The 57,671-nt window shown below is 38.8% G+C and carries 52 protein-coding genes, 1 tRNA gene and 1 riboswitch (2 of these 54 cut by a window edge); of the genes, 23 read left to right on the plus strand and 30 right to left on the minus strand.

Features of this window, described 5'->3' with window-relative positions:
* Positions 1 to 676: the beginning of a preprotein translocase subunit SecA gene (gene secA / locus HYG88_RS03710; RefSeq protein ID WP_178882609.1), read on the minus strand. It extends 2,060 nt beyond the left edge of the window; 676 of the gene's 2,736 nt are visible here — the first part of the coding sequence; the start codon lies at positions 674 to 676; its stop codon lies beyond the left edge, outside the window.
* A 337-nt stretch (positions 677 to 1,013) separates the two neighbouring features.
* Here secA and HYG88_RS03715 point away from each other — a divergent pair, with 337 nt between their 5' ends.
* The 3 genes from HYG88_RS03715 to HYG88_RS03725 all read left to right on the plus strand — a co-directional run bounded on the left by HYG88_RS03715 (position 1,014) and on the right by HYG88_RS03725 (position 3,348).
* Positions 1,014 to 1,649, plus strand: a complete 636-nt coding sequence (locus HYG88_RS03715; protein WP_178882610.1) for a peroxiredoxin — start codon at positions 1,014 to 1,016, stop codon at positions 1,647 to 1,649.
* Positions 1,650 to 1,949: 300 nt separating this feature from the next.
* Complete coding sequence (locus HYG88_RS03720) at positions 1,950 to 2,759, plus strand: MBL fold metallo-hydrolase (protein WP_005162136.1); 810 nt, start codon at positions 1,950 to 1,952, stop codon at positions 2,757 to 2,759.
* A gap of 1 nt (position 2,760) precedes the next feature.
* On the plus strand, positions 2,761 to 3,348 hold the full coding sequence (locus HYG88_RS03725) for a dual specificity protein phosphatase family protein (protein WP_005162137.1): 588 nt from the start codon (positions 2,761 to 2,763) through the stop codon (positions 3,346 to 3,348).
* A gap of 155 nt (positions 3,349 to 3,503) precedes the next feature.
* On the opposite strand, the gene HYG88_RS03730 is transcribed toward HYG88_RS03725, so the two are convergent.
* The 5 genes from HYG88_RS03730 to trpA all read right to left on the minus strand — a co-directional run bounded on the left by HYG88_RS03730 (position 3,504) and on the right by trpA (position 8,604).
* Positions 3,504 to 4,439 (minus strand): hypothetical protein, encoded by a 936-nt coding sequence (locus HYG88_RS03730; protein WP_005162139.1) that lies wholly within the window; start codon positions 4,437 to 4,439, stop codon positions 3,504 to 3,506.
* A gap of 88 nt (positions 4,440 to 4,527) precedes the next feature.
* Positions 4,528 to 5,634 (minus strand): SPOR domain-containing protein, encoded by a 1,107-nt coding sequence (locus HYG88_RS03735; RefSeq protein WP_005162141.1) that lies wholly within the window; start codon positions 5,632 to 5,634, stop codon positions 4,528 to 4,530.
* The gene (gene folC / locus HYG88_RS03740; RefSeq protein ID WP_178882611.1) at positions 5,625 to 6,911 is read right to left on the minus strand and encodes a bifunctional tetrahydrofolate synthase/dihydrofolate synthase; all 1,287 of its coding nucleotides are present in this window, start codon (positions 6,909 to 6,911) and stop codon (positions 5,625 to 5,627) included. Before folC ends, HYG88_RS03735 begins: the two co-directional genes overlap by 10 nt.
* Entirely contained in the window at positions 6,908 to 7,804 is an 897-nt protein-coding gene (accD, locus tag HYG88_RS03745) for an acetyl-CoA carboxylase, carboxyltransferase subunit beta (protein ID WP_005162146.1), read from the minus strand. Before accD ends, folC begins: the two co-directional genes overlap by 4 nt.
* Complete coding sequence (trpA, locus tag HYG88_RS03750; protein ID WP_005162149.1) at positions 7,801 to 8,604, minus strand: tryptophan synthase subunit alpha; 804 nt, start codon at positions 8,602 to 8,604, stop codon at positions 7,801 to 7,803. Before trpA ends, accD begins: the two co-directional genes overlap by 4 nt.
* A 276-nt stretch (positions 8,605 to 8,880) precedes the next feature.
* On the opposite strand from trpA, the gene HYG88_RS03755 reads away from it, so the two are divergent.
* Positions 8,881 to 10,212 carry a Na+/H+ antiporter NhaC family protein gene (locus tag HYG88_RS03755; protein ID WP_034602863.1) on the plus strand — a complete coding sequence of 444 codons (1,332 nt, stop codon included), beginning with the start codon at positions 8,881 to 8,883 and terminating at the stop codon, positions 10,210 to 10,212.
* A gap of 35 nt (positions 10,213 to 10,247) precedes the next feature.
* Here HYG88_RS03755 and HYG88_RS03760 read toward each other — a convergent pair whose 3' ends face one another.
* Positions 10,248 to 11,270: an AraC family transcriptional regulator gene (locus tag HYG88_RS03760; RefSeq protein ID WP_005162152.1), complete on the minus strand. Its 1,023-nt coding sequence runs from the start codon at positions 11,268 to 11,270 to the stop codon at positions 10,248 to 10,250.
* Between the two features lie 118 nt (positions 11,271 to 11,388).
* On the opposite strand from HYG88_RS03760, the gene HYG88_RS03765 reads away from it, so the two are divergent.
* A complete protein-coding gene (locus HYG88_RS03765; protein WP_178882612.1) occupies positions 11,389 to 12,264 on the plus strand; it encodes a metal-dependent hydrolase in 876 nt (291 codons plus the stop codon).
* Between the two features lie 52 nt (positions 12,265 to 12,316).
* Here HYG88_RS03765 and HYG88_RS03770 read toward each other — a convergent pair whose 3' ends face one another.
* From HYG88_RS03770 to HYG88_RS03785, 4 genes are all read right to left on the minus strand, one after another.
* Positions 12,317 to 13,312 carry a DUF2804 domain-containing protein gene (locus HYG88_RS03770; protein WP_178882613.1) on the minus strand — a complete coding sequence of 332 codons (996 nt, stop codon included), beginning with the start codon at positions 13,310 to 13,312 and terminating at the stop codon, positions 12,317 to 12,319.
* An 18-nt stretch (positions 13,313 to 13,330) separates the two neighbouring features.
* Entirely contained in the window at positions 13,331 to 14,479 is a 1,149-nt protein-coding gene (locus HYG88_RS03775) for a GGDEF domain-containing protein (protein ID WP_087535686.1), read from the minus strand.
* A 114-nt stretch (positions 14,480 to 14,593) separates the two neighbouring features.
* Positions 14,594 to 15,838, minus strand: coding sequence for a tryptophan synthase subunit beta (gene trpB / locus HYG88_RS03780; protein ID WP_005162160.1), 1,245 nt, complete (start codon positions 15,836 to 15,838; stop codon positions 14,594 to 14,596).
* A complete protein-coding gene (locus HYG88_RS03785) occupies positions 15,819 to 16,478 on the minus strand; it encodes a phosphoribosylanthranilate isomerase (protein WP_005162163.1) in 660 nt (219 codons plus the stop codon). Before HYG88_RS03785 ends, trpB begins: the two co-directional genes overlap by 20 nt.
* A gap of 116 nt (positions 16,479 to 16,594) precedes the next feature.
* A riboswitch (cobalamin riboswitch) is annotated at positions 16,595 to 16,809 on the plus strand.
* Positions 16,810 to 16,844: 35 nt separating this feature from the next.
* Here HYG88_RS03785 and HYG88_RS03790 point away from each other — a divergent pair.
* The 3 genes from HYG88_RS03790 to HYG88_RS03800 all read left to right on the plus strand — a co-directional run bounded on the left by HYG88_RS03790 (position 16,845) and on the right by HYG88_RS03800 (position 20,142).
* Complete coding sequence (locus tag HYG88_RS03790; RefSeq protein WP_005162165.1) at positions 16,845 to 18,719, plus strand: TonB-dependent siderophore receptor; 1,875 nt, start codon at positions 16,845 to 16,847, stop codon at positions 18,717 to 18,719.
* A 95-nt stretch (positions 18,720 to 18,814) separates the two neighbouring features.
* Positions 18,815 to 19,402, plus strand: coding sequence for a cob(I)yrinic acid a,c-diamide adenosyltransferase (locus HYG88_RS03795; protein ID WP_005162167.1), 588 nt, complete (start codon positions 18,815 to 18,817; stop codon positions 19,400 to 19,402).
* A gap of 20 nt (positions 19,403 to 19,422) precedes the next feature.
* Positions 19,423 to 20,142, plus strand: a complete 720-nt coding sequence (locus HYG88_RS03800; protein WP_005162170.1) for a glycerophosphodiester phosphodiesterase — start codon at positions 19,423 to 19,425, stop codon at positions 20,140 to 20,142.
* Between the two features lie 29 nt (positions 20,143 to 20,171).
* Here HYG88_RS03800 and HYG88_RS03805 read toward each other — a convergent pair whose 3' ends face one another.
* Complete coding sequence (locus tag HYG88_RS03805) at positions 20,172 to 20,699, minus strand: META domain-containing protein (RefSeq protein ID WP_178882614.1); 528 nt, start codon at positions 20,697 to 20,699, stop codon at positions 20,172 to 20,174.
* Between the two features lie 211 nt (positions 20,700 to 20,910).
* Between HYG88_RS03805 and HYG88_RS03810 the strand changes: the two genes are divergently transcribed.
* The 3 genes from HYG88_RS03810 to HYG88_RS03820 all read left to right on the plus strand — a co-directional run bounded on the left by HYG88_RS03810 (position 20,911) and on the right by HYG88_RS03820 (position 25,209).
* The gene (locus HYG88_RS03810; RefSeq protein WP_005162177.1) at positions 20,911 to 22,080 is read left to right on the plus strand and encodes an acyl-CoA desaturase; all 1,170 of its coding nucleotides are present in this window, start codon (positions 20,911 to 20,913) and stop codon (positions 22,078 to 22,080) included.
* 136 nt (positions 22,081 to 22,216) lie between these two features.
* Positions 22,217 to 23,659 carry a YdiU family protein gene (locus tag HYG88_RS03815; RefSeq protein WP_178882615.1) on the plus strand — a complete coding sequence of 481 codons (1,443 nt, stop codon included), beginning with the start codon at positions 22,217 to 22,219 and terminating at the stop codon, positions 23,657 to 23,659.
* Positions 23,660 to 23,775: 116 nt separating this feature from the next.
* Positions 23,776 to 25,209 carry a hypothetical protein gene (locus tag HYG88_RS03820; protein ID WP_178882616.1) on the plus strand — a complete coding sequence of 478 codons (1,434 nt, stop codon included), beginning with the start codon at positions 23,776 to 23,778 and terminating at the stop codon, positions 25,207 to 25,209.
* A gap of 47 nt (positions 25,210 to 25,256) precedes the next feature.
* Here the strand turns inward: HYG88_RS03820 and HYG88_RS03825 are convergent, their stop codons facing one another.
* Both HYG88_RS03825 and baeS read right to left on the minus strand, forming a co-directional pair.
* Positions 25,257 to 25,943, minus strand: coding sequence for a response regulator (locus HYG88_RS03825; protein WP_004664800.1), 687 nt, complete (start codon positions 25,941 to 25,943; stop codon positions 25,257 to 25,259).
* A gap of 46 nt (positions 25,944 to 25,989) precedes the next feature.
* Positions 25,990 to 27,660, minus strand: coding sequence for a sensor histidine kinase efflux regulator BaeS (baeS, locus tag HYG88_RS03830; RefSeq protein ID WP_218647832.1), 1,671 nt, complete (start codon positions 27,658 to 27,660; stop codon positions 25,990 to 25,992).
* 131 nt (positions 27,661 to 27,791) lie between these two features.
* On the opposite strand from baeS, the gene HYG88_RS03835 reads away from it, so the two are divergent.
* The 4 genes from HYG88_RS03835 (at position 27,792) to HYG88_RS03850 (ending at position 32,812) form a co-directional block, all read left to right on the plus strand.
* Entirely contained in the window at positions 27,792 to 28,151 is a 360-nt protein-coding gene (locus HYG88_RS03835) for a heavy-metal resistance (protein WP_178882617.1), read from the plus strand.
* 295 nt (positions 28,152 to 28,446) lie between these two features.
* Entirely contained in the window at positions 28,447 to 30,249 is a 1,803-nt protein-coding gene (locus HYG88_RS03840; RefSeq protein ID WP_178882618.1) for an acyl-CoA dehydrogenase C-terminal domain-containing protein, read from the plus strand.
* Positions 30,250 to 30,410: 161 nt separating this feature from the next.
* Entirely contained in the window at positions 30,411 to 32,192 is a 1,782-nt protein-coding gene (locus HYG88_RS03845) for an acyl-CoA dehydrogenase C-terminal domain-containing protein (RefSeq protein WP_087535677.1), read from the plus strand.
* A gap of 122 nt (positions 32,193 to 32,314) precedes the next feature.
* Positions 32,315 to 32,812 (plus strand): phosphate-starvation-inducible protein PsiE, encoded by a 498-nt coding sequence (locus HYG88_RS03850; protein ID WP_005162200.1) that lies wholly within the window; start codon positions 32,315 to 32,317, stop codon positions 32,810 to 32,812.
* A 41-nt stretch (positions 32,813 to 32,853) separates the two neighbouring features.
* Here HYG88_RS03850 and HYG88_RS03855 read toward each other — a convergent pair whose 3' ends face one another.
* The gene (locus HYG88_RS03855; RefSeq protein WP_005162203.1) at positions 32,854 to 33,216 is read right to left on the minus strand and encodes an RcnB family protein; all 363 of its coding nucleotides are present in this window, start codon (positions 33,214 to 33,216) and stop codon (positions 32,854 to 32,856) included.
* A gap of 150 nt (positions 33,217 to 33,366) precedes the next feature.
* Positions 33,367 to 33,858, minus strand: a complete 492-nt coding sequence (locus HYG88_RS03860) for an RcnB family protein (RefSeq protein WP_178882619.1) — start codon at positions 33,856 to 33,858, stop codon at positions 33,367 to 33,369.
* A 180-nt stretch (positions 33,859 to 34,038) separates the two neighbouring features.
* On the opposite strand from HYG88_RS03860, the gene HYG88_RS03865 reads away from it, so the two are divergent.
* Positions 34,039 to 34,479 carry a hypothetical protein gene (locus HYG88_RS03865; RefSeq protein ID WP_218647833.1) on the plus strand — a complete coding sequence of 147 codons (441 nt, stop codon included), beginning with the start codon at positions 34,039 to 34,041 and terminating at the stop codon, positions 34,477 to 34,479.
* A gap of 26 nt (positions 34,480 to 34,505) precedes the next feature.
* Here HYG88_RS03865 and HYG88_RS03870 read toward each other — a convergent pair whose 3' ends face one another.
* Positions 34,506 to 35,969, minus strand: coding sequence for a phospholipase D family protein (locus HYG88_RS03870; RefSeq protein WP_178882621.1), 1,464 nt, complete (start codon positions 35,967 to 35,969; stop codon positions 34,506 to 34,508).
* Positions 35,970 to 36,048: 79 nt separating this feature from the next.
* Positions 36,049 to 38,100 (minus strand): zinc piracy TonB-dependent receptor ZnuD, encoded by a 2,052-nt coding sequence (gene znuD / locus HYG88_RS03875; protein WP_178882622.1) that lies wholly within the window; start codon positions 38,098 to 38,100, stop codon positions 36,049 to 36,051.
* Between the two features lie 135 nt (positions 38,101 to 38,235).
* On the opposite strand from znuD, the gene HYG88_RS03880 reads away from it, so the two are divergent.
* The 4 genes from HYG88_RS03880 (at position 38,236) to HYG88_RS03895 (ending at position 42,147) form a co-directional block, all read left to right on the plus strand.
* Positions 38,236 to 39,009, plus strand: coding sequence for a DUF4184 family protein (locus HYG88_RS03880; RefSeq protein ID WP_005162218.1), 774 nt, complete (start codon positions 38,236 to 38,238; stop codon positions 39,007 to 39,009).
* A gap of 140 nt (positions 39,010 to 39,149) precedes the next feature.
* A complete protein-coding gene (gene aspS / locus HYG88_RS03885; protein ID WP_005162225.1) occupies positions 39,150 to 40,931 on the plus strand; it encodes an aspartate--tRNA ligase in 1,782 nt (593 codons plus the stop codon).
* Positions 40,932 to 41,056: 125 nt separating this feature from the next.
* A complete protein-coding gene (locus HYG88_RS03890) occupies positions 41,057 to 41,278 on the plus strand; it encodes a hypothetical protein (RefSeq protein WP_004664817.1) in 222 nt (73 codons plus the stop codon).
* A 5-nt stretch (positions 41,279 to 41,283) separates the two neighbouring features.
* A complete protein-coding gene (locus HYG88_RS03895; protein ID WP_178882623.1) occupies positions 41,284 to 42,147 on the plus strand; it encodes a lysophospholipid acyltransferase family protein in 864 nt (287 codons plus the stop codon).
* A 34-nt stretch (positions 42,148 to 42,181) separates the two neighbouring features.
* Here the strand turns inward: HYG88_RS03895 and HYG88_RS03900 are convergent, their stop codons facing one another.
* The 12 genes from HYG88_RS03900 to HYG88_RS03955 all read right to left on the minus strand — a co-directional run bounded on the left by HYG88_RS03900 (position 42,182) and on the right by HYG88_RS03955 (position 55,836).
* Positions 42,182 to 43,330, minus strand: coding sequence for a glycosyltransferase family 4 protein (locus HYG88_RS03900; RefSeq protein WP_178882624.1), 1,149 nt, complete (start codon positions 43,328 to 43,330; stop codon positions 42,182 to 42,184).
* Positions 43,331 to 43,350: 20 nt separating this feature from the next.
* On the minus strand, positions 43,351 to 44,130 hold the full coding sequence (locus HYG88_RS03905; protein ID WP_178882625.1) for a glycosyltransferase: 780 nt from the start codon (positions 44,128 to 44,130) through the stop codon (positions 43,351 to 43,353).
* A 27-nt stretch (positions 44,131 to 44,157) separates the two neighbouring features.
* Positions 44,158 to 44,922: a glycosyltransferase family 25 protein gene (locus tag HYG88_RS03910; protein ID WP_178882626.1), complete on the minus strand. Its 765-nt coding sequence runs from the start codon at positions 44,920 to 44,922 to the stop codon at positions 44,158 to 44,160.
* A gap of 12 nt (positions 44,923 to 44,934) precedes the next feature.
* Positions 44,935 to 45,714 (minus strand): glycosyltransferase family 25 protein, encoded by a 780-nt coding sequence (locus HYG88_RS03915; protein ID WP_178882627.1) that lies wholly within the window; start codon positions 45,712 to 45,714, stop codon positions 44,935 to 44,937.
* A gap of 77 nt (positions 45,715 to 45,791) precedes the next feature.
* Positions 45,792 to 46,706, minus strand: a complete 915-nt coding sequence (locus tag HYG88_RS03920; RefSeq protein ID WP_178882628.1) for a glycosyltransferase family 32 protein — start codon at positions 46,704 to 46,706, stop codon at positions 45,792 to 45,794.
* Positions 46,707 to 46,760: 54 nt separating this feature from the next.
* On the minus strand, positions 46,761 to 47,519 hold the full coding sequence (locus HYG88_RS03925; RefSeq protein ID WP_178882629.1) for a glycosyltransferase family 25 protein: 759 nt from the start codon (positions 47,517 to 47,519) through the stop codon (positions 46,761 to 46,763).
* A gap of 14 nt (positions 47,520 to 47,533) precedes the next feature.
* Complete coding sequence (locus tag HYG88_RS03930) at positions 47,534 to 48,529, minus strand: Stealth CR1 domain-containing protein (protein ID WP_178882630.1); 996 nt, start codon at positions 48,527 to 48,529, stop codon at positions 47,534 to 47,536.
* Positions 48,530 to 48,556: 27 nt separating this feature from the next.
* Positions 48,557 to 49,312, minus strand: a complete 756-nt coding sequence (locus HYG88_RS03935; RefSeq protein WP_087547096.1) for a glycosyltransferase — start codon at positions 49,310 to 49,312, stop codon at positions 48,557 to 48,559.
* 173 nt (positions 49,313 to 49,485) lie between these two features.
* Positions 49,486 to 50,646, minus strand: a complete 1,161-nt coding sequence (locus HYG88_RS03940) for a nucleotide sugar dehydrogenase (protein WP_178882631.1) — start codon at positions 50,644 to 50,646, stop codon at positions 49,486 to 49,488.
* A 144-nt stretch (positions 50,647 to 50,790) separates the two neighbouring features.
* Positions 50,791 to 51,717, minus strand: coding sequence for a branched-chain amino acid transaminase (locus HYG88_RS03945; protein WP_004664837.1), 927 nt, complete (start codon positions 51,715 to 51,717; stop codon positions 50,791 to 50,793).
* A 26-nt stretch (positions 51,718 to 51,743) separates the two neighbouring features.
* On the minus strand, positions 51,744 to 54,491 hold the full coding sequence (glnE, locus tag HYG88_RS03950; protein ID WP_005162269.1) for a bifunctional [glutamate--ammonia ligase]-adenylyl-L-tyrosine phosphorylase/[glutamate--ammonia-ligase] adenylyltransferase: 2,748 nt from the start codon (positions 54,489 to 54,491) through the stop codon (positions 51,744 to 51,746).
* A gap of 73 nt (positions 54,492 to 54,564) precedes the next feature.
* Positions 54,565 to 55,836, minus strand: coding sequence for a sensor histidine kinase KdpD (locus HYG88_RS03955; RefSeq protein ID WP_005162271.1), 1,272 nt, complete (start codon positions 55,834 to 55,836; stop codon positions 54,565 to 54,567).
* A gap of 316 nt (positions 55,837 to 56,152) precedes the next feature.
* On the opposite strand from HYG88_RS03955, the gene HYG88_RS03960 reads away from it, so the two are divergent.
* The 3 genes from HYG88_RS03960 to HYG88_RS03970 all read left to right on the plus strand — a co-directional run.
* Positions 56,153 to 56,239 (plus strand) — tRNA-Leu (locus HYG88_RS03960).
* A gap of 102 nt (positions 56,240 to 56,341) precedes the next feature.
* The gene (queA, locus tag HYG88_RS03965; protein ID WP_005162273.1) at positions 56,342 to 57,379 is read left to right on the plus strand and encodes a tRNA preQ1(34) S-adenosylmethionine ribosyltransferase-isomerase QueA; all 1,038 of its coding nucleotides are present in this window, start codon (positions 56,342 to 56,344) and stop codon (positions 57,377 to 57,379) included.
* 177 nt (positions 57,380 to 57,556) lie between these two features.
* Positions 57,557 to 57,671, plus strand: the beginning of a protein-coding gene (locus tag HYG88_RS03970) for a hypothetical protein (protein WP_005162275.1). It continues 914 nt past the right edge of the window; 115 of the gene's 1,029 nt are visible here — the first part of the coding sequence; it begins with the start codon at positions 57,557 to 57,559; its stop codon lies off the right edge, out of view.

The following is a 57,671-nucleotide window of genomic DNA, read 5'->3' on the forward strand; positions in this document are numbered from 1 at the left end:
AAATAATGAGTGGTGTACGTGCTTCATCAATCAGGATTGAGTCAACTTCATCGATGATCGCATAGCTTAAGCCACGTTGTTTTTTCTCTTGTAGAGAAAATACCATGTTGTCACGTAGATAATCGAAACCAAATTCGTTGTTGGTACCGTAAGTAATATCGGCGAAATAAGCTTCAGCTTTTTCGGCTGGCATTTGCATTGAATAAATCACGCCAATGCTAAGACCTAAAAATTCAAATAACGGACGATTCAGCTCAGCATCACGTTGCGCCAAGTAATCATTTACCGTAATCACATGAACACCTTGACCACTCAATGCATTGAGATAGCAAGCCAAAGTACCCATGAGGGTTTTTCCTTCACCTGTACGCATCTCAGCAATTTTACCTTCATGTAAGGTAATACCACCAATGAGCTGCACATCATAGTGACGCATACCCATAACCCGTTTTGCTGCTTCACGGCAGACTGCAAAGGCTTCAGGCATCAATTTATCTAAACTTTCACCGTTGCTAAAACGCTGTCTGAATTCTGGAGTTTTTGCAGAGAGGTCTGCATCGCTAAGAGCAGATATCGTCGGTTCAAGCGCATTAATTTGTTCAACAATTTTACGCATGCGTTTGAGCTCACGCTCATTTTTTGTACCGAAGATACCTCCGATCAGACTTGCCAACATGAATAAACTCTCTAATCCTGTTTGTTTAAATAAGTAATTTTTTCTTAGCTGTTATTATGGAGTCAGAAATAAGAACTACAAGGGCTTTGCATCCAAACAGGTAAAAAAACTGCGAGGCGATTCTGACATCACACAACTAAAGAGCGTTAATGTAGCAAATTTGGATTTAACTTACATCGCTTTGCGTGTGAATTTATGATCAATTTTTTAGCTTCGCTACATTCAATTATCTTAAATTCTCATAACAAAATGAAAAAACAATAATTTTATTTATAAAGTGATTCCTGCATATTAAATACACACATAAAACATCAATAATGTATTGAGGACTAATTAAATGACATTACGTTTAGGTGATATCGCCCCGAATTTCCAACAAGACTCTAGCGACGGTCATATTGATTTTTATCAATTTTTAGGCGACAGCTGGGGCATTTTATTCTCACATCCAGCGGATTTCACCCCAGTTTGTACCACTGAGCTTGGCTTCACCGCTAAACTGAAAGATGAATTTACAAAGCGTGGCGTCAAAGCAATTGCACTCTCAGTCGACGATGTTGAATCGCATAAAAGCTGGATTCAAGATATTAATGAAACACAAAATACTAAGGTCAACTTTCCAATTATTGCGGATAAAGATCGTAAAGTTTCTGAACTATATGGTTTTATCCACCCAAATGCGAGTGAGACCTTAACTGTTCGCTCACTGGTCATTATTGATCCGAATAAAAAAGTCCGCTTGATTATTACTTATCCAGCCTCAACAGGTCGTAACTTTAATGAAGTGTTGCGAGTGGTTGATTCATTACAGCTAACAGATAAACATAAAGTCGCAACACCTGCAAATTGGCAACATGGCGAAGATGTCGTCATTGTACCGTCGTTGAAAGATGAAGAGGAAATTAAACAACGCTTTCCTCAAGGCTATACCGCAGTGAAACCTTATCTACGTTTAACACCACAACCTGAGTGAGGATCAAACGAGAAACGCTCGTTACGAACGCAAGTCGAAACAGCTATGCTGTGAGTTAAAAGATTGAAGCCGACTAAAGGCTTCAAACGCAGCGCAAGACAAACGAAGTGCGTCGTACATGAAACAAACAATACTTTTTACAAACGCAAGTCGAACAGTAAAAAACTATTGAATCTGAATAACAAACTCTATTGCCTATCGACCCGATAGGCTTTTTAAATCGCAAAATAAAAACTTGTTGGTATTTTTTAGTCGATACGTTATAAAAATAATTCTCTTCAAAATAGAATAACAATCACGATGATTTATAACATCCATCATCTCCATTGCGGAAGCTTCTGCCCTGTTTGTGCTCCCCTATTTGGACAGAAAGGCTGGAAAGCACATCTAGTTTGTCATTGCCTACTTATTGAAACTGATCGAGGTCTGGTTTTAATTGATACAGGCTTGGGTACACAGGACTATTTGCACACTGAACAACGTCTAGGTTCATTACTGACTCAATTTGGTTCGATTGTGCCCAATCTCAAATTAAGTGCCATCGAACAAATTCAAAAATTAGGTTTACGCCCTGAAGATGTGCAACATATCTTTGTCACACATCTTGATTTTGATCATGCAGGTGGTATCTCAGATTTTCCTAATGCAACCGTGCATATTTTAGCTTCCGAGTTTAATGCAACACAGACATTAACAGCCAAAGGTAAACTTCGTTATAAAACTGAACAATTTAAACAACATCGTCATTGGAATTTTGCTGAACATACCAATGGTGAAGCTTGGTTTAATTTAAAAAGGGTTCAAGGTCTTCCTTTTTTCCAAGATGAAATATTGATGATTCCATTGATTGGTCATACTGCTGGACATTGTGGTATTGCAATTAAAAAAGCTGAAGGCTGGATTTTATTCTGTGGTGATGCGTATTACACCCATTTAGAACTCAATCCAAAAAACAAATTGAGAGCCTTAGATTTTACTGAACGTTTATTGGCAGAAGATAATCGACAAAGGTTACATAACCTTAAACAGTTACAATATCTGGCTCAACATGAACCGAGTATTGAGTTAATTTGTGCGCATGATCCTGTTGAATTTGATCGTTATCAATAATATGAAAAAAGCGCTTATCACTGTTGTTCTTTTATCAACGCTTAATGTTTCTGGGTGTATGCAGCATTCGAGTTTAGAAAAAGACCAACGTCCTCAAAATTGGGGAACTCTTATTTCTAACACTCATAATTTTTATCAAATTAGTTCAGATGTTTTTCGTAGCGAACAGCCGAGTATTGATTTGATCCCAAGCCTTGAAGCTCATCAAATTAATACGATTATCAATTTGAGAGCTAGAAATGAAGATGCCAAAGTTTTAAAAGATCAGCCTTTTAATCTGGTACACATTCCAATCAATACTTGGGCAATCAATCGTAAAGACTTGTTAGAAGCAATGCGTGTTATTCAAACTGCTAAACAACAAAACCAGAAAATCCTAGTGCATTGCTATCATGGCTCAGATCGAACTGGTGCCACAATTGCGATGTATCGAATTATTTTTGAGCATTGGGCAATTGAAGATGCGGTTAAAGAAATGAAACAAGGAGGATACGGCTATCATATTATTTGGAAAAATATTGACCACCTTTTCACCCCTGAAAATATAAAATGGATTCAACAACAACTTTCGAATCCAGCATCTATTTAGATTGCGAGATGAGTTTTAGATTAAATCCAATTTTTAGAGAGATAGAGCTTAGACGTGTAAGATTTGTTTCTTTAATTTTTGGGTTTTATGCATTTTTTATTGGGCTTTTAAAAAACCTAATTTTATAAGTTGAATGGTAAGTTAAGAAATACGGACTAACGTGAAGAATTGGCAAAAACAGAGTTGCTAAGTAATAGTTTAAAAACTTCAGAATCACCACCATCGCTATCCGTGACCAATAAAAATACCTCACCATCCGATGTCGACTCTAACCATGTAATTCCTTCTACTTTAATAGCAAGAGTTTGTCCTTTCGAATCCTGAATCAGATGTGTATATAAAATTTTTCCCTCAGGCGATAACACCAAAATAAAACTGCCTAGCACCGCGCCATCATCATAAGTATTTAATGTTTGCTCAACCGCAGCAGTGGCAACAATTAGATTTTTCTCCACAAAAAAATAAGCATCAGAAATACCACTTGCTGCCCCTTCAAGCTCTGGTAATGTCAGATTGAATGATTTTTTGAGCGCACATTCTAATGATTTTCCATTTTGAATTTTTATTAAATCAAAGACTAAAACACCATGAAAACGATTGATATTGCCACGTTGAAAAATGTATAAATTGTTTTGATCTGAACAAACTGCTTCTATATTGAGATCAGCGCCACCAGTCAACGCCAAACAATGTTCTAGGAAATCATAATCCGAGGTATCAAGTAAAACATGAACCTGATGATCAGCTGGATTATACAATAATGCTTTTTTTCGATTTTCTGTAGAACCTGAACCCATCACTAGTAACTGAGGTTGTCCGTCAAAGCGAATACAGCTAAGCGCTTCAAAGTCTGGTTTAGTTTTTTTACTAAATACCGTTAGTGTCGTATGCTTAGGCTGTTCAAATAATGGAATTTTTTCAAAATTAGTCGCACGATTGATGTTATTTTTTCGATCGGTTTTGAGTAAGAAACCCACATCATCTCCAACCAAGTAGAGATCATCCCCCACACAAGCCGCGCCAGAAAGTGCACTAACACTCGAATCCTCTGAAAATATAAAGTGTTCTAATATCTTAAAGCCGCTACTCATCTTGTACTCACTGCCCGCAGAAATAGAACACTTGTAACAAGGTCAAAACCAGACGCTTTCCAGCTTTGATCTAGTCGTTTATCTTTTGTTATCGCTGATCAAGTGGAACCCAATCAATCACCCACGCTGATTTCATATTTAAACTTTCATCAGAGGTAATTTTTTTACGTGCTGCATCTGCAACATCTCGGTCCTTCGATGGTCCAACCATGATACGAATTCCTTTTGAAGTCGGGCTTGTTGTAACCTTATAACCTTTGGCACGCAATTTAGATACAACTGCATCTGCATTGGCTTGGTTAGCAGCCAATGCCACTTGTACCATCCACTTTTTATCTCCATTTTCCATGAGATCACGAGCCTTTTCAGCTTCGGCTTTTTTCTCAGCATCAGCTTTACGCTTTTTCTCGTCAGCCGATTTTTTCTCAGCTTCAGCTTTACGCTTCTCTTCAGCTGCTTTTTTCTCAGCTTCGGCTTTACGTTTATCTTCGGCAACTTTCTTGTCTGCCTCAACTTTACGCTTTTCTTCTAACGCTTTTTTATCAGCGTCAGCTTTACGCTTATCTTCCTCAGCCTTTTTTTCAGCTTCTGCCTTACGCTTCTCTTCTGCCAACTTTTTTTCGGCTTCAGCCTTGCGCTTGTCTTCCGCTAACTTTTTATCAGTATCATTTTTCTGCTGATCTGTTTTTTGCTGTTCTAATTTTTTCTTTTCATCTAATTTATTTTTTTCTTCGGTTGCTCGTTGTGTCTTAGCTTTATCATCTTCGCCAAGCTCTGGCGGAATGTTATCAGAGCTTTCCTGTTCGGCTGTACGGCGTGCATTAATTGCAGCGTATTCTTCGGCTGCTTTACGCGCAGCAGCAGCTTCAGCTTCTTGTTGCATTTTTAGAAAATCAGCTGCACGTGCTTCTTGTTCAGCAACGGCTTTCTCACGAGAACGGCGTTGTTCTTCAAGCAATCTTTTTTCTGTCTCAACATCTACCGCTAATGGTTGTAATGAAACCATTTCACCTTCTTGGGTCGATTGAGCTGTTTGAGTTTTAGGTTCTGTTTTAGGAATTGGGTGTGTAATTGCCGTTTGCGTTTTGTCATGCCCTATTTCGTCATTACCTTTAAGGAGTAATGCTGCCAATAAAACACCTCCACCCAATAGAACAACGCCTCCCATCCAGCGTTGTTTGTTATTCATTGACATTGTTCTAAATACTCCCAAACCGCTTCTAAGGTATGAAACGATCCACAGACTAAAATCAGCTGATTGTTATTACTTTGCTTCAGCACATCTTCAAAGGCTTGCTGGATATTACCGTACTCATATACCTGTTGACCTTGTAATGCATCATGTAATTGATGCAATGGGGCTGCTCTAGGTACATTTAAACTAGCAATAAACCAATCTTTTACTGTTGTTTTTAGTAAATCGGTGACAGACGAGATATCTTTATCTGCCAACATTGAAAATACTGCGACAACATCTGTGTACTGTTTATTGTATTTTAAGAATTTTCGCAATTGATTCAATAAAAATTCGACGCCATGTGGATTATGTCCAGCATCAAAAATCACTGTTTTGTCTTGAATTTGCCGTATTTCAAAACGACCTTGCAAACGTGCTTGCTGAATACCTGTTGCAATCGCTGCCTGAGAGACCTCAATACCACTCACCAGTACCGCTGCAACAGCAGTCGAAATATTATCGAATGCAAGCTGACCGATTGGCAGTTTTAGCGTTGTGCCAGAGGATGCAAATGACCAAGTTTGACCATCGTCATTAAGTTGATAAAAATAATCTCGATTCAGCGCATATAGATCTGCTTGAGTTTCAGCTACTTTATCTTGAATCGCTTGGGGTAATTGTTGTTGACCCGCAAATACCACTGGAATATTCGGACGAATAATCCCTGCTTTCTCAAAGGCGATTTTTTCTATCGTGTCACCTAACCATTCGACATGATCTAAACCAATATTGGTAATCACGGCAATATCAGGATCAATCACATTCACGACATCCAGACGACCACCTAAGCCAACCTCAAGTACCCATACATCACATTGTTTTAGTTTAAAAATAAGAAAAGCAGCCAAAGTGGTTGCTTCAAAAAAGGACAATGATAAACCACATTCTCGGCGGGCTTGGTCAACCAACACAAAGGCATCAACTAAGCTTTGATCATCAACTTCAATCCCAGCAAGTTTTACCCGCTCATTAAAACGATAAATATGCGGTGATTGATATAAACCAACTTTATAACCTTGTGCATTTAAAATTGCAGCGAGTGTCGTTGTTGTTGAGCCTTTACCATTCGTTCCTGCCACAGTAAAAACTTTTGCTTGAGGTTGCATAACTCCCAGTTTTTCAGCAACGGGAATTACGCGCTCTAAACCTAAATCAATGCCTGTAACATGAACATGGCCCCAATAATCGAGCCATGTTGTTAATGTATCTGTAGAATGTGGTGCGTCCAGTTTCAAGGTAAATTCATCAGTTTAGCTACGAGTCGATATACAGTATCACGTAATGCATGACGATGAACAATTTGATCGACCACACCATGATCAAGCAAATATTCTGCACGTTGGAACGGTTCTTCCAATTTCTCGCGAACTGTTTGTTCAATGACGCGTTTACCTGCAAAACCAATCATCGCTTTCGGTTCGGCAATATGTACATCACCTAACATCGCTAATGAAGCTGTTACACCTCCATAGACGGGATGAGTCAATACAACGAGGTATGGAACACGAGCTTCTTTCATTTTTTGAATCGCAGCCGAAGTGCGTGCCATTTGCATTAAAGACAACATGCCTTCTTGCATACGAGCACCGCCTGAAGCAGCAAAACAAATTAACGGTTGATGTAGTTGAATTGCTCGTTCTGCCGCTTGGATAAAACGATCACCAACAACGGTCCCCATTGAACCACCCATAAAATCGAACTCAAATGCACAAGCCACCAAGTCCAAACCTTTTAATGAACCTTGCATTACAACTAACGCTTCTGTTTCACCAGTTTTATCTTGTGCTTCACGCATACGCTCTGGATAAGGTCTGCTATCCACAAACTTCAATGGATCTTTCGCACTAAATTCTTGACCTAACTCTGCATTGACTTGATCAAAGAACCAATTCAAACGATCACGTGCCCGCATACGCAAATGCTCATCGCATTGTGGGCATACGTAGGCATTAAATGACATTGCCGTACGTGTTACTAAGGCATGACATTCAGGACATTCAATGGTTGGTTCCGTAAATGTTGCTTTGAATGTTTGTTGTTCATTCACAACTTGAATACCAGGCACTTGACGCTCTGTCCAAGGCGTTGATGGGCTCAGAACCTTCCCTGCTGTTAACTCTTGACTCATACTAACTCATCGAGCGCGGCTCGAAGCTCCTTCACTTTATTCAGCGTCTGTTGCACAGCTTCGTCTGCTGGCAATGTCGCAAAAGATTTAACGAAAGCACTTCCTACGATTACGGCATCAGCAACTTGACCCATTGCTTTTGCAGAAGCTGCATCACTAATCCCAAAACCAACTCCAACAGGAACGTTAGTCATGCTCTTAATTTTCGCAATACGAGCTGCTGCTTCAGAGGTATCTAGTGTTGCTGCACCTGTCACACCTTTTAACGACACATAGTAAACAAAGCCACTGGCTTGATTTACAACATGCTGAATACGTTTATCAGTTGATGTTGGTGCGAGTAAGAAAATTTGATCCATCTCATTTTGTTTTAAGACATCGCCAAATTGCTTTGATTCTTCAGGGGGTAAGTCCACCAAAAGTACACCATCAACACCACAATCTTTCGCATAAGCCACAAACTTTTCATAACCAATCACTTCAACAGGATTTAAATACCCCATTAAAACAACGGGTGTCGTTTGATCTTTTTCGCGAAATTCTTTCACCATATTCAAAGCATCGAGTGTGCTCGATCCACCTGCTAAAGCACGTTCAGCAGCTAAGGCAATCACTGGACCATCCGCCATTGGGTCTGAGAATGGCAAACCCAACTCAACTACATCAACGCCTGCTTCAACCATTTGATGAAGCAATGGAACCGTGACTTGTGGATGCGGATCTCCTGCCATAACATAAGAAACAAGCGCTTTACGGTGCTGAGATTTAAGCTGTTCAAAACGAGTGGCAAGACGTGACATAGGATTATGCTTTCCTTGATTTATATAAATTGAGGAGTTGTTTGTAGTCATACAATAACACTGCATTGTAACGCTATTTTTTGTTCATTGAACAGAGTTTGACGTGATTGCAGCAGTGAATGTTGCTACTTACAACTGCCCTGCTACATTTATCTATATTTTCAGCTTTTTCTCAATGATCAAAGCTTCCTAATTTTAGCTTCATCGAGGCTGATTTTAGAAATGAGCTCAGCTCCTTTATACTACTCGCAATTTTTAAGTTTTCTTTTTATTTTTATGTCTTCCCACACTCAGGAAAAAGTACAAAGCAATGCCCTTGCTTTGCTACCACTATTGGTATTTTTGATCATCTTTCTCGGGAGTGGTCTCTATCATTCAATGATCGGGACAGAATTTGCATTCTATCAAGTCAAAGCACCTATTGCCGCGATTCCAGCTGTTATTCTGGCATTACTACTTTATAAACAGAAACTCAATACGGCAATTGAGGAATTCCTACAAGGTGCTAGTCATCCAAATTTAATTTTAATGTTTATGGTATTTATGTTGGCAGGTGCTTTTGCCAGTGTCTCCAGTGCCATAGGCAGTGTCGATGCGACAGTACAATTGGGACTTTCGCTGATTTCGCCTGAATTTGTGTTACCCATGTTATTTATTATTGCGGCATTTATTGCAACAGCCATGGGAACGTCTATGGGCACCATCGCAGCTTGTGCACCAATTGCATTCGGTTTTTCGCAAGCAACAGAGATAGCACCTCTCTATGCCATAGGTGCAGTGGTGGGAGGCGCTATGTTTGGTGATAATTTATCTATGATTTCGGATACAACGATCGCTGCCACACGTAGCCAAAATGTTGAACTTCGAGATAAATTTAGGGTGAATGTCTGGATTGCCTTTCCTGCCGCAATCATTACATTAATGCTTTATGTAATGATGAGTCACCAAACAGATTCCATTCCATCAAAACCTTATGATTTATTGCTTATTTTGCCTTATTTAGCTGTTTTTTTTCTTGCCTTTACACGCTTGCATGTACTTGCTGTATTAATGATTGGTGTTATTTTGTCAGGTGTGATTGGTCTGATTGAAAAACCTGAATTTGATTTATTAAAACTCAATAACTCAATTTACGATGGCTTTGTTGGCATGTTTGAGGTGGCATTACTTTCCATGTTGCTAGGTGGTTTGTCTACCCTGATGCAAAAAGAAGGCGGTTTGCAATGGCTTATTCAACGTATTTATACGATTACACGTCTATTCAAATTTGGCAAACAGCGTGCAGGTGAATTAGGCATGAGTTTTCTGGTCATATTCTCAAATTTATTTGTCGCCAATAATACCGTTGCGATTATTTTATCAGGAGATATGGCACGTGAAGTAGCGAAAGAATATGGTGTTGACCCTAAGCGAAGTGCAGCTTTACTTGATATTTTTTCTTGCGTAATCCAAGGGATTATTCCCTACGGTGCTCAATTACTGCTTGCTTGTTCAATTGCCAAACTCTCGCCAGTTGAACTAATTGGCAATATCTACTATTGCTGGATTCTTGCAGTGTGCGCAATCCTAGCAATTGTTTTTAATTATCCACGTTTAAAAACACGCTAAAAACAATCCATAAATCTCTTTAGCTTGCTTTAAAGTTAAAGAGATTTCAAAAACTGCTTGGGTGTAATTCCTGTCCAACGCTTAAACGCCCGCCCAAACGCACTTTGATCAGCATAATTTAAACGTTCCGCAATTTCTGACAATGATTTGCCCTGTTGCAAATACAGTTTACTTTGTTCCAAACGGTACTGATCTAAAATATTTTGAAAATTAAGCTGATAGGTTTTGAGTTGGCGTTGTAATGTTCGTTCTGAACAATGTAAACGCTTAGCAACATAACTGAGCAGTAGTTCTTCTTGTTGTAAAAGTCGTTGTTCAATATGCGTTTGTATTTTTTGACGGAACTGTTGTTGCTGAATCTCAAAAGAAGCAATGCTATTCAGTGATTGCTGAGCTTGAGTCGAGAGTACATGGTTTAATTGTTGGTCTGCAGCGATGCTTTTTGCTTTTAAAATTTGATTTGAAAAGCAAATTGCATATTGTCCAGCTTGAATTTGGATCGGACAACCATAAAATTTTTCAAAATGATATAAAGCTGTATGTGGTGCGTAACCAAATTGAATCATCTGTGGTGGAATGAGGGCATCTTGTACAATAGACTGAGAAATTTTAAAGATCAGCGCCAGATTTAGCTCATACATTTCCCGATAATCACTATAGGATGCTCCCCAAACAATTTGAATATAATCAGAAAACTGCTGAACATTCAGTTGTTCTAAATTGGTCTGTTTAAAAACCAAAGAATAATAACGTTGTAAAAGCTGTAACGCTTGTTGCAGATCTAAACTGGTTGAAGCCAAATAACCCATTAAACCCAAATCTTGCAAATTGGCATGTTCAGCCAATACTAATGTAATCGGTCGAGGGAAATAAGCTTGTGCAGATTGCAAAAGCAACGCATAACGTTCGACATCAAAATCATGCTCATCTGGATTTTGCAAGCAAGTATGAAAAGCTTGCCAAAGCTCAGGCGCAACAACTTTAGACAAATCAATTTGTTCTTGTTGCAAAACACGATTAAATAATCGTAGGTATCCAATAATAATTTTAACTGACATATCCCGATCTCATCCTGACCTGTCGTTATTTGTATAAAACTTGGCTGTAACTGTCAAAACATTTCATCGGACTTTTTCCATACTGAGTTCATGAAGAAAAGACAAGGAATAGCAAAAAATGAATGCACATGTTTCCTATCAAGTTGAGCCAGTTGTTAGAACAAAACTAGATTTTCATTTAGATCAAGCACCACGTTTTTGGTTTGGTGGTGATCCATTTCGTACTCGTATGTTTGATGCATTAAGCCTGACTTTTCCTGATGGTGAGCGCTATTTTATTGAATGTGTGCGTTTATTCCGCGACAAAATTAATGATCCTGACTTGCAAGAACGTGTGGCTGATTTTATCCGTCAGGAAGCACAGCATGGTATTGCACATGACAAAATGAATCAGATCATGAAAGAGCAAGGCATGCCTGTAGATCAATTCACTGCACGTTTGAAAAAGATTTTTAGATTTGAATTAAAAAACCGTTCGGCTCAATACAACATTGCCATGACCGCAGCTGCAGAGCATTTAACTGCGTTAATGGCAGATACTTTTTATAGTAAAAAAGAGACTTTAGCGGAGGCAGATCCATTTGTTCGTGCGCTATTCGCTTGGCATGCGATTGAAGAAATGGAACATCGTGATGTTGCTTTTGATGTGATGAAGCAAGTCGGTGATGTACCAGAAGCAACTCGACGTTTTGCACTGCTCTTTACCACAGTGATGATGTTTGGTTTTACTTTGTATCGTACAGATGTAATGCTAAAAACTGATGGTTTTAATTTGAGACAACGGTTTGATATGGCACGTAAAGGTTTACCGTGGTTCTTCGGTCGTAACGGTATTTTGACTGCAAAAAGATCTCAATATAATGACTGGTTTAAAAAGGATTTCCATCCAAATCAACATCCTGTTATTCGCCAATATGATGTTTGGGTTGATACTTTAGCGAAGACCAATGATCCAATTGCTGCGGGTGAAGCATTCTGGCAAGCAGGGCTTTAATTCACGTATCAAAAGAATCCCCTTTGAATTTAGGGGATTCTTTCTGTCATTATCACCACTTCGCATAATGCTGTTCTAACAACCCATATTCTTGATTTAACATCACCAGTTCAACATTTTCATGTTCAATCGTACCGCAGACTTTCGCTTGCCATTGATTAAACTGGCTGCCAATCAAGCGTAGGTTAATATTCTCAAAACGACACCAACCCGTTTCAACTAGCAAATTTAATCGCTCATCTAAAGAACGAATTGACCAACAATTTTCATTTTGTTGCTCAAATAAAATATCAGTGAGTGGATATAAACGACCATCAACCCACAATGCATTTTCATTACCAAAACTTTCATTGACACCTGATGCGAGATTCAAGCCAATGCGGCGATCATTTGCATCACGGAACTGACAAGACAACCAAAACCAAGCAGTTTCAGGTCGTAAAAAACCACAGGTATCATCGAGTGCAGCAAGACTATACGCATTGAACTCGATCTGCTGTTGATCTGGGCTAATGAAAAAGCCTTCTACTGCCAAAGTGGTTTGTTTTTGCGTATATGTCCAGCCATTGATCCCAGTTGGGCTACATAAACTTAAAGCATCCGTACCTGCACAAAAAATACGCGCTTTCAGTTGTACTTCGCCATGTTTGGTCACTTGGATATAACGCACACCATTGGCGTGTTGCATATCAAATTGATAAGCAGATTTTTTAAAATAGCTTTGACTAAATAAAGGTTGTTCATCAAGTTGGGTTTTCAACGCTAATGGCTGAATCGCATTCCATTCGATTACTTTTTTAGAAAGATGATCATAAACATAGAAAAAGCCATGCCCTGCCCATGATAGATCGACAATCGCAATACCAATGCTGTAATGCTCATGTTGTAAACCACAGAATTTAAATTTTTTATATTTCAGCTGCTTGCGCCAGCCTTTTAGTACTTGGCCATAAGGCGTTTTATAAATATAGTCATCCAAATTGATCTGTGAAGGTATCTGATCAAAACGCCCATAACGAGGCTGGCCATTTTTCTGTATCAATTTCACAAGATTTCCCCAACTCAATTATAACGTAAATGCCGTTCTGACCTGATTTTTACCATTCCGTTTGGCTTGGTACATCGCCTTATCTGCTTGCTCAAACAAGCCTGTATAATCAAAACCACTAAAAGCTGTACTACTTACCCCAAAACACGCCTTGATATAAAGCATTTCATTTTCTTTCACTTCAACTGCGGTTTGCTCTAATGCTTTACGACATACCTCTGCCAACAACACTGCATTTTCAATAGGAGTAAATGGTAATAAAATGACAAATTCCTCACCACCATAACGTCCAATCACATCACTGGCTCGTAAATTTTTTCGCAGTATATTTGCGACATGTTTTAAAACCAAATCTCCTTGATGATGTCCATATTGATCATTAATATTTTTAAAATTATCAATATCCACCATAATCAACGATGTTTCTCGATGGGTAATTTGTGCCTGCTGCATCTGTAAATCAATAATCTCATTGACCCCACGGCGATTCAACAGCCCTGTTAACTCATCAGTACAACTGAGTTTTTCTATTTTTGAATTATATCTGCGCCAACGCTCTATACTTATATCAAATAACGTAATGGTAAATGCCGCATATAAAGTGGTGTAAAACATTGAATAAATAATCTGAGCGCTCTGAACATCTTTATGCATCAAGGTATAAGGCTTATAAGCCACTGCATAATCTAAATAACCCAACACCGTAAGCGCAGATAATAAATAACACGCAATAACATAAGCAACCAAGCCAAAATAAACAGAGAAACGAGGGAATAACAACAAAGCGGTAAAGGTTATCCCCATAAAAATAACGCCATTTAACATGTTCAGCAAACCAATGCCTATTGGCAAACCTAACAATGAAAATGGGTAATACACCGATAAAAACAACACATAATAAATATGCACATTCGGCTTATTTTTAATAAGAAAACCAAACAAAATTAAAAGGATATTTAAAATAAATACACTTGGATACAACCACTGAAGTTTAAGCAATAACTCGGTATTTGCTAAAGGGTGATACATATATTTTATTTGTATAAAATATATAACAGCAGCCGTAAAACTCGCATACAGCAATATAACTTGGGATTTTTTAACTAAATCCCAATCTAAAATTGCAAGAAAGGCTTTACTGAAATACGTAGCTAAGGAATATTTCATCCCTCATCATCCCTTATGATTATTCTTGTGTTATACGTCCATGTACAACTAGTCACAATATTAATATGGCTTAGGCACACGCTTTAGCCGATCTTATCACACACCTATTCAGTTTTATAAGTCGACCATCGGAATACCATCAATTTTCGCAACCGTCATTAAATCTTTATCGCCACGACCTGAAACTGTTGCAATAATGATTTGGTCTTTCGACATCGTTGGGGCAAGTTTAGTGACATAAGCCATCGCATGTGAACTTTCAAGCGCAGGAATGATGCCTTCAATCTGAGTTAAATCACGGAAGCCTTGTAAGGCTTCATCATCTTTAATTGGCACATATTCCACACGATGCATATCTTTTAAGAAACTATGCTCTGGACCAACACCTGGATAATCCAAACCTGCTGAAATACTATGTGTTTCAATAATCTGACCTTGCTCATCCGACATGAGGTAAGTACGGTTACCATGTAATACACCCACATGGCCTGCATTCAATGGCGCTGAGTGTTTGCCTGTTTCAATGCCGAAACCTGCCGCTTCAACACCGTACATTTTCACATCCTGATCATTCAGGAATGGATAGAACAAGCCCATTGCATTTGAACCTCCGCCCACACAAGCAACCAAGGCATCAGGTAAACGCCCTGCTTGTGCTTGGATCTGTTGACGTGCTTCACGACCAATGATTGATTGGAAATCACGTACAAGCTGTGGATATGGGTGCGGACCAGCAACCGTACCAATGACATAATAAGTCGTATCGACATTGGTGACCCAATCACGCATCGCTTCATTCAATGCATCTTTTAAAGTTTTGGATCCGCTTTGCACTGGTACAACTTTTGCGCCAAGCAAACGCATACGATATACATTCATCGCTTGGCGCTTTACGTCTTCAGCACCCATGTACACCACGCACTCCATACCTAAGCGAGCAGCGATTGTTGCGGTTGCTACACCATGTTGACCAGCACCTGTTTCAGCAATGATTCGTTTTTTACCCGACAGTTTTGCCAATAAAGCCTGACCAATCGTATTATTTACTTTATGAGAGCCAGTATGGTTTAGGTCTTCACGTTTTAAGTAAATTTGCGCACCGCCGAGGTGCTGAGACCATCGTTCAGCATGATAAAGTGGACTTGGACGACCAACGTAAAACGCAAGATCACGGTCAAACTCTGCTAAAAACTGAGCATCATTTTTCATACGACCATAAAGACTTTCTAAGTCTTCAAGTGCAGCCATAAGCGTTTCTGACACAAAACGCCCACCATGAATACCAAAATGCCCCTGAGCATCTGGAAACTGGGTGTAGTCAATCGCCTGATTTTGTTGACTAAGGTTTTGCTGATCCACGTTGGACTCCTTGCATAAATTTTTCAATGAGTTGTTGGTCTTTTATACCTTTAGCGGACTCTACGCCTCCGCTGACATCCACAGCAAAAGCTGCTGTAGTATCAATAGCGTCACTCACATTTTCAGGGGTTAAGCCCCCTGCCAAGATTAGTGGAATATCAAGTTTTGGAAATTTATTCCAATCGAAACAGTGCCCTGTTCCACCTTTTAAATCAGGATGCCACGCATCAAGTAGAACCGCACTGGCTCCCACAGCTTGATAGCGTTGAATTTCGGTCAAAATGTCTAAATCAGGTCTAACCTGAATGGCTTTGTACCAACGGCGTTTGCAATGCAACGCAATTTGTTGGCATTGTTCAGGTGTTTCATCACCATGTAGTTGTAATACATCCAACGGAACTGAATCAAGCACTGTTTGGATTTCTTCTGCGCTTGCATTTACAAATAAACCGACCAACTGAACATAAGCGGGTACTGAGCTTGCCAAAATTTGCGCTTGTTCAATACTGACATGACGCGGGCTTGGGGGAAAAAATACCAATCCAATCGCATCTGCTCCTGCTTGCACAACAGCATCAATATCTTGAGTCCGCGTGATTCCACAAATCTTGGCGCGAGTTCGGAGTTGGGTTTGACGCATTTGATGTCCAATTTGAGATGACTATTTACTACTCTCACATTGTAAAGCAATTTGACATACTTTGGTCAAAGTTCATTTCCAAATGCAATTGTTTAAAAAACGTGAACACTCTATACTTGCACCATCTTGCAACAAGTCTAAAGCAAATTGCTTTGCTTATAGGGAAGTTGGTGAAACTCCAACACTGTCCTCGCAACGGTAACACTGAAATGCTGATCTTAGCTTAGCAGCCAAACCACTGCATCTGATGATGTGGGAAGGTGATCAGTCTATCATCTTTCAAGATGATTATAGTGAAGTCCGAAGACCTGCTTGTTGTACTTATCCACTTTAAACATTCACGAGGAATGAATGTCTGGAGCGCACATGTCTATTTCTTTCCAGCCAACACGCTTAGTTGGCGCTATCGCTATTGCGATGGGGTTTTCTTCAGTCGCTTTTGCCCAGGATCAGTCAACAGATAAAACTGTCTCGCTTGATACCATTGTGGTGACGGCATCCCGTACTGAACAAAAAATCAAGGATGTGCCTGCACGTCTGACTGTGATTGATCAAAAAACGATTGAAAAGAATCCTGCTCTCAACTTATCAGATTTAATTCAGCGTGATCCTTCTGTTTTTGTCAAACAAAGTGGCGGAATAGGTCAGATCACAGAAATCTCAATTCGTGGAACTCGACCAAATCACACTCTCATATTAAAAGATGGCGCTCGTCTAAATAGCCAAAACCACCTTGCTGCAATTTATCCATCATTTCTTGATTCATCTGATCTTGAACAGATAGAAATTCTTAAAGGTCCAGCCTCTGTACAATATGGAACAGAGGCAATTGGTGGAGTGGCTCAAATGATAACCTCAACTCCAACAAAAAATAGCGGTTTTATTACAGGTATCTATGGGGAAAATAATACCTATAAAGCCATTGCGGGAGCTGACCTTATTCAAGATGGTTTTTATACACAAATTAGAGGACAACGTCTAGAAAGTGATGGAACACGAGTTCTAGATAATCAAAGCAAAGATCAAAAAGCCGCTTATGATCAGAAAGGTTATAGTGCGAAAGTAGGTTACGACAATAAAAAGAATATTAAAACTGACCTGTCAATCAGTCAGAATGAAGGGCTGAGTCAATTCTACAATTACATGATCAGCAAAAATAATGCAGAGCGTATATTTGAGAATCGCCTAATTAATTCAAGCATTCAATATGGTGTTACTGAGAACCTTACATTATCTGCACGTTATTCAAACTTTATTGATAACCAACAAGTAAAAGATAGTGATCCAGACCACTTTGATACAGAAAACAATGAAGGTGATCTAAACTTAAACTGGAATATAGACTCTAAGAATAATCTACTCGCAGGTGTAACTTATCTAAAATCAGATTTTAAAAGTAATGATGTAAAAGATAAAAAACAAAGTATCGATTCTACCGGTTATTATGTTCAACATCAGTATAAGACAGATAAGCTAAATACTCAGGTTGGTGTTCGTACTGAAGATAATGAACTATTCGGTACACATACAATCGGTCAAGGAGCTGTTCGTTATCAAGTATTACCCGAAACAAGTATTTATGCCAGTATCGGATCAGCTTTTAAAGCACCATCCCTGACAGAACTCTATTATTTTTCAGAAAAGTCCTATGGAAATACCTATGGTAATCCTGATCTCAAACCAGAAGAAAGTATTTCCTATGAAATTGGTGTAGATCAAAGAATTGGGCAAAACCTAAATGCCTTTTTATCTACTTACCATACTGAAATAAAAGATTTAATCAGCTATAAATACTCAAGCCCGAACTCAACGTATATCAACATAGATAAAGCTGAAATCAATGGCGGTGAGCTAGGTCTTAAATGGAAAAAAGATGACCTATTCCTAAACACAGAATACGCTTATGTTGATTCAAAAGATAAAAAGACTGATCTGAGAGTTGCATATAAGCCTAAACAGACCCTCACTTTAACGACTGGACTTGAAAATTCAATTTATGGAATAAGCGCCTCAATTATCGCACGCTCAGATATTTATGCAGATAATGCCAATAAAGTTAAAGCTCCTGGTTATGCAACCGTTGATTTAAACATGTACTGGAATATCAACCCTAATATTAAAGTTTTCAGTAATATTGAGAATATGGGTGATGTTGAGTACAGAACTGCTGATAATTTTGGTGATGGTTGGTATGTAAACGGTGGTCGCCAAGCTTCTGTGGGTGTCACTCTTCGTTATTAATCGTGCAATCTAGACAATAAAAATATTTTCTTAACTCCAATTTCGGGGTAATGTTCTGACCGACATTATCCCCTTTTTATTTGTAGGACAGCTTCATGGGACATCGTTTAAGTAAAATCTATACACGTACAGGTGATTCAGGCACAACAGGACTTGGGGATGGCTCACGTGTCGCTAAAGATGACTTACGAATTAATGCGCTAGGTGATGTAGATGAACTTAATGCCACGATTGGTGTATTAAGAGCACAAATCAGCGCATCTCAAATTGAAAATAAACCTGATTGGGATAAAAGTTTAAGCTTGATCCAACATTGGTTATTTGATTTAGGTGGTGAAGTTTGTATTCCAAACTATCATTTACTCCAACCAATTTGTATCGAGTTTCTCGAAAAAGAAATTGATCACATGAATGAATCTCTGCCAATGCTCAAAGAGTTTATCTTGCCTTCAGGTAGCCTAGCATGTAGTTATGCACATCAAGCTCGTGCTGTATGCCGCCGCGCAGAACGCACTTTGATGTCAGTACACAATCGTGATCAAAATATTCAAGCTACTGCATTACAACTCTTGAACCGTTTATCCGACTGGTTATTTGTTGCCTCACGTGCTTTGCAACGTGCAGAAGGCGGTAGTGAAGTGCTTTGGCAAAAAAACATTAATGATAGTATTGATCAAGCATAATTATTTTAAGGTAAATCAAAATGCGAATCATTGGTCATCGTGGCGCACGTGGTGAAGCTCCTGAAAATACGTTAGGAGGCTTCCGTTACTTGCATGATTTAGGTGTACGTGCAGTTGAGTTTGATGTGCGTCAACTCAAAGATGACCAATTGGTGGTGATTCATGATGATGATTTTGTTCGTACCACGGGTAAATCACAGCATGTTGAAAACTGTAATTTGTCTGAAGCTCAGCAATTTGATCATCGCCATCAATGGCAGGCTTGGGGATTTGAAGAATACACACCTAGCCTGCCCCATGTAATGGATTGTTTAACTGATTTTGAACATATTGAAGTTGAAATTAAAGCAGTTGCAGATGAAGTAGCGGCTGAGCGTTTAATTCTAGAATTACACCAAGATTTAGTCGGCTTTGAACAAACTGCCACAATTACGAGTTTTGATGTAAAAATTTTAGCGGCATTACAACAACATCAAAGTCATTTTAAACGTGGTCTGTTGGTTGAAATTCCAATTGGGGAATACGCAATCGAGCTTGCTCAACAATATGAGTGCCACCAAATTGGTTGGAAAGATCAACTGGCAACTGATCAAATTATTCAGTTTACACAGCAAGCCGAACTTGCTGTGAGTGTCTGGACAGTTAATGACGTTGAACGTGCCAAACATCTACAACAATTGGGCATTCAAGGGTTAATCACTGATTTCCCGAGCACCATGTTGCAACATCTAACTTTATAAAAGTATGGAATTTATTCCGACAACTAATTTTATTTTTTAGATTGCGCCTGAATTAAACGCTGCCCTTTCGTATCTAATAAATACAAATTCGTCCCTTCAATTTGGAAACGTTCAATCCGCTGCATCGCATCCATCAGATCTGCTTCTTGTGCTAATGCTTTATCACAACTTAAGTGCTGCGCTCTCACATCAAAACTCATTTTCCTTTGGCTAAGATCATATTGATAACTTCCATAAATGTTATTGCAGCCCGTATGACCTGAAATGGTTTTAGTCACTGAATTCAGCATAAAACTTGGGTATTGATTGAAGAATAAAGCACGTTTATTTTGAATCATGGTTATTTGCCAATTCACCTCTTGAATGCCATCGTTGCTTTTACGAACTTGCATAGGAGGCAATTCACTTACACGTTTTGGATGTAAGCTATTTTTAGTGATCTGTGTCGGTTGACTTTGGCATGCAGTAAGTAGCAAAGCACAAGATAATATTAAAGTTTTGTGAAAAAACTTATTCAAAGAATAAATTGTATTTTTCACGCTTATTTGTTCTGACATTGATTTATTTCGCCTTTTAATTTATTGATTAATTCAACAAACGAATTCTGTTACTGTTCTTTCAGTACAACTGTAGAATAATGCTAGTGTTATCTAATCTGAGCATGCTAATATCGAGCATAAAATAGCAATATATCGTCATGATTGGTTTTGCTATCTCGTTTGGTTTTTATATCTTGTGTAAACAAGGTTTTTAGGAGCGCTGACGGATATGACTTCCGCCCCACTCAAGAAAGCACCCATTAATTGGATTGCAATTTTCGCATTGGTATTTTTACCAGTTGTTGCGCTCATTTCGATTCCAATTTATACCTATTATCATGACTTTAGTATGGGCGCATGGATTAGCATGTTTGTCTTACTAGGTGTAAGCAGTTTAGGTATCACTGCTGGCTATCATCGCTTATGGGCACACCGTGCTTATGAAGCAACCCTACCTTTAAAAATCATTCTTATGATTATGGGTACTTTTGCAGTTCAAAATAGTATCTTATTTTGGGCTTCAGGTCATCGTACACATCACCGTCATGTTGACGATGTAGACCAAGATCCATACTCGATTAATAATGGATTCTGGTATGCACATATGGGTTGGATGTTACGTAACTACCCTGCTGCCGAACCAAATTATAAAAATGCACCTGATTTGTTAAATGACAAATTAGTCATGTTCCAAGATAAATATTATGTTCCTTTAGTTATTGCTGTGCATGCAGGTATTTTGTTGCCTGTCGGTTGGTTAGTTGGTGATATCTGGGGTGTGTTGCTTTTGGGTGGTTTAGTTCGTTTATTCCTTAGCCATCATGTCACCTTCTTTATTAACTCTTTATGTCATATGTGGGGTAAACGCCCTTATACTGACGAAAATACCGCACGTGATAATTTTATCCTAGCGATTCTCACTTGGGGTGAGGGCTATCATAACTATCACCATATTTTCCAATACGATTACCGTAATGGTGTTAAATGGTGGCAATATGACCCTACAAAATGGCTAATTTGGACAAGTTCCAAGTTAGGCTTAGCGAAAAACTTACGTCGTATTCCAAGCTTTAATATCCAAAAAGCCGAGCTTGCGATGAAGTTTAAATATGCTGAACAAGACCTCGCAATTTATGGTCACGATGTGAACACTGATATTGCTCAGATGAAACAACGTATTGCTCAAGAATATGAAGCTTTTACATTAACTCTAAACGATTGGGCGAAGTTAAAAGAGCAAGAGCTACAAGCAAAAAAAGCAGCAATGGCTGAAAAAATCCATCAAATGGATCATAAGCTTAAAGTTGATTTTCAACTGCTTGAACATCGCCTTGCACACCATCGTGAATGTCTAGAAACTTTAGTGCGTAATATCAAAAAAGCACCAGTTTCAGAATAAAAAATACTCAATAAAATGGTCTCTTTAGAGGCCATTTTTTATGCCTATTTAAAGACTCAGTTCATAATCACAATTCACTATTTTAGACCTATCTTTGTTATAGTCATCATTCAGCTTCTTGCCATGATATTGACCTATGCATTTCAATCCTCGCTATTCATCTCTCAATTCAAAGCTTTATCACCAGCAACAGCCCAGCCCTTTACGTGGCGCAAAGGCAGGGCACTTTAACGAAGCGTTAGCGGATGAATTGCAATGGAATGAAGAGGATAAAGCCAACTGGGTTGAGATTTGTAGCGGGCAAAAAACCTTTGCCGAATTTCCCCCTTTGGCCATGGTCTATGCAGGTCATCAATTTGGTCAATGGGCAGGACAATTAGGGGATGGGCGTGGTTTATTGATTGGACAAATTCTAAATCAACATGGACAAACGATTGATCTACATCTGAAAGGTGCAGGTTCAACGCCCTACTCTCGTATGGGTGATGGTCGTGCGGTACTGCGCTCAGTGATTCGTGAATATCTAGCAGGTCATGCACTGAATGCGCTTGGCGTAGCATCTAGTCATGCAGTCGGTTTCACTACATCAGCACAAGGCGTACAGCGTGAGACTTTAGAACTTGGCGCAATGCTATTACGCACTTCGGATTGTCATATCCGTTTCGGGCATTTTGAGTGGATCAATCAATATGCACCTGAACTTTTAACTGAATTTACGCAAAAGTGTATCGAATGGCATTATCCAGAATGCCTAGAAGCTGAGAACCCTGTTCTGGGTTTCGCTAAAGCTGTCATTGAACGTACAGCAATCATGATCGCCAAATGGCAATTAGTTGGTTTTGCGCATGGTGTAATGAATACCGATAATCTTAATATTACAGGCTCAACCTTAGATTTTGGTCCTTATGGATTTATGGAACGCTTTCGACCAAACTGGATTAACAACCACTCTGACTATCAGGGTCGCTATACCTACCAGAATCAGCCAAGTATTGGACACTGGAATCTATGGACATGGTTGAACAATCTCATATCGTTAGCCACACCTGAGCATAGAGAACAATTCAAACAAGATTTAGCGACTTGCTTAGAACAATTTGAACCAATCTTTTTACATCATTATGGTCAAGGACTCTGCGAGAAGATGGGACTCCCCCATTTTCATAAAGACAGTTTAGATTGTAGTTTTGCATTCTTGCGAATTTTGCAAACGGAACAACTCGACTATACGCAAAGTTTTATTCGCCTACAGAACAAGGAATATAAAACACTCCGTGATGATTGCTTAGATCTACGTCAGTTTGATGCTTTTCTACATCAATATCAGGAAATTCGCAAAACTCAAGATACAGATGAGTTAGATCGAGTTATGCAAAGCGCTAATCCTCATTATATTTTACGCAATCACATGGCACAAAAAGCGATTGAACAAGCTGAACGTGGTGATTTCAGTGAAGTTGATCGTTTATTTAAGCTACTCAATCAGCCTTATCAAAAACAGCCTGATTTGGAAACTGAACAAGATACTGCACCTTTACCAAGTGATGTGCCTGAGGTGATGGTAAGTTGTTCATCTTAATTCAGGATGAACAATCATTTTTCATCTATTCCTTAGATTTCACTTCGAAATAATGCTAAGATTAAATTTACAAAAAACAACAAATAGATATAATTTTAACCTTTTGGGGTAAAATTATGGAACAACAACCAATAATTATTGATGATAATGAAAATCCACAGCAAAAGGCAATGCAACAACCTTTATTTTGGATTTCAACTCTCGTCTATATTGGCATATTACTTGTCGGGACAATAGAACCCAAGATAGGTCTCAGCGGACTACTAATACTTGCACTTGTTTCATTAGTAAAAATTATTATTAAAAATTGGCAGCTCATCTTTGCTTTAATTGGACTCGGGATAGTATCAGCAGCATTCCCTCCACTTTTAATTATTTACATCCCAGTTTTAATTTATTTCTTCGTCAAAAGAATAGTTTATTTAAAAGACCATTATCCAGTCGTTATTACAGGTCTTGTTATTTACTTTTTACCTACAGCGATTTTAGCAACTTTATTAGGTCGTCATTCATCATTTATCCCTGCTTTCTTTTTATTGATCCCAGCCTTTATCTTCCCCAAAGCCTTACAATATTTTGTAGATGAAAAGGATTATACAATTAAAAAAGCACTGGAAATTATGTCAGAAGCCCCTATTTTGATTATTTCCATCGTACTTCCTTTCTTAAAAATTGGAATAGACTTTGCCGATGGTGGTTTTGGTGCTGGAGAAGTTACAGCACATTCAGCTCCTGTTGAAGCCGTTGGTCATTCTGCAAATGCAGCACCACACTGGATGACGGGCGAAACTGTACACACTACGCCTGTTGAAACTATAAGTCATTCAGTAAATACGACACCGAACTGGATGACTGGAGAAACCATACATTCTACACCTGTAGAAGCGACACCATTAACAACAACTGTCCTCAATAGTGGTATGAAAACAACAACTGTATCCGATTTTTATGAGCATTTAAGTCATGCTAAAACATTTATTAGTCAGGATGGTCACGAACATATGATTCAATCATCTTCTCCACATGAAGTTGTCATTGACTCACATCAATTATCACAATTTAGCTTTCACAAAACAGGTATGAATCTTGAGGTACAAGATGCTCAAGGTTCGGTGATTGGATATATTGAACAAGATGGGCTTGACCTAAAAATTACCGATTTAAACCACATGAAGATCGGAACTATTACTCAAGAAAATAATATTTATATTATTAAAGATCAATTCAACCAAACTACAGCAAGCTTAGATAAATCTCCTCAGCAAATTGAACTTGCACAAATGCAACAACAAATAAATTCAGATATTAAACTGGTAGATCAAACAGATATTTCAGTTGAAATATCAAAGCCTACTAGTGTAGTAGAAATTATAAAACCAAATGAATATATGACGTTAAATACAATTATTACACTTTTGCTTGCAAATCAAGAGACTCAACAGAAAATAGCTCCCAATCAACTCAGAGATATTTATCCAGATCATAAGGTAATAAATCATCCTGCCAATAATTCAGATTTCATACAAATAGAATCTCAGCCTAATACCTAGAAAATTGGGCTTTAATTACCTTAATGAAATTAAAGCCTTTCTATCATCTACTCATCAGGATATTCAAAACGATAACCTACACCATAAACCGCCTGAATCCATTCATGACGATTACCCGTTTCAGCAGCTTCAGTAATTTTCCGACGAAGATTTTTAATATGACTGTCAATTACACGATCTGCCACATCAAAGCTATCTGGGTTAATATGATCTAATAATTGCGCACGTGAATAGACTTGACCGAGATGCTCCAAAAATAATTCCAATAAACGGAATTCAGTCGGTGTTAAAGTTAATGCTTTTTGTTGATACCAAATCCGTTGCTGTGCTTTATCGATACGAAATAAATCATTTTGATCAGGTTCTGCCTTACGCTCTAAACGACGCAAAACAGCTTGTACACGTGCAACCAACTCTTTCGGACTAAATGGTTTACAAATATAGTCATCTGCTCCCATATTTAAGCCTAAAACACGATCAATTTCTTCAGTACGCGCAGTTACCATAATAATCGGTAAATCAGATTGTTCACGTACTTTACGGCAAATGGTTAAACCATCCATACGCGGAACCATCAAATCCAAAATCATTAAGCTTGGTTTACGTTGCTGAAACTGGGTATAAGCATCCTGACCATCATGAAACATACTGACTTCAAAACCAGCCGCCTCTAAATAATCACGAACCAACTGCGCTAGTTCAACCTCATCTTCAACCAACATAATATGCTTCATGGTTTTCATCCTATCCATCGTCCTCAAGCAAAGAGGATCAAAAAAGTTATTTAATTAATTTTGGGAAAGTCAGCACACAACGCAATCCACCTAAAGGTGAATGATTAAAAGTAAGTGAACCACCTAAAGCCTGCGCAAGTTTACAAGACAAAGCCAAACCTAAACCCGTTCCGCCAGTGCTACGTGTGCGTGAATCATCCACACGATAGAAACGCTCGCCTAAACGCGCCAACTGCTCATCACTTACCCCAAATGGGCTATCATCCACATACAATATCCATTCATGCTCATTTTGTTGAGTATGAATCTGTATTTTTCCACCTTGTTCTGTGTAACGTACACAATTTCCAAGCAAGTTAACAATGATCTGTTTAAAACGATCTCGATCTAAAGATAGGCTTATTCCTTCGCCTGAGAGTGAAACATCAAACTGCTTTTGTTCAAATGTAGGTTTAAAATTCTCAACTTCTTGCAGTACGACATCCCATGGATTGACTTCAGCAAAATAGCATTTTAACTGCTGCGCATCTGCCTGTGCTAAATCCGCCAAATCTTGTGTTAGCTTCTTTAAACTACTCACTTGACGCATCATTGCATCAAGATGCTCGGGTGTTGCTTTACGAATTCCATCCTGCATCGCTTCAATCTGTGCTTGTAACACAGCCAAAGGCGTTTTTAATTCGTGAGAAGTATCTGCGACCCATTGACGGCGAGACTCTTCATGCTGATGCAAAATATCAGCCAAATGATTCAGTTGATTCGATAAATCTCCCAATTCATCATTTCGCTTAATCACAACCTGATGTTGGTAATTTCCACGCGTTAATTCCAACGTCGCATTGAGCAAACGTTGAATTGGCTTTTTAAAATAAGTTGCCATCAATAATGCCGCCACCAGACTAGAAAGCACGGTTAAGGCATAAACTAAAAGTAAATAACGCTTTTGATTACTAAAGAAATTGATACTTGATGCATCATCCTGATCCAATACGGGTTTTAAGCCGAGATAACCAACAACTTTTTGATCGACCATAATTGGACGGTAGGCTATTTGATCAGTTGCAGGTTCGCCCACAATAAATTGGTGTTTTTCATCATATAAAGACAGTCTTGAACTTAAACCTAAACGATCTGGAATTGACACAAAACGCTTTTTAACATGTTCAGATGATGAACTAGATTTAGTCTCTTGCTTGTCATCTTTCGCATCTTTCTTTAACCGAAATTGGCTCGGGCTCAAAGGAAAACGTAAGCCTTCAAAGGGTTGATATTCTGAGGGTAAATTTTGTTTAAGAATCTTTAATTCTTCATCATTAAAAATCTGACGATTTTTTATTTCGGTGTTGTTTTGAGCTAAAGTGGGGGAAAGCGTTAATAAGGTATGGTCATTAAAATAACGTTGTTGTAAGGCAATATCATACTGACGGCGCAACCACCACTGAGACAAACGATCATAATCATCAGGTGCTGCGTTCCCTTCAATTTGTAAAATCTGCGCCTGAATGGCATTTCCCCAGTCATGATAAACCGTATAAACATTACCTAGATTCGCAATCAAACGATCTAATTTTTGCATTTCCACATCAGCAACATAACGTGCGAAGTTCTTTTGCATGGTCCAATGCAATACCCCTAAACTGATTGTTGCAATCACTAAGGTAGTCAGTAATAGCGTTAAAAATAAACGTATGGCTAAAGGCATGCGACGAACATTCAAAAGCGAAATCTCAATAGTGTTCTATTTATGGATTGTAACCAACATGGTTCAAAAAAACTCTCCATTCTTTCTTCATCTTTATTATCTAATCTTTAACAATCGAATCTTAACTAACTAAGCAGGATAAAATAATGAACAAGACAAAAATTGTATTAATGACAACTCTTCTCGGTTCTGTTTTAGGTTTGGCTGCCTGCCAAGTAACACCTTCAGAACAAGGAATGAATCATGACCGCCACCGCCACGAAATGCAACGTCAACCGCTAACCCCTGAACAACGTGCAGAATGGCAAGCTAAACGCGAACAACGTGAAGAACAACGAGAACAAATGCGTGAAGAACATGAAGCACGGCGAGCAAAAATTGCCACCGCCTGTCAGGGCAAACGTATTGGTGACCGTGTCAACATCCAATGGAACAACCGTACCATTGAGGGGACATGCGAAGTGCGCTTTACCCCAGATCAGGCCAACTTTAAACGTCAGGCTTAATTACCTCTCCCTCCTCTTCCTCAAGGGCGCATTAAGCGCCCTTTTTTTGTCTACACAGCTGCTTACGATTTTCGACATGCAGTTCGAGTTAAAACCTAAAAAATCACCTACAATCTATATGCTTAAACAGGTTGAACCACAAACTTTGACTTAGCAGTCACTCAGAAATGACCTGTAAAAGCTTGTACCGAACGATGACTTGCTGCACGATTAGCAGTACAAAATGCTGCCATTGGGCACATTTATCATTGACTAAGATTATAACTCTGGTTTAACCAGTATTGAGGAAAATGCTATGCCACAATACAAAGCACCCTTACGTGATATGCAGTTCGTATTGCACGAATTATTAAATGCTGAAGCACATTACGCGAAACTTCCTGCATTTCAAGGCACCGTAAGCCGCGAATTGGTTGATCAATATTTAGAAGCAGCAGCTGATTTCTGTGAGAATGAACTTTCTCCTATCAACCAATCAGGCGACCGTGAAGGTTGTACCTGGAATGACGGTGTTGTAACGACTCCTACTGGTTTTAAAGAAGCGTATCAAAAATACATCGAACTTGGCTTCCCATCTCTTTCTGCTGAAGAGCAATATGGCGGTCAAGGTCTACCTGTTTCTTTAGGAAACGTGATTTCAGAAATGGTAGGTACAGCAAACTGGGCATGGGGCATGTACCCAGGTCTTTCTCATGGTGCTGTACGTACTTTAGAACATCACGGTTCAGATGAACAAAAAGCAACCTATCTACCAAAGCTTGTTTCAGGTGAGTGGACGGGTACCATGTGTTTAACCGAATCTCATGCAGGTTCCGACTTGGGTATTATCCGTACCAAAGCTGAACCACAAGCAGACGGCAGCTATGCAATTTCTGGCGAGAAAATCTTTATCTCTGCTGGTGAACATGACATGGCTGACAATATTGTTCACATCGTTCTTGCACGTTTACCAGGTGCACCTAAAGGCACTAAAGGTATTTCGCTCTTCATCGTACCTAAGTTCCTTGTAAATGCTGACGGTTCAGTTGGCGAGCGCAATGCTGTACGTTGTGGTTCGATCGAACACAAAATGGGTATCCATGGTAACGCAACTTGTGTGATCAACTTTGATAAAGCAAAAGGTTACTTGATCGGACCAGAAAACCGCGGCCTAAACTGCATGTTCACATTCATGAACACTGCACGTATTGGTACAGCCGTTCAAGGTCTTGCTGCATCTGAAGGTTCTTTCCAAGGTGCTTTAGCATATGCGAAAGATCGTTTAGCAATGCGTTCACTTTCTGGTCCTAAAGCGCCTGAAAAAGAAGCAGATCCAATCATTGTGCATCCTGCGGTACGTAACATGCTGTTGACCCAGAAAGCATTTGCAGAAGGTGGTCGCGCACTAGTGTATCTGTTGTCTCTACACGCAGATATCGTTGAACAAGGTGCAACTGAAGAAGATCGTAAATTCTCTGACAACATCTTGTCTTTATTGACGCCAATTGCTAAAGCATTCTTAACTGAAACTGGTTATGAATCTGCAAACCACGGTGTGCAAGTATTTGGTGGTCACGGATTTATTTCTGAGCACGGTATGGAGCAAATCGTACGTGATACACGTATTGCTTGCTTATACGAAGGTACTACTGAAATCCAAGCACTTGACTTGTTAGGTCGTAAAGTATTGCAAACTCAAGGTGCAATGTTAAAAGACTTCACTAAGATCATCCATAAATTTGTTGAAGCGAACAAAGACAACGCAGCAATGCAAGAATTCCTTGCACCATTGGCTGCTGCAAACAAAGAATGGGGCGATATCACGATGCAAATCGGTATGCGTGCAATGCAAAACCCTGATGAAGTTGGCGCAGCTGCGGTTGACTACATGTACTTCTCTGGTTATGTCACACTTGCTTACCTATGGGCACGTATGGCACTTGTTGCTCAGGAGAAACTGGCTGAAGGCTCAACTGATGTTGACTTCTACAATGCAAAAGTAACGACTGCTCGCTTCTACTTCAAGAAGATCCTGCCACGTGTTCGCTCACATGTAGATGTACTTTCAACTGGTGTTGCGCCATTGTTTGAACTTGATGCGGAACACTTCGCGTTCTAATCATAGATTAGAGTGAGATGCAACGTTCATCACAAAAAAAGGACTGGTCAGTTTTGACCGTCCTTTTTTTGTTTAATCAATGCTAAATTTAAACTATTCAATTTGTTTGTTCGTTTTATTTAATCACTTTGCACATAACCTGTGCGTAAAAAGGAACGATTATGCCAATTTACAATGCACCTTTAGCAGACATGAAATTCATCTTAAATGATGTATTTAAAGCAGAACAATTTTGGCAGTCTAATGAGAATCTTGCTCATGTAGATGCTGCAACTGCTGAAGCAATTTTAGAAGAAATGGCTAAATTTGCTCAAAACGTAACTCACCCACTTAACCGTACTGGTGATGAAGAAGGCGCGCGTTGGGTTAACGGTGAAGTATTCACACCAGCAGGCTTTAAAGAAGCATTCCGTCAATACGCTGAAGGTGGCTGGATCGGCTTAGGCGCTGATGAGGAATGGGGCGGTCAGGCAATGCCAAAAATGCTGACTGTTCTTGCTGATGAGATGTTATTCGCAACCAATCCATCATTCTTGCTCTACCCGCTTCTTTCTGTGGGTGCAGGTATGGCATTAAACAGCTATGCATCTCAAGAGCAAAAAGAAACTTATTTACCTAAAATCTACTCTGGCGAATGGTCAGGTACGATGTGCTTAACTGAACCGCATGCAGGTACAGATTTAGGAATTATTAAAACCAAAGCTGAACGCAACGAAGACGGTACGTATAACATTACAGGTACTAAGATCTTCATCACAGGTGGTGATCACGATCTCGCTGAAAACATCATTCACTTAGTTCTTGCAAAAACACCTGATGCACCTGCGGGTTCACGTGGTATTTCTTTATTCATCGTACCGAAATACATTGTAAATGCAGATGGTTCTTTAGGTGAGCGTAACCCTGTTGGCCCTGGTTCAATCGAACATAAAATGGGGATCAAGGCATCTGCAACTTGCGTGATGAATTTTGATGCTGCAAAAGGTTATCTCGTTGGTAAAGAAAACGAAGGTCTTGCAGCAATGTTCGTGATGATGAACTATGAACGTTTATCAATGGGTATCCAAGGTCTTGGTGCTTCTGAATTTGCTTACCAAAATGCAGCTCAATATGCGACTGATCGTTTACAAGGTCGTAGTGCTTCTGGTGTTAAATCTCCAAGTAAACCTGCGGATAGCATCTTAGTTCACGGTGATGTTCGTCGTATGTTATTGAATGTACGTGCAAATAATGAAGCATCTCGTGCATTTGCAGTATATGTAGGTCAACAGCTTGATATCACTAAATTCTCTACTGATGCAGAAGCAGTGAAGAAAGCCAATGACCGTGTTGCGCTGTTAACACCAATTGCAAAAGCTTACCTCACAGATACTGCATTCCAAGCAACTTTAGATGCGCAAATGGTATTTGGTGGCCACGGTTATATTCGTGAATGGGGTATGGAACAGTGCATCCGTGATCTTCGTATTTCTCAAATTTACGAAGGCACCAACGGCGTTCAATCTCAAGACTTAATTGGTCGTAAAACCATTAAGTGTGGCGGTGCGTTCATTGCTGAATATATTGCTGAGATCCGTGATTTTGCCAATTCATTAGACACAGACTTAAACTTCATTAAAGATGCAACTTTAGATGCTGCAACTGAAATTGAAGCAATCACTCAATTCATCATTGAGCAAGCTGCTGAAAATGTAGACTTCCCGAATGCTGCTGCAGTAGATTACTTAAGCGCAGTTGGTCTACTTAGCTTTGCTTATATGTTTGCTAAGATTGCTGCTGCTGCAAAAGATAAGTCTGGTGATTTCTACCAAAACAAACTTGCTTTGGCACAGTACTTTGTTGACCGTATTTTGCCAGAACTTGATTCTCGCCTTGCGAAGATCAAAGCAGGTTCTGACTTAATCATGAACTTCAGCGAAGATTACTTCACAAACCAAGCTTAATTCTAGTTCGGTTTTAAAAACTGCCTAAAACATTTGGTTTAGGCAGTTTTTTTATGGCTATAATAAAATCAGCATAAAAATTGCACCCATTTTCATGATCATGTTGAGTACATTAAATTTCCATGTCTAGTTCAAAAGAGAAACTTGAAGACCTGCAACGTCTATTCGACCGTTTAGGTCACTATGCAGTTGAAGCATTTCATTATCTGGCGCTGTTTATTATCGGCTGTATGATCGCATGGTCAGCCGTGCACACGGTGATTGAAATTTTGACCGTTAAGCAATACGCAAGCATTGACGATATTCTGCTGTTATTTATCTATCTTGAACTGGGCGCGATGGTTGGGATTTATTTCAAGACCAATCACATGCCCGTGCGTTTTTTGATTTATGTGGCAATCACTGCACTTACTCGCCTCTTGATTGCAGATATTCAACATAATCATAAAGCCTCAATGGATCAGGTGATTATTACGGGTTCTATTTTAATCCTCGCCCTAGCCATTTTAGTGGTGCGTTTTGCTTCGTGGAACTATCCATCGGTGATTCGTGGTAAAGATCATGAACAACAACTTCCTGCAAATAAGACACCACGACCACAAGATGACGAACTTGCATAAATAAAAAAAGCAGGCATTTCGCCTGCTTTTTCTTAGGTATTTTATGCAACTCGGAACACACGATATTTCGAATCAACCAATACATATTTGCCCTGTACCTGCATCCAGTGATAACCACGTGGTGGTTCATATAAACGGTGCATACGATAGTTGGAAATCATATATCGGTTGCTACGGAACTCTGAAGGTAAACGTTCACCACGTTTAAGATTTATGCGTTGACCATAGTGGTTACCACGATCACCATTTGACCAGCGGGCTTCACGATGATCATGGCGGTCATAGCGATGATCGTAACGATCTTTATGATCGTGATGATTGTTCCAACGATTGGAATCTGCCATCGCAGATGCAGAAACACCAAGCATTAAGGTTGATACAAGTAATATTGCTGTCTTTTTCATTGTTTGATCCTCTGTTTGACCTGAATCCAGATTAAGAGAAACTCAAGGAGAAACCATGAACAAATCCAGCGACATTGCAAAACTTTGTAATGAAAACCAAGAAATTATGGAGATTTAAATTTTGAATAAAATTCAAAAAAACATTTAAAATCAGCGAATAATTTCAATGGTGAAATTATCATCAGTCACCAAAAGATAACGACCATCGACCATCACCCAGTGCCTACCTCTTGGTGGTTCACGCAATGAATATGAATCCCAATCTCGAACCACATAACGCTCACTACGGAACGCATCAGGCAGCTCATTCCCCACCACGAAAGACTCACGGCGATAACTACCCTCATATTGTGTTTCTGGATAGTATTCAATCCGAACGCTTGGTCGATGGTTGGGGTAAGAGTGGTTATTATTTTGATAGGGCTGATAATAATAGCCTTTTGGTGGCGCAGTGGGGGTATAGCGCTGATTTGAAAAGGCAAATGGGTCTTGTGCAGGCTGCTGATAAGATGGCGAAGCCTGATGCGAGGAACGGCGCTCCACACCACTATAGCCACTCCAAGCATTATCTGCATAACTCATGATAGGGAGATAACCCAATATAGTCGCCAAGCCATAAATATAAATTTTAGATTGCTTCATGATTATCTCCTGTGAAATCAGAGTATCTTTCTATTTTAGAATAAAAATTAAGCATGACTGTTGTAATAATATTTTTTCAGATCTAATCAATCAATTCATCGATCAATCACATCTACGGATAGTTAAATAGAGATATGCTAAAATTATATTTTTGATTTTGAGACGACATTTGTGGCTGAAATGAATTTTGATCGCCTTTATCAATTCTTTTGTAAAGTTCCAAGTGTGCAGGAAGCTCGCATCGTTGCACATGGCACAGATGGTCAACATGCATGGTGGTTTAAGTTCAATATTGATGTTGAGCATCCTTTGGCATGGCAAACCGTTCAGGAACTTGGGCATGTACTGAATTATTTATCCACCAATGAACGCCTGCCAACCCAGTTCTTTCCTGTTTCACCGCCACCCTACATGAATGGTGAAGCCAAAGATTTTCTGGCTTGGGTGATTCAATGTAATCATGCTGAGTTTAGTCCTGATGTAGTGTGTGACTGGCTGGAAGCACGACTTCCAACGCCTGTGGAAGATGAAAGCCAGTGGAAAATCAAAACGGATTTAAGTGAATTAGATCAATTGACTGATAAGGACTTAGATCAATTGATTCCACCCAATCCGCAATAAAAAAAGAGGCTTAAAGCCTCTTTCTTTTAGAAAGTCGATAAGCCCGACCACTCCATAAAACGATAGAACCAGTATTTCACTTTTGACTCATCAGCATATTTTGCATAATCAACCGTGATCTGACGACCATTCGCATTACTCCAAGCAGCATCAAAATACTGTGCTGCATCTTTAAAGACCTGTGCTTGTGCCGAACCTAAAACGCGCATGTCTGTCTCAAGGTTATAATTCTTCAGGTTACGTGCGGTGAAGTTCGCTGAACCTAGCATCAACTCAGCTTGCTGAGCGTTATATTTGAGTAGCATTTTACTATGGCATTGTTCACCATGGGTATCACACCAACGAATTGGAATGCCTACCGCATTGAGTTCTGAGGCCACTTGGCGATTTGGAATACCATTCTTTTGACGACCAAATGCATCTTTATTTGGATCAAGCATGATACGGATCTTTACACCACGCTGTTTAGCCTGTTTTAATGCCTCAATAATATTTCGCTCAGACAGATAGAACATAGCTATGTCCAAATGCTCTTCACTTTTTGCAGATTGAATCATCTTCAACACCGCATCATAAATCGCTTTTTCAGTCAGTAGCTGCACCTGTGGCAAGCGCTTATCTTCCACCAGCCCACCCATAATCACAAAAGGGCTTGAACCTTGTGACATATTCGCGACGGTTTGCTCAGTTTGTAATACATCAATCGCGGTTGGGCCATCCACGACCAGTGCCACATTACTATGATGTGAACTTCCATCATGAGGATTCGCTGAGGTCACTAAACTCTTCCAACCTTCAGCCGTATCGACCACTAAGGTTTTACGGTGATTGGCTTTAAAATTTAACAATTCTAAATAACTACGTAAGGTCACTTTATCCTTCCCAAAGGGATTACTTAACCAACCACCTTCAGGATTATTGCCAAAATTTTGACAACAGATATACCAAAAACCCGACCACAATGGATTTGAAGCACGCAAAGGTTTTAAATCTGTTTCTATCACATCTACGCCTGCTTGACGAAGCTGACGATAGTGTTGAGGCGTTATTCCACCATAAACCGAGTTAATTGGATCTGTAATCACAACGATTTGAATTGCGGGGTAAAGTTTACGTTTCAGAATTAACGCATCAGTGAGTTGTTGCATCAATGGAAATTGCTTTACCTTTGATTCACCAACTTCCTGATTAAATAGAAACATATCTAGCACGATCGTGGTTTGTGCTTGATCAATCAGTTGGAATACTTCTTTGAAAATATGCTGATCAACTTGTTGCTGACCTTGTATATCAATATAAGTTTGATCCGCTAAAAATTTCACATTGGCATTACGCAGTTGTCCCGTAAAATCCAGTCCTTTTGGGAGTGGTTTTACAGTGTGATAAATTGCCGAAGCAATATACCCAATCGCAAAAATACTCAATATGACTGCCATGTAACGTCGACCTGACCAGTTTAATTTTTGATGAATTCTTTGGAAGATGCGCATATAAACAGAAAAAGCCCTAGCCTAATGGACTAAGGCTAGAGCTTATACTTTGATTTTTCAATAAGATTTGAGTGATAAATTAGAAACTAAAGTTCACACCAACGCTAAAATTACGTCCAACTTGTGGAATGGTTGATAAGAATGATGCATGTTGATAAACCTGATCATCCAACAAATTATTAGCATTGAGGAATATACGATAATCACCGACATTGCCATAATTACCTGAATACGCCACACCCAGATTGAGCATATTATAACTTTGGGTATCGGTTTCATAAGCTGCGATCTTATCTTGTTGGAATACATGATAATACTCAGCTGAACCGCTAAAACCATCACCAAAGTCTGCATTCACTCTTGTACCTAAACGACCTGCGGGTACACGTGGTGCATTTTCATTATCGATCTTGCCACGAACATAATCACCAAATGCACTGAGTTTATAAATTGAAGAGAGTTGATAACCCACTTCCACTTCAGCACCGTAGAACTTGGCTTTATCTTGCGCATACTGAACCAAACGGAAATCTTTATAATGACCTAAAGTTTGGGCATAGATGTAGTCGTCAAACCAGTTATGGTAGACATGTACATGGTAATCGAACTTGTTATCATCGTAATGAAAACCAAGTTCGACATTATTTGACTGCTCTTTTTTAAGCTGATCATTGCCTAGTTCATAGGTATTGGTGGCGAAATGCCCACCATTAGCATATAACTCTTGTGCTAAAGGCAAACGCTCCTGATGCGAAGTAACAAACGAGAGTTTGTAGTTTGGTGCAAACTCCCAATTGGCGGCACCAGAAACAGAAAAAGCCGAACCGTCGAAATCTTTTTTCGTTGCATCATCAATATTAATTTTTTGCTGTTCTGCGCGAGCAGCTAATTCAACATGAACATCATTAAGTTGTGCATGTTCTAATGCGAACATACTCCATTTTTTAGTGGTATTTGGCGCTAAAAAGGCTTCTTCACCTGTAAGTTTTAATTTTTGTTGTCCATATTGTGTACCAATGACCCCTTCCCATGCACCCAGCGGGTTATGTACTAACTCTAAGCGACCATCATAACCTTTATTTTTAAAACGAGTCGCGATGGTCTCCTCTTCGATCTCATCATGTTGATAATCTGTATAACTCGCTTGTGCGCGTAATTTTTTAAAGCCTGCAAATGGATCATCCAGTTCGGTACGCAAGTCATAACGTTCAGATTTCAGGTCAACCCACGGGCCTGCATCGTGTGCATGTTCTTCATGGTCATGATCATGCCCATCAGTTGGATCGTGATCACCACAATGTAAACTCAGACCATGTAAATGGCAGCTTTCATATTCATGGCTATGTCCTGGCAAGCCGTATTGATCCTGACGATTGCTATATGAAATACCCGTAAAGCCACGATCATAAATCCATGACAAACCGACATTTACGGTCTGGCCTTTGGCAAAAGTATTATCGACTCGACGTTCTTTTTCGCCTTCATGGAAATAATCAGGTGCAATATAATCATTGGCTTCACGCTTTAAGCCCTCAACACGTAATGCAACTTGATCACCTAAACCAACGGTAACACCCGCGCTTGCTAATTTTTCATCACTACCCGTGTTATAACGGAGTCCAACATTCCCCTCATAACCATTTTCTGGCATCTGTGTCGGAATTTTGCTGTCTGTGACATTGACCAAACCACCTACAGTACCAGCACCGTACAGTAAAGTAGATGGTCCTTGAATAACTTCTATTTTCTTTGCTAATAATGGATCAACCGTGACCGCATGGTCAGGCGATAAGGTTGAAACATCAATATTTTCAGAGGCATTTTGCAACACTTTGACTCGAGCACCATCTTGTCCTCGAATCACTGGACGACTTGAACCTGCGCCAAACTGATTGGTATGTATCCCCATCTCACCAGCTAAGGCATCACCTAATGTTACACTTTTTTCAGTTAACTCTTTTTGCTCAACCACATGATCTGCGACAGCAAAATCGGCTGCATTTCGCTCTAAAGGGTGCGCTTTAATTTCAATCGTAGCAAGTTGTTGAACCTTTGCTTCCTCTTCTGCAAAGGTGGTAGTACTGGCTATTGCTAAAATAGATAAAGTCAAAATATTTTTAGAAAATGACATGCCGTGTCTCAGATCAGCTTAAATATATTTTGTTATATTATAACATTTCATTTATTTTGCAATAAAAAACATAACCACAAAAAACATTTGCTACACTGCGGATCCATTATTCAATGTTTATAACGCTCCAAGAATATGCCATTTACTCTTTCTCACGCTGTTCTTGCACCACCTCTATCAAAATTGAGTAAAGGTCATTTGCCTGTCGCAGCGCTTGCAATCGGCTGTATGACCCCAGACCTGCATCGTTTATTTACTCAAGAAACAATTGCATTAACACATCAGTGGTCTGGCATATTACTCCCCAATCTTCCGATTGGATTATTCTTTTGTCTCTTGTGGTATCTCATTTATCGACCTGTCAGTTATCGCTTTCTGGGTATAAAAGACCCCATAAAGATCAGCAATTTTGATGATGCTGTGGGCTTTATTCTTATGAATTGCTTTGCGATTATTTTGGGTACAGCGACACATTTAATCTGGGATGGATTAACCCATCTGGACTTTCGAACCTTCGCTTTTAAAGATTTACTCGCACAAGATATTTCTCTCTTTGGTTTGCATTATCCATTACATTTTATTTTGCAGATTGCTTCATCTATTCTCGCCTTACCTTTTATCTTATGGATGTGCAAACGCTATTACATCAAACATAAACTAGCTCAACCTGTACCGATTAAGATTAAAGGATTTATCACGACAAGCTTAATCATTTCAACAGTTGCTGGATTTTTGTCGATTTGGGACTATAGTCGTCATATTTCATCAGAACTCTGGTACACCGAACGGTATTTTTTTATTGGTAAATCAATTAACGAATTTACTCAAACAGCACTTTGTGTTTTTACAGCGGCATGTCTGTTGCTACTATTATTTGATCGAAAAGGTCAAACAAGATCATTTTTTTAAAAAAGCGTCGCTTTAAAATTCTGTTGAAATGATTAAGACTTGAGACAATATGTTCAACAAGGCATAATCTCCCCTTCATTGGTGATGCGCTGTTTACGCATTCACCTTCTAGCCAATATAGTTTGGATAAATAATTCAATATGATGCGCACTCATTACTGTGGCTCTTTAACTGAAGCCCAAATCGATCAAACAGTGACTTTATGCGGATGGGTTCATCGTCGCCGTGACCATGGTGGTGTAATTTTCCTTGATATGCGTGACCGTGATGGTTTAGTTCAAGTCGTCATTGATCCTGATACACCAGAAGCTTTCTCAACTGCGGATAAAGCACGCTCTGAATTTGTGTTAAAAATTACAGGTCGTGTACGTCGTCGCTATGAAGGTACTGAAAATGCCAACATGGTGAGTGGTCAAATCGAAGTTTTGGCAAAAGAAATCGAAGTTTTAGCTGCTTCTGAAACACCTCCATTCCCATTGAATGACGAAAACACCAATATTTCTGAAGAAATTCGTTTGAAATACCGTTTCTTGGACATTCGTCGTCCAGAAATGTTAGATCGCTTACGCTTCCGTTCTAAAGTTACAAACTTGATTCGTAACTACTTTGAAGATCACGGTTTCCTCGATGTTGAAACACCGATCTTGACTCGTGCAACTCCTGAGGGCGCACGTGACTATTTAGTCCCAAGTCGTGTTTCAAATGGTAGCTTTTACGCGCTTCCACAATCACCACAATTGTTCAAACAGTTGTTGATGGTCGGTGGTATCGATCGTTATTACCAAATCGCGAAATGTTTCCGTGACGAAGATCTACGTGCAGATCGTCAGCCTGAATTTACCCAAATCGACGTTGAAACATCGTTCATGAGTGACGATGACATCATGGATTTAATGGAAGGCTTAACAGTTAAAATGTTCAACGAATTATTGAATGTAAAATTCGATAAATTCGAACGTATGACTTATGCCGACGCAATGCGTGATTATGCTTCTGATAAACCAGATATGCGTATTCCATTGAAATTGGTTGACGTTGCAGACTTAATGCAAGACGTTGAGTTCAAAGTTTTCGCAGGTCCTGCAAAAGATCCTAAAGGTCGTATTGTCGCTTTACGTGTACCAGGTGCTGGTTCATTACCACGTAGTGCGATTGACGAATACACCAAATTCGTAGGCATCTACGGTGCTAAAGGCTTGGCTTACATCAAAGTCAATGAACTTGAGAAAGGCATCGAAGGTCTTCAATCTCCAATCGTTAAATTCATCGAACCAATCGTACTCGATTTATTAAAACGTGTTGGTGCTGAAAATGGCGACATCGTATTCTTCGGTGCGGATAAAGCAAAAGTTGTAAATGATGCGATGGGCGCACTTCGTGTGAAAATCGGTCATGACTTGAATCTTTCAACTTGCGAGTGGGCACCACTTTGGGTTGTTGATTTCCCAATGTTCGAAGAAACAGATGATGGCAAATGGACTTCTGTGCATCACCCATTCACACTACCAAAATCAAGTGTTGAAGAAGTGAAGAGCAATCCAGGTGCAGCGTTGTCTGTTGCATACGATATGGTACTCAATGGTACTGAGATCGGTGGTGGATCACTGCGTATTTATACCTTAGAGATGCAAAAAGCGATTTTTGAAGCTTTAGGTATTGGTGAAGAAGAAGCAGAAGAAAAATTCAGCTTCTTATTGAATGCATTACGTTATGGTGCGCCTCCACACGGTGGTTTGGCATTTGGTCTTGACCGCTTGATCATGCTCATGACAGGTGCTTCTTCTATTCGTGATGTGATTGCATTCCCGAAAACTAAGACTGCTGAATGTCCATTAACTCAAGCACCAGCGCCTGTTGAAGCGAATCAATTACGTGACCTTGGTATTCGTTTACGCGAAAAAGCAAAAGCTGAAGAAAAGTAATTTTTTCAATTGATTGCTGAATAAGACCCTGCTTAATGCAGGGTTTTTTATATTACATGGTTTTACTTTGCGATCATGCAGCGTAATGGCATAATAAGCTGCTTTTTTATTGAGAGGTCAGTCTTATGGCAATGCGTCCTGATGTACGTCGACACACAATTGTGATTATTGTGTTTTCACTTGCTCAATGGTTTTTTATGCGTTACATCTTGGCAAATGAACTTTTCAATATGACCACCAATCAACGTATTTTATATTTCTGCGTTAGTAGTCTTGTAGGTGCGTTATTGATTTTTGTAGCACTAATTTATATGGTGCTCAAAGGCAATACAGATAAGCAAGATTAATTGCGATGTCGTTTTACAGTACCTTACTTCGTATTCTCCCTCTAACATTTTTGCGTAGTATTGCAAAAGTGGCTGCCTACTTTATCAATCAAAATCCTGATAAGAGTATGCTTTGGAAAACCAGAATTAATATTGGTTTAGCCTACCCAACACTTTCTTCAGAGCAAAAAGAACAGCTTGCTCGAGAAAGTGTGACCAAGCAATGTTTGAGTTATGTTGAATCAGGGAAATGCTGGGCAATGCCTCCTGAATGGAGCATTCGGCAAATTCGTACTGTACATAATTTAGAAGTATTAACAAATGCTTTAAGTGATCCACGTGGTGCTTTGATTATTACTCCGCATTTGGGTACATGGGAAATGATGAATGCATGGGTACATCAATATGGTATTCCTACCATTATGTATAAACCCATGAAAGATTCAGGATTTAATGCTTTTGCTTTGCATGCTCGCCAACGGTTAAATGCGACACTTGTTCCAACTGATGCTAATGGTGTAAAAGCGTTATTTAAGAATTTGAAACAAGGCGGGTTTAGCGTCATTCTACCAGATCATGTTCCTCAACCTTCAGGCGGGGTTGTCGTTCCTTTTTTTGGAATTCCCTGTTTAACCAGTACACTTGCAAGCAAAATGGCGCAAAAAACGCAATGTCGTCTAGTGGGATTAAGCTGTTTCCGTCGTGAAGATGGTGAAGGATTTGAAGTGTATTGCGATGATTTGAATGATCCAGCACTCTATGATCGAGATATCGAAGTTGCGACCACTGCACTCAATCAAGGAGTTGAACAGATGATCAACCGCTTTCCTTCTGAATATATGTGGGGATATAAGCGGTTTAGAGGCGATCAACAAGATCACTACATATGATCTAAAGTAGTAAATGATTCACCCCATACCAACTTCATTTCAACGCACGTAACACCGTAGTCCTCATGTTTTCTTGAAAACTTTCAACACTATGTCTATCTTTGATATATTGAATAGCCTGCTCACCTAATACCCGACACTTTTCATCATCTAGCATTAGGTTTCTAATAGCATCTACAAAAAGATCAACTTTATCAAAACCATCCCCCAAAACATCACCAACATAAATACCGAACCTCTCGGTTAATTCTTCTGGATTGCGATTACTTACTAGTAATGTACCGAAAGACAGGGCCTCTAAAAATGAAATTGGAAGTGCTTCATGAATAGAAGTATTAACCAATATCTTAGCATCTTTCAAATATTGTTCTTTTTCGAGCCCATCAACATGACCAGCAAAATGCAGATTCTCAATTGCATAATAATCCTTCATGATTGCAGAATTTTTCTCATCTTCTCTAAAGGTCTGACCTAATACAAAAAAATCATATTCAGGCATTTTTTTTGCAATTTCACAAAATAACCAACCTCGCTTCACCGATTCAATTCGACCTAAAAAAACAATCATATTTTTTTTCTGGTATGTATCAAAATGAAAATTTTCATCGATATCTATTGGGTTTGGTAGATACTGGATATCAACATCATCATTCAATTTATATAAATCTTTGGCTTTTTGATTTAAAAAATATCCTTGTGATATGAACTTAACCCGATCTTGTTTATACCAATCATGAACTAGGTCATATATTTTTTGATTATAATATGAAGTTTCAGGGAATAGCTTTACGGTATTAATTTCATCCCATTCATAGTAAGGTCTTGGGTCTTGAACCCATAAAATTAATTTCTTGTTTGGATTCGGTTCATGTTCTAAAACATAACCATAAGTTAATTCAATACTCAAATAAATATCGTAATCCTGTTTTTTTAACCATTGTTTTGCGAACCATTTTCCTCTCGGTAAACGATATACATCAACATCATCCACCTTATAAGATTCAGAAAAAAAACGATGCTTTCCACGCCCCAATAAAACATCGACTTGGAAATCTTGATTCGGCAAATACTTTGCAATATGCCTCCTTGCTAAAAAACCATATCCACCATAAGCTGTCCCAACCGCACCAAAAAATTCATCAATAATTAAGCCTATTTTGATTTTTTTATTCGTTACATTCATCTTAAATTTTTTCTCTACGCTTAAATTTCATTTCTAAACATTTTAGCCAAAATACTTTCTGTGGCAATTTTCTCTAAATCGACATTCCTCAACATTTCATTATACAAATGTACGCAGACTGTCTTAGAGCTAACAATATCTTCAATCTGTAGTCTTGGGTCCAATAACTGTCCAATACACTGATAATGCACGGGGTAAAAAATATCAATAGGTTGGACTTGATCAATTAGCTGAAGCGTATTCACAAAGTAAGTAATCGCATCGGGGCCAATCACCCCCCATGGCATATCTGATATGTGCTGTCCAATACCTAACAATTTTTTAAATTTCAATCTTTTTTGACGGGACTTCTTGTACCATGGCGGTACAAAAAATGGATTATAAGCTGCATCTAATAATAATTTTAATAAAGAACTGTCTTGTGGAAGTGCTAATACCGCACCATTAATTTTGTTGTCACTTTCATAGCCTAAAAGATAACTAGAATCAGGAATTACTATTGGTTTTAAACAATAGACATCACAATCAACATAAATACCCGAAACCTTTGTCAATAACTCATATCTAAACACATCAGAGAATAATGCATAACTACCTGTTTGATTATGTTTAAAAATTTTTTCTGCTGGAATAATTTTATTTGCATCTACACATTGTACACCTTCTGGCACATCTGAAACTGTACCATAAGTATGCAATAAGACCTTATGTCCTCGCATAACAAATGATTGAAGGCAAGAACTTGATATCTTACCCAATGTTTGACCAATCCATAGAGCATGAATTGTTGGAAGTTCCATTAGCATCTCATTAACCTAATCTATAAACTACTTAAAGATAATTTTCACTTTAAAAGGCAGTCGATATAACTGTAACAATATCCTTTCAAGCTCTCTTTTAATCTTGAATAAAGGATTTCTTTCTTTCTTTTTATAAGAGTCTCTCCAAGATAAGCTAGACTGGAATTTCTTATCATTTGGATATAAAAGATACTCTTGAATACATAAGGCGGGATTTACCTGATAAATCGGATACACACCATGTTTTAAATACTTTTTAAATATAATCTGATCAATATGATCAACAATGGATAAACTCTGGATATAGCTCAGTAGACTTTTAGCTGCTTTATTCGAAATAATATATCCTGCCGTACCAAAATTAGGATTCAATAATCTTGAAATTACTCGACCATTTGCTAAAGAGGTCTTATCAGTTAAGGATAAATAGTTAAATTTTGAATTCTTCTCTATTTTTATAATATCCCATTCAGCTTTTATCCACTCATCATCATCCAGAAACACTTTTGCATGCTCTCCTAAGTAAATATCATCCTCAAAGATAGCAACATAGTCGATGTTTTCATCAATCACTTTTTTCCAAAGTAGAACATGACTAAATAAGCAGCCAAGTTCACCTTGACTTAAATGACAATTGGTAACAGAAATTGCTAATTGTGCCGCGTAATCTTCAACCTGTTGAGGCTCTATAGCATCAAAAAAAACAAAATCTATCCCCTGCTGCATGAATTGATCTTTTATATGCATTCGACGATCAACCGCCGCTTTTAAACTGACTACAAAAATTTTCACTACTTATTTTCCTTATTTAAAGCCAACAGATTTTAGGAAAATAATATTTTTAATTTGTTGAAATACTCTAAGAATTTCAAACAATATTTTATCAACTCCACTCTTTTTATTATATTTCATGCGAACCTGTCGCTCTTTATATAAATGACTTGCAAAGCGTACGCTATCTTTTGTAGAGAAAAGGGTAACATCCTGAATACATAGTGCTGGTTTCATTTGACATACAACTAAGACATTATCGTGAAGTAGCTGTTCAAACATCAAGTGATCTAATGCAATTAATTTATCCAAAGACTGGATATAATCAATTAATTTTTTAGCACCATATAACGAAATAATATAACCCGCTGTACCTAAATTCTTACTCTTAAGGTTATAGAGTGATCTTTCTGGGTAATCACTTGATCTAAACAACTTTTCTCCTAATACTACCTTTGGAGTAAATTCTTCAATTTTAATAAGGTGCCAATCAGCAGCAATCCAAGAAACATCATTAAGAAATACTTTAACATTCTCACCTAGATAAATATCATCTTCAAAAATCGCCATATGTGAAATATTCTCGGCAATCATTTTCTTCCACAAGAAAACATGACTCATGAAACAAGCAACTTCACCTTTTGTCAAAGAACGCTCATCGACTTTTAAATTTAGTTCTTTAGCAAATAATGCCGCAGGCTCTGGTGTCAAAGCATCAAAAAACTCAAAATCTATACTTTTTTTACTGAATTCATTAAAAATATGAGCTCTACGTTCATGTGCTGTGGACAAGCTAATTACAATTTTTTTCATAGGATCAGAATCTCTTGTATCATCTATATTCTAATGCCTTTTAATTAGACTTTCATTAGAACTCTTTTAACCCATTGTTAAAAAAAATCAATAAACGAGTCGTTAAAATACATTTTTTTACTGTAATAACGACTTAATATTCCCCTTTCTTTTCCTGCCAGTTTGATCAGTTTAGGCTTTTCAACTGGCGGATAATTGAGGGCAAGATCAATCAACACTTTTTCTTTCATCCATTTATTTTTTACTTGATAGAAAAAAGCATTCCGATCACAGTTAATCAAGGTCATGCTCGGTAAAGTGGTACGCATAATTTTTTGGCAGGCAACATAAGCAACTAAATATTCTAAACGACCTATCTCTTGAAAATAGTCCTGATAATTTTCGTTATTTTCTTTAATCTGCTGAATATAAACCTTTGGTGTTAATTCTATAGCTTTAAATAACTCCTCAAACCAAGACTTAAAAAACATATTTTTGGCAGAACTTGCCAATAACCAATTCTCTAAAACAGGAAAGTCTGAGCAAGTAGTATTTTTCTTTCGATAGTAGGCAAAACTGTTAGTTTGATGTTGAGCAACTAACTTTTCAATCCAATCTAGATTTTCATAAACAATTGTACTGGCATCTAACCATATCCCACCGTGTTGATAAATTAATTCAAATCGAATGAGATCAGCTTTCTGTTGTGGTGTCGCATGCTTTAAACGACCATAATCAATATCACAAAACTCTTTGACATTATTAGGTGTTAGAAAGTTTACAACATAGTTTGGATTGTTCTTTTTTATATTATCAACGCACTTCTGCACAAACTCAGGGAGTGAGCCTTCCCAATACATCCAGATAATTTTGGGAACAACCGCATTTTGCTGACCAGGATTGAGAACGATCAGGTCCGCGTAGTTATCTATTGACTCATTTATTTCTCTTTTTTGGTTTGAATACATTGTATAAAATTTCAAAAGATAGAAGAGCTTCTTAAAAAACTTCATAAAATGTACTCAACAAAATAAAGAAAATTATTTATTACAGTCTATAACTAGGACTCAAGACATTAAATGTTTAATTGCATAAAAGCGATCACGCCACATACGCTTCTGCTTCTTAAATCCATGAGAAGCACTTCGATTCTCAAGTTGCTTCCGTTTGATACCTTGAGCAGCAACAGTACCTAAAATATCACTATCCAGACCTGCTGGCTGCACAAATGGCTGCCAAACGCCAAGCCCTTTTCCTGTTTTACTTAACCAACTTTGGAAGAAAATATCGACTGGAACGGTCATGATTTTACCCAGTTGTACAAACTGTTCAGCTCCTTTTCGAGACCAAACCAAGCCTACACCACGTATTGGGAAATAATATGCATGCCACAAGGAATAATGATCAAACTCAACAATGTCTTTTGCTAATTTTTTCTTTTTAGCAGCAATATTAACGGTATACCAATCCAACTCTTTATGTTGATCTAAATAACTTAATAAAGATTCAAGATTCTGTTTAAAGTTAGGCAACACTTCAATGTCATCTTCTAAGACAACTAAATAATCAGCATCCGTTTCTAGAAATTTTTCAGCACAACCGTAGTGACTTAGATAACAACCCAACTCAGAATTGATTAAACTACGCCCTAATATTTTCTGAGCAGCAAGATCATCATAGTTTTCAAATTCAGATAAGGCTTTACCTCGCCCATCATAAGCAGAGAATCGGCTAAAATCCCATCCCGCTTGATTGAGCTGAGCTGTCGCACTTGCTAAACGTTGATCACTGCCGTCTAAATTAATAAGATAAGTCACAACTTTCATTTGCTTTCCTTCGTTTAGACCACAGTAGTCGGTTGAATTTGGCTGGGTAAAAACCCTGTAAATTTTTGAATCAGTACGGCTCGGATGCGTCCTTCAGCTAATGATTCCAATTGATCTAGACTTTGTATACAGCCAAATTTAATCTCAGAATTAGATAAAGCTAATATAAATTTTTCCAAATCACGACCATCTTTTAAATAAGCAATATCAATATCATCTTTTAAAATGGCTTGATCAGATTGAATTGCTAAATGATTAGACAATCCTACTGGTAACAGTTGATCAATGTTCCTAAATTTGAACTGAATTTGCTGCTCTAAAAGCTCTTTATTATTCTTAAAGTAAGTACTGAGCAAATCACGACTGAGAATATGAGGGCGATGATGAATTTCGTAATATCTGGTCATTCCCACGCGATCTGCACTCAACATTTGAGCCGTTGAATATTTCGCTTCAGCTACCTTTCCAAAATTCTGCTGTAAGAATTTTCGGAAAATATATTTCATTTTCTTGATGAGTGTTGCTTGCCAATGTCCATATATCACCATCTGACCATCAATAAGAAAATCACTTAAATCAGACTGTTGATTGAAAAAGAAATCATCATTCAAATAAATAAAATGATTTGAAATCCCTTCAATATTCCACAACATACTTTCAATACTTAATGAATTGAATGTCGGTAAAGCAAACTCATATCCACGAAATAATTCTTGATGATCAACGATTTTTATTTTTTCAGCAGGACATAAACCTTGCTGGGAAAATTGGTCTAACCACAAAGGTGTTTGCTGATCCGTCACGAGATAAATCGTGCCTGCATATGGAACATACTTAAGAATTGAGGCGATGCAAAAATAGATTTCATCGTTGCTTGCAAAACGAGTGTCATCCAAAGCATTTGATGGTTCGTTTTGATTCATAAATTGACGGCGTTTATTTTTCAGAGAAATATCATTCCCATCGACCCATGCGATGACGATATCAAGCGGATGTAAACCCTGATTCATAAATCAAAACCTTCCATAAATACAGATTTACTGCCAAGCATCCTTGATCCAATCTGATGGCAATACATAACGATACCATTTACCACCACCACCATTTACGGCATCAGGCGGATTAATTTCGCCATGGAAAATAATAATTTTTGCACCTTTCGGTTTTACTGGCGGCTTCACATATGCTAATGGAATCTTTTGTAAACAATGATATTTATAACTTTTACACCAATCTTCGTTCCAATAACTCAAAGTTCCATGTGCATCAACGAACCATGATAAATAAGCTTGTTCATTACGAAATTTTTGACGAATCTCATCAAAGTTTTCACGGAAATAAGGCAAGATTTCAGGAAATCCGCCCAATTTAAAACGATATACAGAACTATTGCCCGTTATACGCCAAGGTCTTTTCCAATCGTGGATAATTAAAAATTCACCTTTCTCCTGAAAAAAGCAGTCAATATTATCCACAATCACAACATCAAGATCTAAGAATAAAGCATTGCCTTTTAGACCATATAAATCTGGCTCGAAAGTAGAAAGTTTGTTCCAACCACGTTCAGGACTACCTGCTGGCAGATCTAATGGAGGGATTGGAAAGCATTGTACATTCGGATCAATACCTTCTGTACGATCCGTCAAACAAACCATTTTAAAGGGTAAAGTCAGATGACGTTTGACCATGTTATACAGACGATTAACATATTCTGGACCGTACTTCGTTCCCCATTTCATGCACAAAATAATATTGTCTTCATGAGTTGCTGAATCTTGTTGAATGTCTGCCATCTGATAACCTTAATGCCTTAGATATTATTTTCGCGTTGCGATTTTCGTACCAAGCGTTTTAAAACAATATGCACTGAATATTGGGCTATCTTAGCATAGGCGTTATCAAAAAAATTATTATTAATTCACCAAACTAGGAGGATTGTTTATAGTTTTGTTTAATCATTTAAGCGCTAATTTATCCCAAATAAATCTCGTGTATATATTTTTTCCATCACGTCACTAAACATCGGCACCATACGATTGACAATAATCAAATCAGAGATTGCTTTAAATTTGTGTAGACTCGATACCAAAGGATGACCAAGGTACGCTTTCACACCCAATGTGGGTTCATAGATCACGATTTGGATTCCTGCATCCGCCAAACCACTCAGCACATCATGTACAGCTGACTCTCTAAAATTATCTGAGTCGGCTTTCATGGTTAATCGATAAATACCAACACAAGTGACATTTCGACTCAGTATATCTTCAATAATCACTTGCTTACGAGTCTGGTTAGAGCGAATGATCGCTGAAATCAGTTCTTGAGGAGTATCATCATAATTAGCTAAAAGCTGTTTGGTATCTTTAGGCAAGCAATAACCTCCATAACCAAAAGAAGGATTATTGTAGTGATCACCGATGCGTTGATCTAATCCCACCCCTTTAATTATATCTAAAGCACTCAATTTGTTTTTTAGACAATAGGTATCCAACTCATTAAAAAAACCAACTCGCATCGCCAAATATGTATTTGAAAACAGCTTAATTGCTTCTGCTTCCGTTGAGTCAACACATAACAATACCGCATCTTTTTTTATGGTTGCTTTCAAATAAAGCTTGGCAATTTTCTCAGCTCGCTTTGACTTTTCCCCCACAATAATCCGTGACGGGTATAAATTATCTTGTAAAGCTTGCCCCTCTCTTAGAAATTCAGGAGAAAAAATAAGATTATTTAACGCAAGTTTTTTAGAAAGTTCCTTGGTATAGCCAACTGGAACTGTAGATTTGATCAACATCAACGCTTTAGGATTTATTTTTTGAATACTATGAATAACGTTTTCAATACTCGATGTATCGAAATAGTTTGTTTCAGGATTATAGTTGGTGGGGGTTGCGATAATAATCAGTTTAGCCTGTTGATAAGCCAGCTCTTGGTCACAAGTCGCTTCAATATTAGACTCAGATAAATAGTTTTGAATACAGGTATCACTCATCGGAGATACGCGCTGATTAATGTTCTTTACGCGTGTTTTATCAATATCGTAGACCATCACATCATGTTGTTTTGAAAATAATAAAGCATTGGATAAGCCAACATAACCTGCACCTACAACAGTAATTTTCATTGCTTCTCTATTGTTTTAATTGCACTTAAAGTTTACCGTAATCAAATTAAATGAAAGATTGATGATGATTTAGTTGCAATCTATTGACAGCTCAGCAATAAAAAAAGCGAAGCCTGAGCTTCGCTTAATTGATCTGGTTTGATCTTATTTTACATAAGTCAACCAATGTGCATATTTATCGTTACGACCTTGTACTGCATCAAAGAAAGTTTTTTGAATAACAGTGGTAATCGGGCCACGTGAACCACAACCGATTTCACGGTCATCATATTCACGAATTGGCGTTACTTCCGCAGCAGTACCGGTAAAGAATGCTTCATCAGCGATGTAAAACTCATCACGTGTGATACGACGCTCAACCACTTCATAACCAAGGTCTTTGGCAATGGTAATTACGGTTTGACGGGTAATCCCTTCTAACGCACCACCTGCCAAGTCAGGTGTATGTAAAACACCATCTTTGATTAAGAATACGTTTTCACCTGCACCTTGACAAACAAAGCCTTGAGGATCAAGCAACATTGCTTCGTCATAACCTGAACGTGCAACTTCTTGGTGTGCCAAAATCGATACGGTATAGTTACCACATGCTTTTGCTTTACACATCGTCACGTTTGGATGGTGGTGCGTAAATGATGATGTTTTAACACGAATACCACGTGCCATCGCTTCTTCACCAAGGTATGCACCCCATGACCAAGCTGCTACAGCAGCATGGATGGTATTGTCTGTTGCAGCAATTCCTAGTTTCTCAGAGCCAATCCAAATGAGAGGACGCAAATAAGCTGAAACCAATTTATTTTCACGCACAACATCAATCTGCGCCTGCTCTAAAGTCGCTTGATCAAATGGTACATTCATTTGATAAATTTTTGCTGAATTTAATAAGCGTTTAGTGTGATCTTGCAAACGGAAGATTGCTGTACCATTTGGGGTTTCATAAGCACGGACGCCTTCAAAAACACCCATACTGTAATGTAATGTGTGTGTTAAGACGTGAATTTTTGCATCACGCCAATCAACTAATTTTCCATCTTGCCAAATAAAACCATCACGATCAGCCAAATTCATGGCACATACTCCAAATTTTTACACAATCATTCACTTTCCAATGCTATTGCAGTTGGATCAATTAACCTTTGCCATAACTTGCAAACGATCTCTCGGGTATCGTGCCAATCCGCAGCATTGACTTGCATAGATTGATTTGCAAGCGCTAAACGGTGGCTCTCAGCTCGTTCACGGAGATAAGCATGGATGAGTGCTGTGGCATCTTCACTGGATAAGCAGCCTGCTCGAGCAGCATCTTCAAGAATTCTTACGTTATCAGAATAATGGGCAAGATCTGGATTCGTCCCGCCCCATGCAAGCACTGCATACTGTGCCATAAATTCGATGTCAACGATACCACCTGCATCCTGTTTTAAATGAAAAATGCCATGTTTTTTTTGTTCAGAAGACGATCCCAAATGGTCTTTCATTTTTTGACGCATTTTCAATACTTCTTCACGCACGACATTTTCATCTCGTTTTTGAGTCAAAATCTGACAACGAATCTGCTCAAATAGCTGACACAAATTGAAATCACCCGCAATCGAACGGGCGCGCACTAAAGCTTGATGTTCCCAAAGCCACGCACTTTTTTGTTGATATTGCTCATACGCTTTTAAGCTGGTGACTAACATCCCCGCCTCACCCGATGGACGTAAACGGGTATCAATTTCATAAACACGCCCATCTAAGGTTTGCGTCGTCATTAAAGACATAAACTTTTGTGCCACACGAATTGCAAATTCAGCCCCACTAATATCCTTACGACCATCAGTTTCACTATGTTCTTCAAAAGCATGGATAAAAACCAGATCTAGGTCTGAACCATAACCCAATTCAATTCCACCAAGCTTGCCATATCCAATCACGGCAAAGCCTTTGTTGTCTAAACTACAGCGCTGACCATTATTCCCCAAAGGATAGCCATGTCGCTCGGCAACCGCTTCATAAGCTAAATTAAGAGTCGCTTGGACGCTAACTTCAGCAATATCAGTCAATGCATCGGACACTTTCATTAATGGGCTTTCTGCCAAGACATCACTTGCAGCAACAGTTAAAACATTGCTCTTTTTAAATAGACGTAAGACCCGCATTTGATCTTCAACTTGATCAATCTCAATACGCAATAATTGTTGACGTAGTGAATCTTCTAGATCTTTACGCTGCGGCAAACCAAAATCCATAGAAAGAAATTCATCTAATAGAACGGGGTATTGCGCTAACTCTTCACAAATCCACGGACTGACCGTCGCCATTTTGACCAATCGTTGTAAAGCACCACGACTTTCCATGAGCATGACCAAATACACGGTACGGCGAAGTACAGATTCAACCAAAGGCATTAATCGCAACAAGGCAACCTGTGGTTGCGGTGACTGTAAGATTGCCTCGATCAAATGCGGCCAGAATTTCTTTAAGCGCTCTAAAGCACTCGCGGGAATTTTTTTTAGTGCTTGTCCATGCCAAAAGTTTTGAATTAGATTCTTTGCACCATCATCTAATACAGTATTCAGTTTTTGCTCAAGCTGAACAAAGTCATCTACAGGCTCAACAAATTCTTTTTCCTGAATAAGCTGTTTAAACTGAACTTTAACTTTGTCGCGTTTTTGATTCAAAACCGCTAAGAAAGCAGACCAATCGTTAAATCCTAACGTATCTAACATGCGCTGTCTTAATTCAGGTTCAGTCGGCAGAGATTGGGTTTGCTGGTCATTGAGTGCTTGAATCGCGTGCTCAATCCGTCTTAGAAATAAATAAGCATCTTCGAGATCAATTACAGCCCGTTGATCAAGTAATTCAGCATTTCCCAAATGATGTAGACTTACCAAACATTGACGATCTTGTAATTCACGTTTCGAGCCTCCGTAAATTAACTGAAAAACTTGAACAATAAATTCAATTTCACGGATACCACCTGCGCCCAATTTAATATCATCTTCAATATTACGACGCATGACTTCACGTTCAATCATCGCTTTCATTTCACGCATCGCAGCGAAAGCAGAATAATCGACATAACGGCGAAAAACGAATGGACGCGACATCTCCATGAGTTCTGCGCCAGCTTTCTCACCTGTAATCACACGTGCTTTAATCCAAGCATAGCGTTCCCATTCACGCCCATGCTGACTTAAATATTTTTCTAACCCGCTGTGGCTAATCGCCAAGGCTGAACCATCGCCCCACGGACGTAAGCGCATATCGACACGGAATACAAAACCATCTGCAGTAATATGATCAAGCAGATAAATCAGCTTCTGCCCCCATAGAATGCAGAACTGCTGTACATCAATACATTTACGACCATTGGTTTCTCCCTGTTCATCGAAGGCAAAAATGAGATCAATATCGCTAGAAAGGTTAAGTTCTTGTGCACCAAGTTTCCCCATGCCAATCACGATCAAATCTTGTAAATGACCTGAATAACCAATCGGTTCGCCATGTTTGGCTAAGAGCGGTGGCAATGCAAAAGCTTTTGCAGCACAAATACTGGCATCGGCAAAATCAGAAAGTTCACGGGTCAGGGTAACGACATTGGTGAGTTGATTGGCATCCTGCCAAATCCAGCGAAACATCAGCCTGGCACGTAGAATACGCAAGGCTTTCATCCAGGCCTGCTCATCAGTTAAATCTATGACAGCATGCTGGACTTTCTGATGGATACTTTCAGTTGAAAGCGAATCAAGAAATTGATCTTCCAAGTAGTCTTGTTCTAATTGTGTCTGGTATAAATTTAAAACTTGCTCAGCATATTGGCTTGCAACCAGAGTTTTTTGTCGCTGTTCCACATTCATATCAAAAAGCTCGACTAATGTCATGTCATCTTAGATCATTTATATCAGTTACAAGCTTATCTTTAAAATCTGTTTAGGCTAATTTTGCTTTGGTTTTCGGTTGTTCAACACACTCATCAATGTGCTCACTTGCGGCTGGCAATAGCACCTTAAAGGTGGTTCCCTCACCTTCTTTCGAGCTGACGCTAATTTCGCCATGATTTAAATCCACAAAACGCTTACACAGGGTCAAGCCTAAACCTGCACCCTTTTCACCTGCCGTACCTTTTAAACTGACGGTTAAGCGAGGATGGAACAACTCTGCCATTTGCTCATCTGTCATGCCTAAACCTGTATCCTGAATATAAATGGCAACATGGTGGCCCTGCTTTTCCGCGCGAATCGACACCACGCCTAAACCATCTATATCGGTAAATTTCAAGGCATTCGACACCAGATTCTGAATCAGGGAAGTAACCATATTCATATCAGCATAGGCCTTGATATGTTCTGGCACATCATTGATCAGATTGATATTTTTCTTGACTGCAAGTGTCCTTAAAATATCCGTGACAATGGTGGTCACTTGTCTTAACTTAAATTCAATAGGATAGGCGTTAAAGCGTCCGCCCTCGGCCATTGACCAATTTAATAAACTTTCTAGCAGGTTATAAGTCGACTGGGCAGTATCATAAAGATAGTCAGCAATATTTTGGACACTTGCCTCATCCAGTGTGTCACGCTCTTTTGCCAAAATCTCGGAAAAACCCAGCAAGCCATGAAATGGCGCACGAAGGTCATGGGAAATAATGGAGAAGAACTTGGTTTTACTAAAATTAAGCGCCGCTTCCTGTTGGTATAATTCCTTTAGCTCATCATGGTTAAGCTTCAATTCCAGTTGCTGCATGAAGCTGACGCAATGGGCCTGCAACAATTGTTTTTGTAAGTCAGTAAATTCCTGAGCCACTTCATCGAATAAAATCACATAACCCAAGGCGGTCTGATTGGGATGTCTGAGTTGCAGGGCGATCGCAGTTTGTGCTTTTCGCTTAAGTGAAGCCAAAAAAGCCAGCAATGTTGGATATTGTGGATGTTTACGGTCAATCAGGTCATCATTCACAAATAAGGTATTTAAGCTCTTGGTAATTTTTGAAGAATCAATCACTTTTAATTTTTCAGGGCAACGATGCCAAAGATAAGGTTCCTGATGAAAAATAAGCAATGCGGTATTGGCCTGCATCAGGTTTCGGTTAAACTGCAAAAATTGCTCAAGCAAGTTCTGTTCTGAAGTTACACCTAAAGAAAGAGAAATTTTACAAGCACTTAACTTATCAGCCTGATGTAATTCTAATAGTTGAATCGCCATGCTCGCCTCTCGAATATTATCGTTATGACATGTATGTAGGTTTTATTTAAAAAAAAATGAGAAAATCACCACCCACTATTAACAAATTTTAACATAAAAGGCAATTATTGATTCGATCAATTCGCAACAAAACGTGATTTTTCAACAAAATTTTATTTCTGATTATAAAACAAGAAATTTCGCTGTTTCTGTACATTTTTATAAAAACACATAAAAAAATCTACAAATTGCTCTAAAACTAAACAATTGATCAGCAGGCATGATTGACAACTGTTTTAAAAAGGCTATTATACGCAACACAAAGCATCGCACTCTTCCCGAGGTGGTGAAATTGGTAGACGCGGCGGACTCAAAATCCGCTGTCAGAGATGACGTGTCGGTTCGAGTCCGACCCTCGGGACCAAGATTTCAAAAACCCCAAACTGGCATTAAAAGTTTGGGGTTTTTTATTTTAGGGATAAACCTTAGAAAGATGCTGTTCTGATTCGATGTGGAAAAGAAATCTATGCAACTCTCTGACTTTTCGTTTGACCTTCCTGATGAACTGATTGCCCGTTACCCACTAGAAAGCCGTAGTGCCTCACGCCTACTGCATATTGATGTGCAGGGTCAGTACCATGATCATGTCTTTACCGATATTCTGGATTTACTGGAAGATGGTGATTTACTGGTGCTGAATGACACCAAAGTCATGAAAGCACGTTTAAAAGGAAAACGTGCCACAGGCGGTGCAATTGAAGTGCTGGTTGAACGGATGCTGGATACCCACACCGCCCACTGCCACATTAAGTCAAGCAACTCACCTAAAGCAGGCGCAGAACTCTATATTGGCGAAGATGCTATTCCTGTTACAGTACAGGGTCGTCATGAAAACCTGTTTATTGTTAAGTTTTCACAACCAATTTTGTCAGTACTGGATCAATACGGTCAGTTACCAATCCCTCCTTATTTCAACCGTGAAGCAGAAGAAATTGATACCGAACGTTATCAAACGGTATTTCACGACCCTGAAAAAATAGCCAGCGTGGCTGCCCCAACCGCAAGCCTGCATTTCGATCAAGGCCTATTGGAACAACTAGCAGCCAAAGGCGTGCAAAAAACCTTTGTGACCCTGCATGTCGGTGCAGGTACATTTATGCCTGTGCGGACCACAGACATTACCAACCACATTATGCACAGTGAATGGTGTGACGTACCACAGGCGACCATTGACCTGATTTTGGAAACCAAAGCTCGTGGTAATAAAGTCATTGCTGTTGGAACGACTGCGACTCGTGCCTTAGAGAGTGCAGCACAAGCCAATCAAGGTCAGATTGCCGCTTGGACAGGTGATACGCAAATCTTTATCTATCCAGGTTATCAATTCTGTATCGTGGATCGACTGATCACCAATTTCCATTTACCAGAATCCACCTTGTTGATGCTGGTTTCAGCCTTATCGAATCGAGAGAATATTTTAGCGGCCTATCAACATGCAGTTGAACAGCGCTATCGTTTCTTTAGTTATGGCGATGCGATGCTGGTTGATAAACTAGAAACTTAAAAAATATAAAGATAGGCTAAATCAAGGTTTAGCCTATTGCCTCGTAAAAATAAATTGAATGATAGGTAATTTATTTTGGGATAAAAAATAATTAGATTCACATGCCCCTTCTTAGTTTATGAAAGTTAAAGCATAATTAAACGATCTTAGTCGTATTACAATGAATTGATCCTCTCCATGCCGATCGACACCGTCCAAGAAGCTCTACATATAAGACGTAAAAAAAATGCGCAGGTTTTCCGCAATATTGCTCGGCTTTGGGATATAGGACAAAAAGCACATAGTGATCAAG

Source organism: Acinetobacter sp. SwsAc4 (genome assembly GCF_013391535.1).
Lineage (GTDB): Bacteria > Pseudomonadota > Gammaproteobacteria > Pseudomonadales > Moraxellaceae > Acinetobacter.

Bases quoted from the DNA above. Each gene is read 5' to 3' on its own strand.
- HYG88_RS03895 (WP_178882623.1), top strand. From the start codon at position 41,284: ATGTCGTTTTACAGTACCTTACTTCGTATTCTCCCTCTAACATTTTTG.
- HYG88_RS03930 (WP_178882630.1), bottom strand. From the start codon at position 48,529: ATGAATCAGGGTTTACATCCGCTTGATATCGTCATCGCATGGGTCGAT.
- HYG88_RS03715 (WP_178882610.1), top strand. From the start codon at position 1,014: ATGACATTACGTTTAGGTGATATCGCCCCGAATTTCCAACAAGACTCT.
- HYG88_RS03845 (WP_087535677.1), top strand. From the start codon at position 30,411: ATGCCAATTTACAATGCACCTTTAGCAGACATGAAATTCATCTTAAAT.
- HYG88_RS03935 (WP_087547096.1), bottom strand. From the start codon at position 49,312: ATGGCAGACATTCAACAAGATTCAGCAACTCATGAAGACAATATTATT.
- accD (WP_005162146.1), bottom strand. From the start codon at position 7,804: ATGAGTCAAGAGTTAACAGCAGGGAAGGTTCTGAGCCCATCAACGCCT.
- glnE (WP_005162269.1), bottom strand. From the start codon at position 54,491: ATGAATGTGGAACAGCGACAAAAAACTCTGGTTGCAAGCCAATATGCT.
- HYG88_RS03905 (WP_178882625.1), bottom strand. From the start codon at position 44,130: ATGGAACTTCCAACAATTCATGCTCTATGGATTGGTCAAACATTGGGT.
- HYG88_RS03760 (WP_005162152.1), bottom strand. From the start codon at position 11,270: ATGTCAGTTAAAATTATTATTGGATACCTACGATTATTTAATCGTGTT.
- trpA (WP_005162149.1), bottom strand. From the start codon at position 8,604: ATGTCACGTCTTGCCACTCGTTTTGAACAGCTTAAATCTCAGCACCGT.
- HYG88_RS03825 (WP_004664800.1), bottom strand. From the start codon at position 25,943: ATGAAGCATATTATGTTGGTTGAAGATGAGGTTGAACTAGCGCAGTTG.
- HYG88_RS03865 (WP_218647833.1), top strand. From the start codon at position 34,039: ATGAATTTTGATCGCCTTTATCAATTCTTTTGTAAAGTTCCAAGTGTG.
- HYG88_RS03940 (WP_178882631.1), bottom strand. From the start codon at position 50,646: ATGAAAATTACTGTTGTAGGTGCAGGTTATGTTGGCTTATCCAATGCT.
- HYG88_RS03840 (WP_178882618.1), top strand. From the start codon at position 28,447: ATGCCACAATACAAAGCACCCTTACGTGATATGCAGTTCGTATTGCAC.
- HYG88_RS03765 (WP_178882612.1), top strand. From the start codon at position 11,389: ATGAATGCACATGTTTCCTATCAAGTTGAGCCAGTTGTTAGAACAAAA.
- aspS (WP_005162225.1), top strand. From the start codon at position 39,150: ATGATGCGCACTCATTACTGTGGCTCTTTAACTGAAGCCCAAATCGAT.
- HYG88_RS03785 (WP_005162163.1), bottom strand. From the start codon at position 16,478: ATGCGTCAAACCCAACTCCGAACTCGCGCCAAGATTTGTGGAATCACG.
- HYG88_RS03925 (WP_178882629.1), bottom strand. From the start codon at position 47,519: ATGAAAGTTGTGACTTATCTTATTAATTTAGACGGCAGTGATCAACGT.
- HYG88_RS03735 (WP_005162141.1), bottom strand. From the start codon at position 5,634: ATGTCAATGAATAACAAACAACGCTGGATGGGAGGCGTTGTTCTATTG.
- HYG88_RS03755 (WP_034602863.1), top strand. From the start codon at position 8,881: ATGTCTTCCCACACTCAGGAAAAAGTACAAAGCAATGCCCTTGCTTTG.
- znuD (WP_178882622.1), bottom strand. From the start codon at position 38,100: ATGTCATTTTCTAAAAATATTTTGACTTTATCTATTTTAGCAATAGCC.
- HYG88_RS03850 (WP_005162200.1), top strand. From the start codon at position 32,315: ATGTCTAGTTCAAAAGAGAAACTTGAAGACCTGCAACGTCTATTCGAC.
- HYG88_RS03800 (WP_005162170.1), top strand. From the start codon at position 19,423: ATGCGAATCATTGGTCATCGTGGCGCACGTGGTGAAGCTCCTGAAAAT.
- HYG88_RS03820 (WP_178882616.1), top strand. From the start codon at position 23,776: ATGGAACAACAACCAATAATTATTGATGATAATGAAAATCCACAGCAA.
- HYG88_RS03720 (WP_005162136.1), top strand. From the start codon at position 1,950: ATGATTTATAACATCCATCATCTCCATTGCGGAAGCTTCTGCCCTGTT.
- HYG88_RS03890 (WP_004664817.1), top strand. From the start codon at position 41,057: ATGGCAATGCGTCCTGATGTACGTCGACACACAATTGTGATTATTGTG.
- HYG88_RS03900 (WP_178882624.1), bottom strand. From the start codon at position 43,330: ATGAATGTAACGAATAAAAAAATCAAAATAGGCTTAATTATTGATGAA.
- HYG88_RS03855 (WP_005162203.1), bottom strand. From the start codon at position 33,216: ATGAAAAAGACAGCAATATTACTTGTATCAACCTTAATGCTTGGTGTT.
- HYG88_RS03920 (WP_178882628.1), bottom strand. From the start codon at position 46,706: ATGAAGTTTTTTAAGAAGCTCTTCTATCTTTTGAAATTTTATACAATG.
- HYG88_RS03725 (WP_005162137.1), top strand. From the start codon at position 2,761: ATGAAAAAAGCGCTTATCACTGTTGTTCTTTTATCAACGCTTAATGTT.
- HYG88_RS03795 (WP_005162167.1), top strand. From the start codon at position 18,815: ATGGGACATCGTTTAAGTAAAATCTATACACGTACAGGTGATTCAGGC.
- HYG88_RS03945 (WP_004664837.1), bottom strand. From the start codon at position 51,717: ATGAATTTGGCTGATCGTGATGGTTTTATTTGGCAAGATGGAAAATTA.
- HYG88_RS03870 (WP_178882621.1), bottom strand. From the start codon at position 35,969: ATGCGCATCTTCCAAAGAATTCATCAAAAATTAAACTGGTCAGGTCGA.
- HYG88_RS03775 (WP_087535686.1), bottom strand. From the start codon at position 14,479: ATGAAATATTCCTTAGCTACGTATTTCAGTAAAGCCTTTCTTGCAATT.
- HYG88_RS03860 (WP_178882619.1), bottom strand. From the start codon at position 33,858: ATGAAGCAATCTAAAATTTATATTTATGGCTTGGCGACTATATTGGGT.
- HYG88_RS03880 (WP_005162218.1), top strand. From the start codon at position 38,236: ATGCCATTTACTCTTTCTCACGCTGTTCTTGCACCACCTCTATCAAAA.
- HYG88_RS03790 (WP_005162165.1), top strand. From the start codon at position 16,845: ATGTCTATTTCTTTCCAGCCAACACGCTTAGTTGGCGCTATCGCTATT.
- HYG88_RS03915 (WP_178882627.1), bottom strand. From the start codon at position 45,714: ATGAAAAAAATTGTAATTAGCTTGTCCACAGCACATGAACGTAGAGCT.
- HYG88_RS03730 (WP_005162139.1), bottom strand. From the start codon at position 4,439: ATGAGTAGCGGCTTTAAGATATTAGAACACTTTATATTTTCAGAGGAT.
- HYG88_RS03835 (WP_178882617.1), top strand. From the start codon at position 27,792: ATGAACAAGACAAAAATTGTATTAATGACAACTCTTCTCGGTTCTGTT.
- HYG88_RS03955 (WP_005162271.1), bottom strand. From the start codon at position 55,836: ATGGCGATTCAACTATTAGAATTACATCAGGCTGATAAGTTAAGTGCT.
- HYG88_RS03815 (WP_178882615.1), top strand. From the start codon at position 22,217: ATGCATTTCAATCCTCGCTATTCATCTCTCAATTCAAAGCTTTATCAC.
- queA (WP_005162273.1), top strand. From the start codon at position 56,342: ATGCAACTCTCTGACTTTTCGTTTGACCTTCCTGATGAACTGATTGCC.
- HYG88_RS03810 (WP_005162177.1), top strand. From the start codon at position 20,911: ATGACTTCCGCCCCACTCAAGAAAGCACCCATTAATTGGATTGCAATT.
- HYG88_RS03805 (WP_178882614.1), bottom strand. From the start codon at position 20,699: ATGTCAGAACAAATAAGCGTGAAAAATACAATTTATTCTTTGAATAAG.